Raw genomic sequence first — 57278 nt, 5'->3', positions numbered from 1 at the left:
TTTGCAGAAATCGACATTTCACACCCCCGGCGTGTCACGCGGGCCTGTGCCCCGCTCTTCCCCCAAGTCATTCGTTTTTTAACCCAACTTTTTAGCAGCTTGAAAAAGGGCGTACCGGGTTTGCCTGCGGTTGTCAAAAACAAGAAAAGCAGCGGCGCAATGCCGCTGCTGTCTCGTTGCAGGGGGGTCACGTCCCTCTGCCTTAAAAATATGGCTGTGGCCGCCGGTTTCTGCGCCTGCTCAGAAGCTCGAGGCGATCCAGGATCCAGTCAGAATCGCCGCCGAAATGGCGCCCAGAAACAGCACTCGATCCACGTTGAGACGAACCAGCAGACTCAACCCCCGATAGGATTGCTCCAGCACTTGCATGATATGCTCCCGATTTTACGAAGACCGGTCAGGACGACCGGCCTTACTCACCCGGGATCTGGTCTACAGGCCGTTTGTGGCGAGAAAGCGGCGCCAATATGGCTCTCCGGCGCCGCCCACCTCTGATTGCATCAGCAAAACAGAATGTCGTTGCTGACGGAGAACAGCATCAGCCCCAGCACCAGCGCCAGGCCCATCATCATCAGCACCTGCATCGCACGGTCGTTGGGCGCCTTGCCGGTCACCGCCTCATAAGCGAAGAACACCAGATGCCCGCCATCCAGCACCGGCACCGGGAACAGGTTCAAGAGGCCAATGCCGGTGGACAGCGCCGCGATCAGCAGAATGAACTCCATCGCGCCCTGGCTTGCCATCGTGCCCGAGACCTCGGCGATCGCCACCGGGCCGGACAGGTTGCAGGTGCTGATCTGGCCGGTGATGATGTGTTTCAGCCCCGAGAGCGATTGCTCGATCATCACCCAGATCTGGGTGGTCGCACGCCCAACCGCGACCAGCGGAGAGATCGACTCGGAGGCCGGTTCAAACGCCAGCCCGCCGGCGATGCCGATCCGCCAATGGGTTGCAAAGCCGCCCTCCGCCGTCGGTTCATCGGTGCGACGGGGCGTCAGCGTCACCTCACGCTCTCCGTCGCGGTTCCAGACGCCGAGCGTCAGGGGCGCGCCGTTGCCGGCCTCGACCTTTTCCTTCAACTGGCCGAAGGTGAAGATCTCATCGCCGTCGACGCTCTGGATCACGTCCCCCTCGCGCAGACCGGCGTCAGAGGCCGCACTGCGCGGCGCAACCCCCGTCACCAGACTGGGGCTCAGATAGGGGCCGCGTACAATGCGTTCCGCCCCGTCACGCAGGACGCGGTACTCCAGCACCGGCTCCACCGGCACCGCCTGCTCAAACGCGCTCCAGGCGGCCTGATCGGTAAAGGCTGGCGTTTCCAGACCGCTGATCGCCTTGATCTCATCCCCGGGGCGCAGGGTCAGGCTTTGATCCGGCAACGGACGAAGCTCTCCCACGGTCAGAGGATCTTTCATCTGGCCTTGCACCAGGATCACCCCGGTGAAGATCACGATCGACAGGATGAAGTTGAAGATCGGCCCCGCTGCAACGGTGGCCGAGCGCGCCCAGAGCGGTGCGCCGTGCATGGTCATGCGCAGCAGTGCCGGGTCCTGTTCGGCTGCCGACAGGCTGCCGGTGTCCTTGCCCGAGGCCGCATCCGCATCCCCGAGAAATTTCACAAACCCGCCAAAGGGAAAAGCAGCGACCTGCCAGCGGGTGCCGCGCTTGTCGACACGGCTGGCCAGCACCGGACCGAATCCAAGCGAGAACACCTCCGGGTGGATGCCGCACCAGCGCCCGACGATGTAGTGACCGTATTCATGCACGGCCACGATGATCGAAAGCAGAACAACAAAACTGCCAACCGTGTAGAGGAACCCGCTCAGCTGCGAGACCAGAGATACTGCGTCCAAAACTCTATCCTGTTCGTTGCGTCACGACCTGATCCGTCGCCTGCCGCGCCAGATCGTCAACTCGGGTGACGTTTTCAAGTGTCATTGCGGCGTCAATAAGGCCCGGATGCGCCTCAAGCGATGCCAACACCTGTTCAGTTATGGTCGCCATGTCGAGAAAGCCAATGCGCCCCGCGATAAAGTGATCGAGCGCCTGCTCCTTGGCCCCGTTGAAGGCCGCACCGCTGAGGCCACCACGCGCCATGACCTCCTGCGCCAGCCGCAGCGCCGGGTAGCGGTCGGGATCGGGCGCGCGAAACTCCAGCTGCCCTGCCGCCGCAAGATCCAGTCGCGGCACCGGCAGCGTCTTGCGCTCCGGCCAGTGCAGCGCATAACCGATCGCATGGCGCATGTCCGGCGCGCCAAGGTGGCTCATCAACGCGCCATCGCGAAACCCCACCAGGGCGTGGACCAGGGATTGCGGATGCACCAGCACCTCGATCTGGCTGGGGTCGACACCAAAGAACTCTCTGGTTTCAATGACTTCCAACGCCTTGTTGAACATGGAGGCACTGTCGATGGTGATCCGCTGCCCCATGTCCCAATTCGGATGCGAGGAGGCCTGCGCCAGGGTCGCGGTCCGCAGGGCCTCCAGCGGCCAATCCCGAAACGCACCACCGGAGGCGGTGATGATGATCCGCTCGACCTCGTCGAGGCGCTCGCCCACAAGCGCTTGAAACACGGCGGAATGTTCACTGTCGACCGGAAGGATGCGGGCACCGTGGCGCTCTGCGGTCTGCATCAGAAGCGCCCCGGCACAGACCAGCGATTCCTTGTTGGCGAGCGCCAGGGTGGTCCCCTGCTCCAGCGCCTTGAGGCCCGGGGCAAGCCCGGCCGCCCCGACGATGGCCGACATGATCCAGTCCGCCGGTCGGCTGGCAGCCTCCAGCAGCGCCTCGGCGCCGGCGGCGGCTTCGACCGTGCTTCCCGCAAGGGCCGCGCGCAACTCCGGCAGGCGCGCATCATGGGCGGTGACGGCGATCTCCGCGCGCAGCTCAATGGCGTCCTGCGCCAGTTGCGCGATATTGTGCCCCCCGGTCAGCGCCACCACGTCATAGGCATCCGGCTGGCGGCGGATCAGGTCGATGGTGTTCTGCCCGATGGAGCCGGTGGCCCCGAATATGGAAATCTTTCTCATCGCCGATCATTCCTCATCCGCGTCGCAGGCGATCCTGTCAGGACAGGACCATCGCAACCACGAAACACAGCGCCCCGGCTCCCAGCATCCCGTCAAAGCGGTCGAACACGCCGCCATGGCCCGGGATCAACTGGCTGGAGTCCTTGGCGCCCAGGTACCGCTTCAATGCGCTTTCGGCGATGTCACCCGCCTGGCTGGCCATGGAGACCACCACCGACAGAGGGATGACGCTGGCGGGCAGCCCGCCGAGCCAGACAAACAGCACTCCGGTCGCCGCCGCGGCCACCCAGCCACCAGCGGTGCCGGACCAGGTTTTCTTGGGGCTGACAGCCGGCCAGAACTTCGGCCCGCCAAAATGCTTGCCCGCAAAATAGCCCGCCACATCGGTCGCAACCACCACCAGGATCAGCCAGAGCATCCAGCCAAAGCCATAGGCGTCACGCAGCCAGATCAGCCCGAAGCCCCCCAGCAGCGCCCAGCCCGCAATCATAAGAAAATAGCGGCGCCGCGACTGCAGTACCCAAGCCCCGGCCGCCAGCGGCACCGCCAGCACCAGCGGCATCAGCAGCAGGGGCAACATCGCGGCCAACAGTATTGCAAGCGCCGCCAACAGGCCGCAACCTAGGGCTGGCAGGCTCAGGTCGGCGCGGTACATGCGCAGCAGCTCCCAGAACACTGCCCCAAGGCATGCCGCTACAAACACGAGGAGGGCGACCCCGCCGATCGCCAGAGACCCGCCCCCGAGACCCAGCAGCACCGCAGCTGACAGGCTCCGGGTCCGTAAGTCGGCCCAACGGCCCGGCGTCTGCGCAAAAGGGGATCGGGCGCTCATGTCTTCACCGCGCCAAACCGCCGGTCCCGGCGCCCATAGCTGCGACACAGGCGCGCCAGTTCCTCGGCGGTGAAATCCGGCCAGAGCGTATCGATGAACTCGTATTCGGCATAGGCCGACTGCCAGAGCAGGAAATTCGAAATCCGCGCCTCGCCCGAGGTCCGGATCACCAGATCCGGATCAGGCAACACATGGGTGTCGAGGTAGCGCGGCAGCGTTTCCTCGTCGACGTTTTCCGGGTCAAGCTTGCCATCGGCAACATCCTGGGCCAGCCGCTTGGTGGCGCGGGCGACCTCGTCGCGACCGCCGTAATTGAGCGCGATGGTCAGATGCGTGCCGTCATTGGTCTCGGTTTCACGCTCCAGCGCATCCATCAGCTGGATCAGTTTCCGATCCAGCCGCACCCGGTCGCCGATAAAGCGCACACGCACGTTCTTGGCCGCAAGCGCCTTCATTTCCTTGGAGATATAGCGCCGGAACAAGCTCATCAGACCGGCGACCTCGACCTGGGTGCGTTTCCAGTTCTCGGTCGAAAAGGCAAATATCGTCAGGTATTTGACCCCGAGGTCCGGACAGCATTCCACCACCTCGCGCACCCGGCGGGCACCGGCGTGATGGCCAAACAGCCGCGGTCGCCCACGTGCCTGCGCCCAACGGCCATTGCCATCCATGATAATGGCAATGTGACGGGGCCCGTCACCAGAGCCATCCGGGTCCGCTGCGTCTACGGCCGGTGTGCCGCTGTCCGTCCCAAAGGCCATAAGCGCGGATCAGACCTGCATGATTTCGGCTTGCTTAGTCTCAAGCGCATCATCGACGGATTTGATCATCTTGTCGGTCAGTTCCTGGACCTCGGTCTCCCAGAACTTCTGGTCGTCCTCGGACATGCCGTCGGCCTTGGCCTTCTTGATCTGGTCCATGCCGTCGCGGCGCACGTTGCGGATCGAGACCCGGGCGTGTTCGGCGTATTGGCCCGCGACCTTGCCCAACTCGCGGCGGCGCTCTTCGTTCAGCTCAGGGATCGGCAGCATGATGATGGTGCCGTTGAGCTGCGGGTTGATGCCAAGACCCGACTCGCGGATCGCTTTCTCCACCTTACCCACGAGGGATTTGTCCCAGACATTGATGGTGACCATGCGCGGTTCCGGCACGTTCACGGTGCCGACCTGGTTGATCGGTGTCATCGAGCCGTAGGCGTCGACCATCACCGGCTCCAGCATCGAGGCGGAGGCGCGACCGGTCCGCAACGACGCAAATTCGGTCTTCAGGTTCGCCATCGCACCATCCATGCGGCGTTTCAGGTCATCGGTGTCCAGTTCGAAATCATCAGACATGCTGCTCTCCCCTTGCTTGAGGCGGTCTTGAGGACGGCTCTTACGCCATCAGGTATCTCTTGTATAGCGATCTCGGCGGACAAACACCCGCGAAACCTTCGGAACGTGGTGAAATTCCACGCAAAACAGGCGCCGGACTGGCGACGGCGCGAGGCGCCGTTCACCCTGGCCCAGTCAGCCGTGACCCTGTCAGCCGTGCACCTTGGTATAGGTGCCCTCGCCCGCCAGGACGCCCCGGAACCCGCCGGGTTCATCAAGGCCAAAGACAATCAGGGGCAGATTGTTGTCGCGCGCCAGCGCGATGGCAGAGGCATCCATGACCTTGAGACGTTTCGCCAGAACATCGTCGTAGCTGACGCTGTCATACCGCTTGGCATCATCGTTGGTCTTGGGGTCTTTGTCATAGACACCATCGACGCCGTTCTTGCCCATGAAGATCGCTTCGCAGTTCATTTCATTGGCCCGCAGCGTAGCGGCGGTGTCGGTGGTGAAATAGGGATTGCCGGTGCCGGCAGCAAAAATGCAGACCCGCTTTTTCTCCAGGTGACGCACCGCGCGGCGGCGGATATAGGGCTCTGCCACCTCATCCATGCGGATGGCGGAAATCACCCGTGTGAACACGCCCAGATCCTCGAGCGCGGATTGCATCCCCAGCGCGTTCATGACGGTGGCCAGCATCCCCATGTAGTCCGCCGTTGTGCGCTCCATCCCCTGGGCGGAACCGGACAGCCCGCGAAAGATGTTGCCGCCGCCGATCACCATGCAGATCTCGACGCCAAGGTCGTGCACCGATTTCACCTCTTCGGCGATTCTGCGCACGGTTGGCGGGTGCAGGCCGAACCCCTGCGTTCCCATCAGGGCCTCGCCGGAAATCTTCAGCATCACACGGTTATAGCTGGCGGCCGTCGAGACGTCCGGCTGGTCAGGGGTTTCGGGCATGTTGCGCTCCGCAATATGTCGGGGTTAAATCTCGCGGCAAAATGGAGCAAAAGCCGCCGAGGATCAATCCGGGCTGCCGGATAATTGCCGATCTTCTTCGGGCTCTCCCTCTGACATGGATGCGTTCCCCGAGGCGCACAGCGGAAAACATTGATAGATTTGACAAATATCCCCGCCGACCGTCCTGTGCTGATCGCCGGCCCGACAGCCTCCGGCAAATCGGAGCTGGCGCTGCGCATCGCCGAACGGGATGGCGGCGTCATCGTGAACGCCGATGCAAGCCAGGTCTACGCGTGCTGGCGGGTGGTCACGGCCCGTCCCACCGCAGAGGACGAATCCCGTGCGCCGCATCGGCTTTATGGTCATCTGAGCCATGATGCACCCTATTCCGCCGGACACTGGCTGCGCGAGGTCGCACCGCTGCTGACCGGGCCCGAGCGGCCCATTATCGTCGGCGGCACCGGGCTCTATTTCCTGGCGCTGACCGAAGGCATGGCAGAAATCCCCGCCACACCGGCCCCGGTCCGTGCCGAAGCCGACCTGATGTCGCTGGAGGCCCTGTCCGCAGAGCTGGATGCAGAGACATGTGCCCGTATAGACATGCAAAATCGCGCGCGCGTGCAACGGGCCTGGGAGGTGTTGCGGGCCACCGGACGACCGCTGGCGCAATGGCAGGATGACACCCCGCCCCCGTTGCTGCCTCCCGAGGCCTGTACCGCGTTGGTGGTCGAGGCGGAGCGCGACTGGCTGGAGGCGCGTATCCGGCACCGGTTTTCGCGAATGATGGCGGCGGGGGCCCTGGAGGAAGCCCGCGCCATGCAGAGCCGGTACGATCCCGCGCTGCCCTCCTGCAAGGCGATCGGGGTGCCGGAACTGATGGCCCATCTGCGCGGCGAACTCACGGTCGAGGAAACCGCGGAACGGGCCTCCATCGCCACCCGTCAATATGCCAAACGACAGCGCACCTGGTTCCGCGCCCGCATGTCGCAATGGTTAAAACTGGTACCGGAACCGTAAAAACGCGGCAAAATCCGCCTCTCTGACAGCGGTTTTTGGCCTTCTGGCGAAAAAGCGGCAAAAAAATTGATCGAATCACGCGCGCGGGTCAAGGTCCGATGCACTTAGGATTGGAACGACCTGAACGCCGCCATGTCATATGCCCCGCCTCTCTCCGGCCCGCTGGACGTCAGCCCGCTGCTGCGGCTCGTGTCCGGCGATTCCTGGCAGGTGGAGCTGGCGCATGAACGAGACTGCCACCTGTTGATCTGGGTCACCCGGGGCCAGGGACGGGCGCTGCTGGATGGGCAGCGTCGCGGTTTTGGCCCTCATACGGTGCTATCGATTCCCGCGCGATCGCTGTTTTCGCTGGAAGTCGGGCGCCAGAGCATCGGGCAGGTGCTGCGCATTGGCGAAACCATGCCCTGCGCCCTGCCCGACCAGCCGATGCAGATGCGGATCGGCGACATGCAGGAACAGGCCCGTCTCAACACATTGTTCGAGGCGACCCAGCGCGAGCAGCAGTTGGGGGACACCCACAGCCCCCGCGCAATCCTCAGCTACGGTGAACTCATCGGCATCCACCTGCAACGCCTCTGGGCAGCAGCGCCCGAGAATGGCAAGGTCAGCGCGGCCCGACGCCTGTCGCGGGCCTTCTGCCAGCGGCTTGCTGCGGATTCCGAGGGCGTCTTCAACATGGCGGGCCACGCGGCGGAACTGGGGGTGACGCCAACGCATCTGACCCGGGTCTGCAAGCAGGAAACCGGCAAGACCGCCGCCGCGCTGCTGACCGAACGCCAGTTGCACGCGGCACGCAGCCTGTTGGTCCGCACCAGCCTGCCGATGCGCGATATTGCCCATTCGCTGGGCTTTGGCAGCGCGGCTTATTTCACCCGTTTCATCACCCAGCACACCGGCGAAACCCCCAGCGCCCTGCGCAAGATGGCACGCGAGTCGGCCCGCCCCGCGGCGCTGGCGTCCTGACATCGGTGCACGCATCCTGATTGCTCCACCAAACTGGACACAAGTGTCGTTTTATCAAAACCGACAGGGGGAATGTCGCATTTTTACCGTCTGGTGCCGATACTGTGCATTGACGTCGGCCCGGATCTGTTGCCGTATGGTGAGGCTGAGAAACATTGTGACAATTCAACTACCTCAGCGCGATATAAAATAGCCCGCGACTGAGAACCTCGTGACCGAGGGCGCCCTTCAAATGACGGTCTAGAACAGGGAGACATCGATGACCACCACCACACTCAAGAGCTCGACCCCCCATTGGGCGGCAGAGATGCACGCGAAGGAACTGAAAGCCGGCAAGATCTCCCGGCGCGAATTCCTGACCCGTGCCACCGCTCTGGGCGTATCCGCCACTGCCGCCTACGGCATGATCGGCCTGTCCGCCCCGGCCCGCGCTGCCGGCGACATGCAGGAAGGCGGCACCATGCGTGTCCAGATGAACGTCCGCGGCCTGAAGGATCCGCGCACCTATGACTGGTCCGAAATCGGCAACGAGACCCGCGGCACGCTGGAATATCTGGTCGAATACAACAACGACGGCACCTTCACCCCCATGCTGCTGGAAAGCTGGGAAGTGAACGACAGCGCCGACGAATATACATTGAATGTCCGCAAGGGCGTGAAATGGAACAACGGCGACGATTTCACCGCCGAGGACGTGGCGCGCAACATCGCCGGCTGGTGCGACAAGGACATGGAAGGCAACTCCATGGCCGGCCGTTTCGGCAGCCTGATCGACCCCGACACCAACAAGGCCATCGAGGGCGCGATCGAGGTGGTCGACAGCCACACCGTGAAGCTGAAGCTGCCGAACTCCGACATCTCGATCATTCCGGGCATGGCGGATTATCCGGCGGCGATCACCCACGCCAGCTTTAGCGCGGATGATGCACAGAACGCGGTTGGCACCGGCCCCTATTTGATCTCCGAACTCGAGGTCGGCGTGAAATGCACCCTGACCCGCAACGAGGACCACACCTGGTGGGGCGAAGAGGTCTTTGGCCGTCCGGCGCTGGACAGCATCGAATACATCGACTTCGGCACCGACCCGTCCTCGTGGCTGTCGGCGCTGGAAGCGGAAGAAGTGGACATGCTCTACGAATCCGTGGGCGAATTCATCGACGTGATGGACGCGCTGGGCTTTGTGAAGTCCGAAGTTGTGACCATGTCCACCATCGTGATCCGTCCCAATCAGCTGGCCGAGGTCGATGGCAAGAAGCCCTATGCCGATCAGCGCGTGCGCAAGGCGTTGCAGATGGCGATCGACAATGATGTCTGCCTGGAACTGGGCTACGGCAACCGCGGCGTCGTCGCCGAGCATCACCACGTCGGCCCGGCGCACCCGGAATATGCCGAACTGCCCAAGCAGGAAGTGGACGTCGAAGGCGCCCGCGCCCTGATGGAAGAAGCCGGCATGATGGATTTCGAACACGAGATCATCTCCATCGACGACGACTGGCGCAAGAACACCACCGATGCGGTGGCCGCTCAGCTGCGCGACGCGGGCTTCAAGGTGAAGCGCACCGTCCTGCCCGGCTCCACCTTCTGGAACGACTGGACCAAATACCCGTTCAGCTCCACCAACTGGAACCACCGTCCGCTTGGCGTTCAGATCTGGGCGCTGGCCTATCGTTCGGGCGAGGCCTGGAACGAATTCGGCTGGTCCAATGAGGAGTTCGATCAGATCCTGTCCGACGCGCTGGCGATCGCCGATGCCGACAAGCGTCGCGAAATCGTTGCCAAGGGCGAGAAGCTGATCCAGGACGAGGGTGTCACCATCCAGCCCTACTGGAAATCGCTGTTCCGCCACATGCGCGAGGGCGTGATGGGGGCTGACATGCACATCTCCTACGAGCACCACCACTACAAGTGGGGCTGGGCGGCCTGATCGCCTGAGATCACGCCCACGCCTGATGCTCCGTCCCCGGCCCCTGTGGTCCGGGGGCGGACAACCCAAAGAAAAACAAGAACAGCTACACGATAAAAACGGCCCCCACCGGATCGGAAGACCCAGTTCCGGACCACATCAGGGCCAGCCGACCGCCAGTCTGCAGGGGATCACATGGGACTATTCATATTGCGTCGTTCGGGCGTGATGATCATCACGGCATTGTGCCTGACGTTCATCGTGTTCTTTCTGACCAACCTCTATCCGAACCTTGAAAAACTCGCCAAGACCGAGGGCAACTTCCGCATGTCGGACGAGGCCGTCGCCAGTTGGCTTGAGAAGAACGGCTACGCCCAGCCCATCGCGGTGAAATACGGCCAGTGGCTCGGGGTTGTGCCCGGCTGGACCCGCACCGAAGACGGCACGGTGACCGGCCGCTGTCTGGATGGCGGCGTCTCGCCCGAAGTGGCGGCGGATGCGCCGCGCTATTGTGGCATCATCCAGGGCGACTGGGGCTATTCCACCCGGTTCAAGACCGAGGTCGGCGAAATCATCGAAACCCGTCTGGGCAACACCGGCTACCTGATGATGTGGGTGCTGATCCTGATGGTGCCCTCCGCACTCATCATCGGCGTCCTGGCCGGCATGCGCGAGGGATCGGCCACCGACCGGTCGCTGTCGACCCTGTCGATCATGACCACGGCCACCCCCGAATATGTCTCCGGCGTGATCTTCATCGCGGTCTTTGCCTCCTCCACCGTGGGGCTCAAATGGTTCAAGGGCACCGCAACGGCGGCAATGGAGAACCCGACGTTCGAGAACTTCTTCCTGCCGGTGCTGACCATCGCGCTCTATGGCATGGGCTATATCGCGCGGATGACGCGCGCCTCGATGACAGAGGTGATGACCGCGCAATATATCCGCACCGCGCGCCTCAAAGGGGTCAGCTTTCCGAACATCGTTCTGAAACACGCCCTGCGCAACGCGCTGATCGCCCCCTTCACGGTCATCATGCTCCAGTTCCCCTGGCTCCTGAACGGCGTGGTCATCGTGGAAAGCCTGTTCAACTACAAAGGCTTTGGCTGGGCGCTTGTGGAGGCCGCCAGCAACAACGACATCGAGCTGCTTCTTGCGGTCTCCGTTGTCTCCGTCGTCGTGGTTCTGTTGACGCAGCTGATTTCCGATATCGGCTATATCTTCCTGAACCCACGTATCCGTATCTCTTAAGGCAGGAGGCTTTTCATGGATCCCTTGACCTGGACAGGCGCTCTTGCCTTTCTCAACCCGATCTACCAGATCGCGCTTCTGCTGCTGGCTGCGGCGATCGTGATCTGGATGGTGATGTCCATCCTCAGCGCCGGCACCCGTCAGGTGGCCAATGCGGACGGCACCGTCACGCTGGCGGGCAATCCGCAAGCGATGGCGAGCCTGGGCGTGCGCTTTGCGTTCCTTGCGGTCGCCGCCCTGTCGCTGGCCTACCTCCTGCTGGGGCTGGTGATGAACACCGGCGCCGGCATCGTCGGCGCGATGTCGCGCCAGTTGCTGCCGACCTGGGTCGCGCTGGTTGTGCTCTTTGGCCTGTCGATCAGCTTCAAGCGTCGCCTCGGCCTCTATGGCAAACTGTTTGACAGCCCCATCGGCATGATCGGCTTTGGCCTTGTCATGTTCTGGGTGTTCACCGGCATCTTTGCCGCCGCCGACCTGATCGCCACGCATGACCCGCTGGCACAGGTCTCCGGCATGAAGAACAAGGTTCCCGGCACACCGCTGCGTGGGGCCGAAGACGGCGAATACGCCTGGTATCTTCTGGGCGGTGACAACCTCGCGCGTGACGTGTTCTCGCGCATGGTCAAAGGCGCCTGGGAGGTGCTGAAATACGCGCCGCTGGCCACGCTCTTTGCCTTTATGGTGGGGATCACCCTGGGGCTTCCGGCGGGCTACTACGGTGGCCGTCTGGATACGGTGCTGTCGTTCCTTGCCAACCTCATCCTCGCCTTCCCGGTTATCCTGCTGTTCTATCTGCTGGTGACGCCGGAGATCGTGGCCACCGGCCTGCCACAGTTCATGGCTGTCGTGCTCTTTGCCTTTCCGATGGTGTTCTGCGGCGTGTTGATCCACTCGCGGTTCCGCACCCAGCCCAACAAGGACTACATGTGGCTGGCGCTGGTGCTGGTGCCCATGTTCCTGCTCTACATGTCGCTGATCAATGCGCGCGGCTCCAAGATCGACTTCTGGCCGCTTGATTTCTTTGACATTCCCGGCGGCGTGCTGGTGGTGTTCGTGTCGGTGGTCTTTGTGAACTCGCCCACCGTATTCCGCATCGTTCGCGGCCTGGCGCTGGACATCAAGACCCGCGATTACGTGGCCGCGGCGCAGACCCGCGGCGAGCGGCCCTGGTACATCATGCTGTGGGAGATCCTGCCCAACGTGCGCGGTCCGCTGATCGTCGATTTCTGCCTGCGCATCGGCTACACCACCATCCTGCTTGGGACGCTCGGCTTCTTTGGCCTCGGCCTGCCGCCGGAAAGCCCGGATTGGGGCTCCACGATCAACGACGGGCGCAAGCTGTTGTCGATCTACCTGCACCCGGCCCTGCCGCCCGCGGTGGCGCTGATGAGCCTGGTGCTGGGCCTCAACCTGCTGGCCGACGGCCTGCGCGAAGAGAGCCTCAAGGACTGATGTGAGCTTTGCCGGGGGCACTGCCCCCGGCCCCCAAGATATTCAGGGCCAAAAGAAGCGATCCCATATCGCCCGGCCCACCAGGGAGACAAAGATGAGCAAACTTGCAGACTACGACGGTCCGATTCTCGAAATCGACAAGCTGTCGATCTCCTTCTTCACCCGCCTGCGCGAAATTCCGGCGGTGATGGATTTCTCCGTCGCGGTGCAACCCGGCGAGGCCGTGGGCCTTGTCGGGGAATCCGGCTGCGGCAAATCCACCGTGGCGCTGGGCGTCATGCAGGACCTGGGCAAGAACGGTCGCATTGTCGGCGGCTCGATCAAGTTCAAGGGCCGCGATCTGGCCGAAATGAGCACGGAAGAGCTGCGCGATGTGCGCGGCAACGAGATCGCGATGATCTATCAGGAACCGATGGCCTCGCTGAACCCGGCGATGAAGATCGGCAAGCAGCTGATGGAAGTGCCGATGATCCACGAGGGGCTTAGCGAAAAAGACGCCTACGCGCGCGCCCTCGAGGTGGTGACGGACGTGAAACTGCCGGACCCCAAGCGGATGCTGAACTCCTATCCGCACCAGCTCTCGGGCGGCCAGCAGCAACGGATCGTCATCGCCATGGCGCTGATGTCGAAACCCTCGCTGCTGATCCTGGATGAGCCCACCACCGCGCTCGACGTGACGGTGGAGGCCGCGGTGGTCGAGCTGGTCAAGGATCTGGGCAAGAAATACGGCACCTCGATGCTGTTCATCTCCCACAACCTCGGGCTGGTGCTGGAAACCTGTGACCGGCTCTGCGTGATGTACTCCGGCGAGGCGGTGGAGCGTGGCTCGATCGAGGATGTGTTCGACGACATGCGTCACCCCTACACGCAGGCGCTGTTCCGCTCGATCCCGCTGCCCGGCGCCGACAAGAACGCGCGCCCGCTGGTGGCGATCCCCGGCAACTTCCCCCTGCCCCATGAACGCCCGCCGGGCTGCAACTTCGGCCCGCGCTGCGATTATTTCGAAGCCGGGCGGTGTGACTCCGGTGACATCCTGATGGAACCGGTGCCGGGTAATGACCGTCACCATACCCGCTGCCTCAAATTCCAGGAGATCGACTGGAACGCTCCCATCAATGCGGGCGAGCAGAAGGAAAAAAATGAACCCGGCCGCGTTGTCCTGAAGATGGACAATCTCAAGAAATACTACGAGGTCGCGGCCAATGCGCTGTTCGGTGGCGGTACCAAAAAGGTGGTGAAGGCCAACGAGACGCTGAGTTTCGAAGCCCGCGAATCCGAAACCCTTGCCATCGTCGGCGAGTCGGGCTGTGGCAAGTCGACCTTTGCCAAGGTGCTGATGGGGCTGGAGACCGCCACCGAGGGCGAGATCCTGCTGGACAACCGCAATATCGAACAGGTGCCGATCCAGCAGCGCGACGCCGGCACCATCGCCGATGTGCAGATGGTGTTCCAGAACCCCTTCGACACGCTCAACCCGTCGATGACCGTGGGGCGTCAGATCATCCGCGCGCTGGATATCTTTGGCATCGGCAAGAACGACGCCGAACGCAAGCAGCGCATGCTGGAACTGCTGGATCTGGTAAAACTGCCGCGCGCCTTTGCCGACCGCATGCCACGACAGCTGTCCGGTGGCCAGAAGCAGCGGGTGGGCATTGCCCGTGCCTTTGCTGGCGGGGCCCGGATCGTGGTCGCGGACGAGCCGGTTTCGGCGCTTGACGTCTCCGTGCAGGCGGCGGTGACCGATCTCTTGATGGAGATCCAGCGCAACGAGAAGACCACGCTTCTGTTCATCTCCCACGATCTGTCGATCGTGCGTTACCTGTCGGACCGGGTGATGGTGATGTATCTCGGGCATGTGGTGGAACTCGGGGACACCGAACAGGTGTTCTCGCCGCCCTATCACCCCTATACCGAAGCGCTCTTGTCGGCGGTTCCGATCGCCGACACCTCGGTGGAAAAGACCCACATCGTGCTGGAGGGCGACATTCCCTCGGCGATGAACCCGCCGTCCGGCTGCCCCTTCCAGACCCGCTGCCGCTGGAAATCCGAGGTCCCTGGGGGCTTGTGCGAAAAGGAAGTGCCACCGATCCGGACCCTCGACGGGGGCCACCAGATCAAGTGCCACCTGAGCGAAGAGATCCTCGAACGCATGGAGCCGGTGATCAAGATCGCCGCCGAATAGGGCTGTTCTAGGCCGGTCCATCCGGCCTTTGGCACAGGCCGGAGCTGGCTCCGCCCCGGGTCCGCACGGCCCGGCAGACCTGAGAAAACGGCCCGGTTTGAATGACTTAGGCGCTTCGGCCCATTGAACGGCCCGATCTGACAGGCCCCGCGCGTCGGACAGCACAGAAAACGGCTCCACCCTGCGTTGGGTGGAGCCGTTTTGTTTGTGTAACGGGCACAACCGCCAACCGTCTCTGCCCCCCTAGGGACGAGGGGCAGAACGTTGGATCAGCATCGCACCCTTATAGCCGGGCGGGATCTGTGCCGATGTACGTGCCCGCTCTTGCAAGCGGTCACGGTACGCATATTCAGCGCAGGGCTGCGTCGAACGCCTCCCAGGCCTCGACCCAGCGGGCGCCGCCCAGGGCGTCATAGACCGGCTTCAGCTGTTCTTCATAGGCCTGCCACTGGCCTTGGGTGTCCGGCGTCAACTCTTCCTGTCCCAGCATCCCGGAAATCGCATCCAGGTTACACAGCGCGTTGGGCGTCAGACAATCCACGTGGAAATCCAGCCCTGCATGATCCAGCAGCAGCGCGATTTCGGTTTCGGGACGCTGCACCAGCGCCTCGTAGGATTGCAGGCGCATCGCATCGCCCAGCGTCGCGGCATAGTTGGTCGCCGAGGAGTAGACCGTGCGCGTGACCTTGGCGATCCATTCCGGGCGCGACGCCAGCGCGTTGCCGTTCAGCACATTGGAGGCGACATTTGCCAGCGCCGTATCCAGCGGATGGCGCGACAGGAAGACAAACTTCGCCTCGGGGAACAGGAATTGCGCAAGCGCGAACTCCAGGCAGCCGAGCGGATGGGCATCCACGATCGTCTTGCCGCCCGCAACCTGCCCGCCCAGGGCACGCTCCAGATAGTACTGGCGGAAAATATCGACCTCTTCCGCCGTCAGCTGGTCCATCCAGTCCCAGTAGTTGCAGGGACGGTCGGTTTTGGCCAGATGCATGCGGATCGCACCGTGGGTGCGCGACAGCGCCGTGTTTTCGCCAACGCTGAACACGCCGGGGTGTTTGGCCAGGATCCGTTCCACCAGACCGGTGCCGGCCATGGGCATGCCGCCGACAAAGACGATCTTGGGCAGGAGGGTGGCATCCTCGGAGGCCGGACGCGGTTCGAACAGGGCTTCCTGCTCTGCAACCATCTCGTCAAAGATCGCCGGGGCAAAGGCGCCTGCGACCTCCTGGCGGGAGGATTGGAACAGGGTGTAGGCGACGTCGGTCTCACCCGCCGCATGGGCGATCTGCGCCAGCGCGTGATGAACCAGCGCCCGGTGGCGCGTATCCAGGTTGGTGCGCTCGGACAGCGACAGCAGACGCTGGGCGTAGATGCTGTCGACGCCGAATGTCTCGATCCCGTTGAGCGCGGTCAACGCCGGGATCGAATTGGGGTCCAGTCGCAGCACTTCTTCAAAGGCATGCGCGGCGCTGGCCAGATCTCCATTGGTCTGCAGCATCAGCCCCAGCTTGCCCCAGCCCGCGGCATCCTCTGGCGCGGCTTCGGTGATGTGGCGCATCACCTTGATGGCATTGGGATAATCGCGCATTTCGAAAAAGCAGTCGGCGGTCCGCTCAAGCAGGCCGATGTCCAGCTCGCCCGCTTGGACATAGGGCAGCATCACGCTGAGGGAGCGCGCAAATTTACCCGTGGCCATGAGACCGTCGACGGTTGCAAATGCCTCAGCCAAGGCATCGGGAGTTTGGCTGTTTTCTACCAGCATGTGATGTTCGCCCTTCTGTAACGATGAGGCCGAACCTGCTGGAGAGAAGTGAATCAGCGGTAAAGCGCTTGGTTCGAATTTGTGTCTTTTTCTTGGAATTTAACGCAGCATCGCCGCAAAGGTTACCCGTTACTCGCTCAGAAGCGGTTCGTAGCGCGCATCGGTCAGCGTTTTCAGAAAGGCCACCAGCGCATCAATCCGGCGTTCGTCCAGCGCCGGCCCATGGGTCAGCTCTGTCGTCGACAGGGTGTCCGGCACCGGGATCGTCCCCCAGGATGCGCCGGTCTCCGGGTTGATCTGCGCCACATCCGCCTTGCTGTTGTAGCGGTTGTAGAAGGTCACCACGGTGCGCAGATCCTGGAAGACGCCATTGTGCATATAGGGGCCAGTCACCGCCACATTGCGCAGGGTCGGTGTCTTGAACTTGCCGCGCTGGTGCGGATCGTCGACCAGGGGGTTGTCCAGCAGGCCGTTGTCGACCCACTCCGCCGCAACCCCGTTTTCCTGCCGGCCCGGCAAATTCGCCGGCACGCCGATATTGTGGTACTTGAAATCGGTAAAGGGCTCGGCCGGGTCCATCGCACTGCGGCGCAACTGATGACACTGGTTGCAGTTGGTGAACTGTTGCGAAAAGAACAGGAGCCGCCCCAGTTCCTCCATCTTTGTCAGTTCGGCCTCGCCGCGCAGATAGCGGTCATATTTGCTGTCGAAGGGCCGAAAGACCTCGGTCTGTTCAAACCGCGCCAGCGCCAGGGTGAGCGCATCATAACCTGCCTCGGTCTGTGAAGGGTCTGTAATATCAACGTCATAGAGGTCGCGAAATGCGGTCACATAGGCCGGGGTTTCGGCCAGGCGCGCGACCGCCTCCGCCTCTGTTTTCAGCCCCAGCTCGATCGGATTGAGGATCGGACCGCCGGCCTGTGCCGCAAGATCCCCCGCACGGCCATCCCAGAATTGACCGCCGACCCAATCGCCGGCTTCATTCTGGTGAAAGGCAGGCGACAGCATCGCATAGCTTGCCGTCGGCGCGTGCCGTGCGCCCAGAGACTGCCCGTCGTCCCCGCGTGAGAACGCCCCCGCCGCGTCGCGCCGGGGATCGGCGAATCCCGCCTCCGGATCATGACAGCTGGCGCAGGACTGGCTGCGGTTGGCAGAGAGGTCGGTTTCAAAAAACAGGGCCTGCCCCAGCGCCTCCGGCGTCGCAAACTCCTCGGCGCAGACAGGCGTTGCGGCCAGGGCAGCGCAGGCGACCAAACGCAAAAGCACGGACATGAAACCCTCCTTGGACTTGCGGTTCGACCTAGCGCAGCGGTTCCCGAGAATCCAGATGCAGAAAGGACGCATCCCTTGCGGAACGCGCCCTTTCTCCCTCCCACAGTCCCACCCGCGGGTATTCTTTGGTGTGGCCAGGATCAGGCCACGGCGACGATCCCCAGCGTCAGCAGGTTGATCGAGGCAAATTGCAACAACACCGGACGCTTGCCCGCGCGCAGCACGGCCCAGGCCGCAAGCCCGACGGCGCTGGCAAGGCCGAGCACGCCAGCGGCCGTGAGCGTGACAGCCACCCAGCCGCCCTGCGCCCCGCCAAGGGCAGTTTCCAGCACCAGCGCTTTCAACAGCAGGCCCACCACAGCGCCAAAGGCCACCCCCATTACTGTCGGGCCGATCTCGCGCCGTTGTCCGCGTCCATGTTGATCCAGGATCAGATCCACCAGCTCTGGCCGGGGTTTCGCACCGGCTTCCCAACCGAGGCGTGTCACCTGTCCTTGAAATGTTTTCCCACTCACCAGTCTTCCCTCCGTGTTGAGGGCGAAATTTACCTCCGATTAAGGCGGATTAATGACCGGTTAACGATAGCGCAGAGGCAAATGGTTAACGCCGGCGGAAACACGCCGCGCCGTCGGGCAAACTGGCAAGATCCGGCTCAGGGTCAGCCCTCAGCTGCCGAGGATCTTGCGCACGTAGGTCTGGGTTTCCTTGTAGGGCGGCACGCCGCCGTAACGGCTGACCGCATCCGGGCCGGCGTTATAGGCGGCCAAGGCCAGCCGCCAGGAGCCGAATTTGCGGTATTGCTGGGCCAGGTATTTGGCCCCCCCGCGCAGGTTTTCTGCCGGCACCATCGGGTCAACGCCAAGGATACGGGCCGTCTGTGGCATCAGCTGCGCCAGCCCCAGCGCGCCCTTGTGCGACTGCGCCGCCGGGTTCCAGTTGCTCTCCTGCTGAACCAGTCGCAGGAACAGGTCTTCGGGCACCCCATGGGCCCGGGCAGCGCTGCGCGCCACCTCGAGGTATTCCCCGCGATAGTTGCCGTTGTAGATCGGCAGGATATCATCCTTGAGGCTGTCGGGCTTCAACCGCGCCGACCCGCGATATTGCGTGGCCCCCCGCGTGTCGAGGAACTTTGTCTGGGCGGCAAAGACCTTGCGTTTGGACTTGTTCTGAAACAGGTCCGCCGCCGCCGCAGGGCTGGTGCAGACGGACAGGATAAGAGTAGCAATAGCAAAGCGTCGCATCGAATGGGCAGCACATCTGATTTTTCGGCTGAGCGCACTATAAACGAGTTTACCGCAAATGGAAGATATCCACATCTATCTGGCGTGGAGGTCGTTTTTACGCCGTCTCCACACGCCGGAGGTGGCCCGCCGCTCTTTCATCACCCGGTCAGGGTCGCTACTGTAACGGTCAGGCAACGGACGGGATTCGACCTCCTGTCCCGGCGGCCCGCCGCGACCGCTGTAGATCTGACACGATACAGAACAAGACAAAGACACAAAGGACAGGACCCACATGGCCGGATCCCTGAACAAAGTAATGCTCATCGGCAACCTGGGCCGCGACCCGGAAGTGCGCAGCTTCCAGAATGGCGGCAAGGTGTGCAACCTGCGCATCGCAACCTCTGAGACCTGGAAAGACCGCAACACCGGCGAGCGTCGTGAAAAGACCGAATGGCACTCTGTCGCGATCTTCAGCGAAGGTCTGGTCCGCGTGTGCGAACAATATCTGCGCAAGGGCTCCAAGGTCTTTGTCGAAGGCCAGCTGCAGACCCGCAAATGGCAGGACCAGAATGGTCAGGACCGGTATTCGACCGAGGTGGTCTTGCAGGGCATCGGCGGCACGCTGACCATGCTCGACGGACGCGGTGAAGGCGGCGGTGGTGGCGGCGGCTACGGCGGAGGCCAAGGTGGCGGCGGTGACTACGGCGGCGGCGGTGGCGGCTATGGTGGTGGCGGCAGCTACGGCGGCGGCGGTGGCAACCAGGGCGGTGGCTTTGGCGGCGGTGGCCCCTCGCAGAACATCGACGACGACGAAATCCCGTTCTGAGGCCCCGGCCCGGACCAATTCGCACAAGAAAACACCCGGTGCTGTCCGCGCCGGGTGTTTTTCTATCTCATTCTTGATCGGTACAGGGGCACGTTCCGCGCCGCCTCAGGCGCGCTGGCGCAACGCCTCTTCCAGCACCGCCAGAACCTTGTCCTGCGGCACATCTGCCGTAACGAAGGCCGCGCCGATGCCACGGGCCAGAATGAACCGGAGCTGGCCGTCCACCACCTTTTTGTCCTGCCCCATCAGCGCCACGAGATCCGCAGCCGGGGGCAGATCGCCGGGAATATCCGCCAGATCGGTCTTCATCCCCATCGTCTTGAGATGGGCGCGCACGCGGCTTGGGTCTTCCTGGCTGCACAGGCCGAGCTGCGCCGACAGCTCAAAGGCCAGCGCGCAACCGATCGCCACGCCTTCACCATGCATCAGCCGGTCGCTGTAGCCGGTCGCCGCCTCCAGCGCGTGGCAGAAGGTATGGCCGAGGTTCAGCAGCGCGCGATCCCCCTGCTCGGTCTCGTCGCGCACCACGATGTCGGCCTTCATCTGGACCGACCGGGCCACCGCCTCGACCCGCAGCGCCATGTCGCCCGCCGCCATCGCAGGCGCGTTGGCTTCGAGCCAGTCAAAGAATGCCGCATCCCCCAACAGGCCGTATTTCACCACCTCGCCATAACCGGCGAGGAAATCCCGCGCGCTCAGGGTGTCCAGAACCGAGGTATCGGCCAGCACCATCGCCGGTTGGTGAAAGGCGCCGATCAGGTTCTTGCCCTGGGGCGCGTTGATGCCGGTCTTGCCGCCCACCGAACTGTCCACCTGCGCCAGCAGCGAGGTCGGGATCTGCACGAATCGCACACCCCGGCGCAGGACCGCCGCGGCAAATCCGGCCAGATCCCCGATCACCCCGCCGCCAAAGGCGATCACGATATCACCGCGCTCCACCTTCTGTTCCAGCAGCCATTCCACCGCGCGGGTGAACTGCGGCCAGCCCTTGGTGGCCTCGCCCGGCGGCAGTGCCAGGGCGTCCATTTCGATCCCCTCGGCGGCCAGCCCGGCCCGCAAACTGTCCAGGTGCAGCGCGGCAACGGTCTCATCCGTGAGCACCGCCACCCTGGAGCGGGTCAGCAAGGGGGAAATGCGCTTGCCGGCCTCGGCAATCAGCCCCGGGCCGATCACCACATCATAGGCCCGGTCCCCCAGCGGCACATGAACGGTCTGTTCCATCACTCAAACTCCAGTACATCCGGCCGGCTCCGCAGTGCCTGCAGCACCCGGTCCACCATATTATCGATCGAGACCTGACCATCGGAATGCACGGTCAGATCGGCCTGTGCGTAGACCGGAACCCGCGCGTGATAGAGGTCGGACAGGGTCTTGTAGGGATCGGCGGACCGCAACAGCGGCCGTGTATCGCGCCCCCTGACCCGTTTCCACAGCACCTCGAGATCGGCCTGCAAGCAGACAGACACGCCCGCCGCGCTCATCACGGCGCGGTTGCGCTCTGCCAGAAAGGCGCCGCCACCGGTGGACAGCACGCCACATTCCTCCTGAAGCAGTCGGCAGATCACCTGGTGTTCCTTCTCGCGAAAGAAGGGCTCGCCATCGCGGGCAAAGATCTCGGGGATCGACATGTTCGCCGCCGTCTCGATCTCGTGGTCGCTATCCAGAAACGGCACGTCCAGCCGGGCGGCCAGCGCGCGCCCGACAGCTGTCTTGCCCGCCCCCATCATGCCCACCAGCACGATGGTCTTCTTCAGCTTTCCCGGCACGCGACTTTCTGCCGTCGCATCGGTGATTTGGTCTTTTTCGCTCATTCTTCCGTGAATGACGTGATATTGCCGAAAAGGCCATATATAAAACTCGCAAAACAGGCAAAGAAGCAGGCACCGGGACCCCCATGGCACGTTTGGCAAAATACTTGGCTTTCCTCATTCTACTGGCGGCGATCGCATTGGTCGGCTATGCCTATGTCGGCCCCTGGTTCGGCGCGGATTTCTCGGCCCCGTCCGAGGAAGTGCGCAAGCCCGTGGTGCTTAATGCCGACTAGGATTGCTGCCCTGGCCCTCGGCGGTCTTTTGCTGACAGCCACGTCCGGTCTGGCCCGCGACCCGCTGGCCGCGATCGACTGGCTGAAGACCGCACCGCCAGTGGCCAATATTCCCGACACATTGCTGCTTGAACCCCCGGTCGCACAAAGCGCCAACGGGCCGGAAATCACCGTGACTCCGCTGGAGCGGCTGCTGCCGCCGGTGGGATTGGTGTCGCATGTGCGCACGGGCCTGCCGATCACCCTGTGGCAGGGCAGCCCGCCGGACCGGGTGTCGGATTTGATCCGCGAGGTCCCGGTCTCCGGCCTGCCAGCGATGCAGTCGCTGCTGATGACCCTCCTCCTGAGCGAGGCGCGCCCGCCGTTTCGCGACGCGGATCAGGTGCTGCTGGCCCGTCTCGACCGGCTGACCGAAATCGGCGCCACTGACCCGGCCCAGGCGCTGGTCCAGGAGGCCGGCCCCACTGCGACGGCGGCGCGGTTTGAGCGCTGGTTCGACGCGACGCTGCTGAATGGCGACGAGGACCGCAGCTGCGCAGCCCTCACAGCCGATCCCTACCTGAAGCAGGACTACACCGCCCGCATCTTTTGTGCCGCCCGGCGCGGCGACTGGCCCACGGCGGCCCTGATGATGGAAACGGCGCATGCGCTGGACCTGCTGGATGGCGATCAGATGGCGCTTCTGGACCGGTTCCTCAATCCGGATCTCTATGAGGGCATGCCGCCCCTGCCGACGCCCTCTGCCCCCTCGCCGCTGGAATTTCGCATGTTCGAGGCCATCGGCGAGCCGATGCCAACCCGCGCCCTGCCGCGTGCCTTTGCCAGCGCCGATCTGCGCGACATCACCGGCTGGAAAGCGCAGCTTGAGGCCGCGGAACGCCTGACCCGAAGCCGGGCCATGAACCCGAACCAGCTGCTGGGTCTGTTCACCGAACGGCAACCGGCGGCCTCTGGCGGGATCTGGGACCGGGTGGCGGCGGTGCAGCGGTTTGACACCGCGCTCGCCACCGGCAGTGCAGAGGCGATCCAGAAGACCCTGCCCGCCCTGTGGACCGCAGCGCGTGAGGCGGGGCTCGAAATTGCCCTGGCGGATCTGTTTGCACCACGACTGGCGCCGGTGGCGCTGGACGGCAAGGCGGCGCGCATCGCCTGGCGGTTGCGACTGCTGTCCTCGGAATATGAGAGCGCTGCCGCCACACCGCCGGACAGCAGCCGCCAGAGCCGCTTTCTCGCCTCGCTCGCGCAGGGCCAACCGGATGCGGATCTGGCCAGCAGCGCGCTGGAAAAGGCCATTGCCCGTGGCTTTGCCCCGGGGGCCCCGCTGCCAGCCGCGCAGAAGCTGCTGCTGGATCAGGGGCGCCTCGGCGAGTCGATCCTGGTGACCATGAAAAGCTTTGCCCATGCCGCGGATGGCAACCTGGAGGCGACGGTGCTGTCGCTCACCGCGTTTCGCCAGATGGGGCTTGAGGACACGGCCCGCCGGGCGGCGCTGCAACTGTTGCTGCTGCCGCGCGGCTAGAGGAGGCATCGACCGCTCATGCGCGCACCGGATCAGGACCTTCAGTGGATCTCGACCTTTCTCGATGCCCAGGCCGCAGAGCTGGGCGCGGCGCGCAATACCTTGCTCGCTTATGGGCGCGATCTGCGCGATCTGGTGCAATGGATGGCGGTCAGGCAACTGAGCTTTGCCAAGGTTCAGCAGAGCGACGTCGAGGCCTACCTGATCTCCTGCGATGCCGAGGGGCTGAGCCGCGCGACCCGCGCCCGACGCCTGTCGGCAATCAAGCAGATATACCGGTTTGCCTTTGAGGAAGGCTGGCGCGACGACAATCCCGCGCTTCAGATCAAGGGACCGGGACGGGCCAAATCGCTGCCCAAGACATTGGACATCGCCGAAGTCGACCGCCTGCTGGAGGCCGCCCGCAACAGCGGCCGGCGCGAGATTGATCGACAGCGCAACACCTGCCTGATGGAGCTTCTCTATGCGACCGGGATGCGGGTGAGCGAACTGGTGTCGCTGCCGGTCTCCGCCGCGCGCGGAGATCCCAATCTGCTGCTGATCCTGGGCAAGGGCGGCAAGGAACGGATGGTGCCGTTGTCCCCACCTGCCCGCGCCGCCCTGTCAGAGTGGCTCACAAGCCGTGATGCGCATGAGGAGCACCGCGCGACACAGGGGCACAAACCCTCTCGCTTCCTGTTTCCCTCCCGCAGCAAGGAGGGGCATCTGACCCGTCACCGGTTCTACCTGCTGATCAAGGAACTGGCGGTCGCCGGCGGGGTCTCCCCCGACAAGGTCACACCGCACACGCTGCGCCATGCCTTTGCCACTCATCTGCTGGAAAACGGCGCCGATCTGCGCGCGATCCAGGCGCTGCTGGGACATGCGGATATCGCCACCACCGAGATCTACACCCATGTCCTCGATGCCCGCCTGGCCGAGCTGGTGCACCAGCATCACCCGCTGGCGCAGCAGCCCCCGGAGGAGGACTGACCTCCCCACCTGAGCCGCCGGACAGTGCGACTGTGTCAGAGCGTCGGAACCCGCACGCCACCCGCCGGAGATTGCGCCCCGACAAGCCTTGATCCGGCGTCCTCCAGCCCCCATAACCATGAGAAATCGAAGGATCTTCAGGACCCCCAATGGACAGCACAACCTCCATGCTCGACAGCTCTTTCTGGATCACCGCCGGCGGCATCGTGATGCTGCTGGTTCTTTCCGGGTTCTTTTCCGGCTCTGAAACCGCGCTGACCGCCGCCTCGCGCGGAAAACTGCGCAGCCAGGCCGACAAGGGCTCGCGCGGGGCGGAGCGGGCGCTGCAAATCACCGAGGACAACGAACGGCTGATCGGATCGGTCCTGCTGGGCAACAACCTCGTCAACATCCTCGCTGCATCGCTGGCGACCGCACTCTTTACCCGCCTCTTTGGCGAAAGCGGTGTTGCGCTTGCCACATTGGTGATGACGCTGCTGGTGCTGATCTTTGCCGAAGTCCTGCCCAAGACCTATGCGATTACCAACTCGGAGAAAGCCGCCGCCGCCGTCGCCCCGGTGATCGGAACGCTGGTGACCTTCCTTGCGCCCGTCGTCGGCGCGGTGCGGCTGCTGGTGCGCGGTGTGTTGCGGTTGTTCGGCGTAAAGATCGACCCGGACAGCCACATCATGGCGGTCCGCGAAGAGATCGTCGGCGCGCTTCAGATCGGCCATTCCGAAGGGGTGGTCGAAAAAGAGGACCGGGACCGCATCCTCGGCGCACTCGATCTCTCGGACCGGTTTGTCGAAGAGATCATGCTGCACCGGTCCAAGATCGAGATGATCGATGCCAGCGCCGACCCCGAAGCCATCCTGGAGCAATGTCTGACGTCTTCGCACACGCGCCTGCCGCTCTACCAGGACGACCAGGAGAATATTATCGGCGTGGTGCATGCCAAGGACCTGCTGCGCAAGATGTATGCCAAGATCGGCGGTCCCGATGGCGATGCCTCTGCGCTGCGCGACTTCCGGATCACCGAGGTCAGCAAGCCGCCCTATTTCATTCCCGAAACCACGACGCTGGACGATCAGATGCGCCAGTTCCTGCGCATGCGGACGCATTTTGCGCTGGTGGTGGATGAATACGGCTCCCTTCAGGGGCTGATCACACTCGAGGATATCCTCGAAGAGATCGTTGGCGAAATCACCGATGAGTTTGATCCGGCGGAAGAGAGCTTTGCCCACAAGACCGGCGACGGCAACTACATGGTGGAAGGCGCGACGACCATCCGCGATCTCAATCGCGCGATGGAATGGTCGCTGCCGGATGACGAGGCCAATACGGTCGCCGGGCTGGTCATCCACGAGGCACAGATGATTCCGACCGTTGGCCAGGTCTTCTCTTTCCACGGGTTCCGCTTTGAAGTGACCGCCCGCGAAGGCAACCGGGTGACAGGGCTGAAGATCCGTCCCCTGGACATTTAGGCCCGCGTCCGCTGATCCCTTGAAAAATGAGGTGTTTCGCTTCGGGCTTTGCCCGAAGCGACCAGCGCCGCGCGCGCCCCTGCGGGGCGCGCGCGGCGCTGGGCCCAACCGAAGACCTGGCGCAACAGCGGCAGGGCCTTTGGGCGGGAGCCTCCCCGATCCGCTTGCCTCCGACATCTGCTGTCGCATTTTGACTGGACTACTGGGCAGAAGTGTCCAGAATGATGGGAAACGCGATCCTGACAGGGAGACAGACCCCATGAAAACCACCACTCGTGTGGCCGTGATCGGCGGCGGCGTCGTAGGCTGCTCCGTCCTCTATCACCTGACCAAGCTCGGCTGGTCCGACGTGATGCTGATTGAACGGTCCGAACTCACCTCCGGGTCCACCTGGCACGCCGCCGGGGGATTCCACACCCTGAACGGCGACACCAATATGGCGGCGCTGCAGGGCTATACCATCAAGCTCTACAAGGAGCTGGAAGAGATCACCGGCATGTCCTGTGGCTTGCACCACGTCGGCGGCGTCACCCTTGCGGACAACAAGGAACGCTTCGATATGCTCAAGGCGGAGCGCGCCAAGCATCGCTTTATGGGGCTTGAGACAGAGATCGTAAGCCCCGAGGAAATCGCAAAAATCGCGCCTGTCACCAATACGGCAGGCATTATCGGCGGCCTCTATGATCCGCTGGACGGGCACCTCGATCCCTCTGGCACCACCCATGCCTATGCCAAGGCCGCGCGTATGGGCGGCGCCACCATCGAAACCCATTGCAAGGTGATCGAAACCAACCAGCGCCCGGACGGCAGCTGGGACGTGGTCACCGAAAAGGGCACGATCCACGCCGAGCATATCGTCAATGCGGGCGGCCTCTGGGCCCGCGAGGTTGGCGCCATGGCCGGCATCTACTTCCCGCTGCACCCGATGGAGCACCAGTATATCGTCACTGACGAAGTGCCGATGATCGCAGAGATCATCGACGGCGGCGGCGAGCACCCGCATGTGATGGACCCGGCGGGTGAAAGCTATCTGCGGCAGGAGGGCCGCGGCCTCTGCATCGGCTTTTACGAACAGCCCTGCCGCCCCTGGGCCGTCGACGGCACACCGTGGAATTTCGGCCACGAACTGTTGCCCGACGACTTTGACAAGATCGAAGACAGCATTGATTTCGCCTACAAACGCTTCCCGGCGCTGGCCGAGGCGGGGGTGAAATCGGTGATCCACGGCCCCTTCACCTTTGCCCCCGATGGCAACCCGCTGGTCGGCCCCGTGCCGGGCGTGCGCAACTACTGGTCCGCCTGCGCGGTCATGGCGGGCTTCAGCCAGGGCGGCGGAGTCGGGCTGATGCTGGCGCAATGGATGGTCGAGGGCGAATGCGAGCGCGACACCGCCGCGATGGACGTGGCCCGCTATGGCGACTGGATCACCCCGGGCTACACCCGCCCCAAGGTGATCGAGAACTATCAGAAACGCTTCTCCATCGCTTATCCGAACGAGGAGCTGCCCGCCGCGCGCCCCTTCCGCACCACGCCGATGTATGACATCTTTGACGGGCTGGGCGCGGTCTGGGGCCACTACTACGGCATGGAAATCCCGAACTACTTTGCCGCCGAAGGAGAAGCGCGATACGAGACCCCGTCCTTCCGCCGCTCCAATGCCTTTGACGCCACCGCGCGCGAGGTGAAGACCGTGCGCGAAGCCGTTGGCATCAATGAAATCCACAACTTCGGCAAATACCGTGTCCGAGGCGCGGGTGCCCGCGCCTGGCTGGATCGCATCATGGCCGGACGCGTGCCACAGCAGGGACGTCTCAGCCTGACCCCAATGCTGTCGCCCAAGGGACGGTTGATCGGAGATTTCACCATCTCCTGCCTGGCAGAGGATGACTTCCAGCTGACCGCCTCCTACGGCGCGCAGGCCTATCACATGCGCTGGTTCCTGCAGAATCTGGACGAGGGCGTCACCATCGACAACGTCTCCGATCAGGTCAACGGCTTCCAGATTGCGGGACCGCGCGCACGGGAGGTGCTGGCGGCTGTCACCCGCGATGCCACCGACCTGAAGTTCCTCGATGTGCGTCGGATGACGATCGGCATGGTGGACTGTGTGGTGCAGCGCGTCAGCTACACCGGCGATCTCGGCTATGAGATCTATTGCGACCTCGCCAGCCAACGCGCCCTGTGGTCAACGCTCTGGGCGGAGGGGCAAAGCCACGGCATGAAGCCCTTTGGCATGCGCGCGATGATGAGCCTGCGTCTGGACAAGTTCTTTGGCTCCTGGCTGTCGGAGTTCTCGCCCGATTACACGGCGGCGGAAACCGGGCTGGACCGCTTTATCTCCTTCAAGAAACCCGTTGATTTCATTGGCCGTTCCGCTGCTGAAGCCGAACGCGACACGGGACCGAAACGCACCCTTTGCGCCTTTGAAGTGGATGCCGATGATGCCGATGTGGTCGCCTATGAGCCGATCTGGCTGGATGGCGCGGTGGTCGGGTTCTGCACCTCCGGGGGCTACAGCCACCACGCGCAGAAATCCATCGCGCTGGGCTTTGTTCCCACGGATCGGGCGCAGGACGGATTGGAGGTCGAGATCGAAATCCTCGGCAAGACACATGCGGCCCGGCTGATTACCACGCCGCTGTTTGATGCCGATGGCGCCCGTATGCGGGGCCTGTAGCACGATGAACGGCCTGCGCTGTTGTCATTCGCGCGTCCCTTACGGGGCGCGCGTCGTTTCTTCGGCCACCGCGCTGCGCGCGCAAACAGGCGATGCCAGCCCAGACCAGCCATGACCTCTTGGCAGCGCGTGCTATCCTGACCAGAATGACGCCAGGAAATCACCGTTGTGAAACAGGATATCGGGGCACGCCCATGCATGACCACATCGCGGTATTGCTGCTGGCCGCCGGGGCCGCCACCCGCATGCGAGGACGGGACAAGCTGCTGGAGGAGGTCGCCGGACAGCCGCTGCTTGCCCGGTTGATCGCAAGAGCACAGGCAACCGGATACGAGGTTCTGGTCACCCTGCCCGACCTCGCCCATCCACGGGCGTTGCTGGCAAAGGACACCCATCGCGTGCCGGTTCCGGACGCCGCCGAGGGCATGGCTGCCTCCATCCGTGCCGGGGTGCGGGCGCTGCCGGAGCACATCACCGGCGTGATGATCCTGCCAGCCGATATGCCGGAACTGACCACCGCCGACCTGCGCAACATGGGCGAGGCGTTTGAGGCCTCGGGATCTGACCCGGAGGGCGCCATCTGCCGTGCCACCGGTCAAGATCAGGCCGGACACACAGTGCCCGGACATCCGGTCCTGTTCCCGCGCCGCTGTTTCGACGCGCTGAAGCAGCTCAGCGGAGACGCCGGCGCCCGGCACGTTCTGAACGGGGAACAGCTGCGCTCTGTCGCGCTTCCGGCAGCGCATGCGCTCACCGATCTGGATACCCCCGAAGCCTGGGACGCGTGGCGGCAACAGCACGACCGGCGCTGACGACGGGGGGGGGCTGCGCCTCAGTGCAGGATCATCTTTGCTTCGCGTTTTCTCAGCACCCGTCTGGCCGAGGGAAAGACCTCCTCCGGTTCCGCGTTCCGCAACTCCGGGAACAGCTCCAGGATCTCCGTGCGCGGCCCATTGTCGAGCCCCCGCAACGACTGGTCCCCAGGCTGAAAGCTCTCGGTCCAGGCACCGTCGGAGAGCACCACCTCATGCTCGGCAAACATGAAGTGGATATAGGTCACCGCCGTGGTCTCGATCGCATCAATCCCGATCAGACCGGTGAGGTGTTTGGCGGCCACCAGAACCTCGCGATCTTCGAAATAGAGCGCGGTCTTGTCATTGGCGACCAGCACCCGGTGGTTCGGGCTGACCATCATGTCGCGTTCCGGCAGTCCGTTGCCAAGCGCCCCCTGCCGGATCAGGATCGGCTGTAGATAGGACGCATGTGCAAGATCCTCCTTGCCCATGGCGTTGCGCCCGACCCAGCGGATCGCCTGGATGCCATTGTCGCGGGTAATGACACGGTCTCCGGCCCGAAGGTTTTCAACCGGGCGCTCTCCATTCGGGGTCGCAATCAAGGTTCCGGGCGTGAAACACGGGGTGACCCGTTTGCAGGATCGTGCCGGCGCGGCCTCGGTCGGTGATGTGGCGGATGTCTCGTCTTTGCGGCCCATTTTGTGCTCTCCTTCGCTCTTGCCCCCCACAGGAGCTTTGGTCGTTCCGCAACAGGCCGCGACCTGTCCTGACAGCAACCTCTTGGTGGACCTCAGGAATACCGGAGCCCCGCACAGGACCATAGGCTAAAACACAGTTAAAACTTTCGACATTGGGGCTGAACGCCGGCGCCCGGCCGGAGCGCCTGACCGCAGGCGACAGGATTGTTTCCCGATTGCCGCAGAGGCAGGCTGAACATTCGGCGCAGTAATGGCACGCATTTGGCTAAAATTTGCCACAATCTGTTCCGGCTTCAGATGAGGCCCGGGCCATTGTTTCCGGTTTCGAAACCGCACGGCTTCACGATGTTTTGGCGATAGCCTGCGCCATGAGCCGTCCCGACACGTCCGGTCAACGCGGGTTGCCCGAACAAACGCGACCTACACGCCGGATTGTTTCCCGACCTGGCCGCGCCACGCCAGACTGAGCCCACAATGACGCAGAGGCGATTCGATTCGCCGCTCGGGCACAGGGGCGCATCCGGGCGCGCTCCCCCTCTGCCATATTCCACCTGTCGCGGCGTGCGCCCTATTCTCCGATCCAGTCCGGCATGTCGGATTTCGACAGAAAGGCCCCGATACCGGCCTCCGCATCTCGTGCCATCATGTTCTCGGCCATGACGCGACCGGCGTAGGCATAGGCCTCGTCCAGCGACATTGCGGCCTGGACGTAAAAGGCCCGCTTGCCGATCTTTACCGCAGCTGGCGATTTCTCCGCGATCCGGTGCGCCATGCCGGCGGCGGCCTGCGACAGCTGGTCGAGGGGCACCACACGGTTTATCAGGCCCATCTCGGCGGCCCGCGCCGCGGGAACAAAATCGCCGAGGAGCAGCATTTCCATCGCATGTTTGGCCGCCACATTGCGCGAGAGCGCCACCATGGGCGTCGAACAGAACAGGCCAATATTGACACCGGACGTGGCAAAGCGCGCCTCCTCCGACGCAACCGCCAGATCGCAGCTTGCCACCAGTTGACAGCCCGCAGCCGTGGCGATCCCCGACACCTCGGCGATGACCGGCTGGGGCAACTCCACCAGGGTCTGCATCATGCGCGAACAGGTGGCAAAGAGATCCTGAAAATACTGAAATCCCCCGTCCGTGGCCTCGCGCGCCGCGGTCATTTCCTTGAGGTTGTGACCAGCACAAAAGTGATCTCCGGCGCCGCGCAGGATCACCACCCGGACCGAGCGGTCCTGCGCAATCCCGTCCAGCTCCGCTTGCAGGGCACAGAGCATGGCCTCGGACAGCGCATTGATACTGCGCGGCCGGTTCAGCGTCAGCGTGGTGACGCCGGCCTGATCCTGCCGTGTGACCAACGGGTCGATTGATTGATCCTCTGCCATGCGCGGCCTCCCGGTTTTCAGAGAGAGCCTAGTGCAGCCCCCGGCATGCGCCAAGGGGGAGGATGGATCATCCCAGATCAAACGCTGCGCAAACCTCATCCCGCATGCACGGCCCGGTCGCAACGGTCAACCGCCCCTCCGAGATCACCGGCGCATAGTCGCGCCCGTCCACAAGCTGCGCGTATCCGCCAGCCTCCTGCACCGCCAGCACACCTGCGGCGTGATCCCAGCAATGAAGCCCCTCGGTCTGGATGAAGTCCGCGTTGCCCTGCGCCATCATCCGGTATTCATGACACGAACAGCACAGCGCATTGACCCGGCGCGCGGCGATCATGCCCTGAACAAGGCGGGGTTGCTCGGCTGTCGGGAACAGGTAATGCGGCAAGAACCCGGTCGCCTCCGCAAAGGGACGCTCCGCTGCGACCTGCAACCGCTCCGGCGCCCGATCCGGTGCTGCAAACCAGCAGCCGCCCCCGAGGCTTGCCTGCACCCAATCGTCCATGACCGGATCATAGAGCAGACCAAACACCGTCCGGCCCCGGACGACAACCGCGAGGATCACGCCAAAGGTCGCAAGCCCATTGGCAAAGTTCCAGGTGCCGTCGATCGGGTCCAGGATCACCGCAACCTCCGCCTGCGGCAGCCGGGCCAGCGTGGCCGGATCGGCGCTGACCGCTTCCTCACCGATCACCACGGCGCCCGGCAGGATGTCCGCCACGCGCCGCGTCATGTGCCGTTCAGCTGCCACATCGGCCTCGGTGACCAGGTCGATGGTGGAGGATTTCTCTGTAATTGCTGCGGCGGAGAGATTGCGGAAACGGGGCATGATCTCTGCCTGCGCGGCCGCACGAACCATGGCAATCAACGCGCCCTCGGTGTTCTGATCCAGCCGCATCACCCGTTTCTCCTCTGCCAGCAGTCACGTGCCCTCCTATCCCGTTGCCGGAGAAAACTCACGCGCAAGCAGCGCGTCGCTCCATGAAATTTTCACGACAGCAGATCGGAGGATGGCGCGTTTGACCTTTCGTCGTGCTCTCTGCGGTCCTAACACTGTGGCGAAACCGCATTGGTGCAACGGCACGAGGAGAGACCCGATGAAAGTCAACGGCACGCACTACCGCTCGCTCTGGTGGGATGCGCAGAAAGGGGCGCTGCAGATCATCGATCAACGCTGGCTGCCCCATGACTTCCGTATTCAGCAGCTCGACACGCTGGCAGATTATGCCACTGCGATCACCGACATGCATGTTCGTGGGGCGCCGCTCATCGGGGCGACAGCGGCCTATGGCATGGCGCTGGCAATGGCGCAGGACAGTTCCGACGCCGCCCTCGCCCGCGCCTGGGAGCTGTTGCATGCCACCCGCCCCACCGCCATCAATCTCCGCTGGGCGCTCGATCGCTGCCGCGCGGCGCTCGCACCGCTGGAGCCGGGCGCGCGGGCCGACGCCGCGCTCCGCCTCGCCCATGAGATCGCGGACGAGGATGTGGAGATCAACCGGCGCATCGGCGAACATGGCCTTGCCCTGATCCGGGAGATCGCCGCGCAAAAGGCCGATGGCGCGCCGGTGCAGATCCTGACCCATTGCAACGCCGGCTGGATCGCCACCGTGGACTGGGGCACTGCAACCAGCCCGATGTATCAGGCCCATGACGCGGGCCTGCCGCTGCATGTCTGGGTGGACGAGACCCGGCCGCGCAACCAGGGCGCGCTGACCGCCTGGGAGCTGGGCAGCCACGGCATCTCGCACAGCTACATCACCGACAATGCCGGCGGGCATCTGATGCAGCATGGTCAGGTCGATCTGGTCATCACCGGCACCGACCGCACCACCCGTCAGGGCGATGTCTGCAACAAGATCGGCACTTATCTGAAGGCGCTGGCGGCCAAGGACAATGGCGTGCCCTTCTACGTGGCCCTGCCCTCGCCCACCATCGACTGGACCGTCACCGATGGCATCGGTGAAATTCCGATCGAGGAACGTCCCGGCCAGGAGGTGACCCATGTCCAGGGCAGCGACACCAGCGGGCGGATCAGTCCGGTTCGGGTGACGCCAGAAGGCACCCCCGCAGGCAACCCCGCCTTTGATGTCACGCCGCACCGGCTTGTGACCGGCCTCATCACCGAACGCGGCATCTGCGAGGCCAGCGCCGAGGGTCTGGCGGGCTTGTTCCCGGATCTGGCGGGCTGAGCCAACGGTCAAGACCAAACAGGAGACAGGGCGCTGCGTGCGCCCGTTTTCATGTCGATCAACGATGTGACAAGAAAGGGACGATCCGCTCAACCGAGCCGGATCTTGTGCCAAAAACCAATCGTGGGGTTTATGGCGGAGAGACAGGGATTCGAACCCTGGAGACGGTTTCCCGCCTACACACTTTCCAGGCGTGCGCCTTCGACCACTCGGCCACCTCTCCGTGGGGCGCATATCTGATGTATTTCGGGAGGGATTGCAATAGGCTTTGCGAGAAAAAGATCAGTTTTTTTCGCGACCTCCCATTTCGGTCTAACCACCTGTGAATATGGTATGAATCGCCCCTTCAAAACGGGGCATGTGGAACCGGTGTGGCGGTCTTCTGCCCGCCCGCATGGCCGTCGGGAGCCCCGGACGACAAACGCCGCCACGAAGGTCGCGGCGGCGTCATAGGTGCAAGGGCCCGGGGGGCTGTGATCGCCTTAGCGGTCCGCCTCCCCCTCTGCGCCGTCATCCGGTGAGAGATCCGTCAGATCGGGCTTTGGCGGGGCGCTCTGCGCTGCCCGCGCGTCCTCCTGAGGCGTAACGGCGTCCTCCGGCGCGGTGTCCGCGCTTGCCGCCTCGTCCTTCAGGGCTTCGGGGTTGCGAATCCAGATGTCACGCTGTGCAAACGGGATCTCGATGCCCGCCTCGTCAAAGCGTTTGGCAATCTCGTAGTTCATGTCGGATTTCACCGACAGCACCCAGTTCACATCGCGCAGGATGGCGCGGATCTCGAAATCGAGACTGTCGGCACCGAACCCCTGGAAGACCACCGCAGGCGCCGGGTTCATCAACACCATCGGATGCGATTTGGCGACATCCATCAGGATTTCCTCGATCTTGCGCGGATCGGTGCCATAGGCCACGCCCACCGGCACGATCACCCGGCCCACGGTATTGCCGCGGGTGTAGTTGGTGACGGTTCCAGAAATCAGGTCGGAGTTCGGAACGATCACATCGGTGCGGTCGAAGGTCTCGATCCGGGTCGAGCGCACCGAGATGTCGCGCACATAGCCCATCAGGCCGCCGACCTCGATCCAGTCGCCCTTGGAGACCGGACGTTCGATCAGCAGGATGATGCCGGAGACGAAGTTGGACACGATGGTCTGCAGGCCAAAGCCGATCCCGACCGACAGCGCACCGGCCACGATCGCCAGCGACGACAGGTCCAGCCCGGCCGTCGACACCGCGATCAGCGCCGCGAGGAAAATGCCGATATAGCCGACGCCCGAGACGATCGCATTCTGCCCGCCCGGGTCGATCTTGGTCTTTGGCAGCAGCGAGGAGCGCAGGCTGCCCTGCAACAGGCGGGTCAGCACATAGCCGGCGGCAAACACCACCACAAAGGTCAGAAAGATCGTGGGCGAGATCTTGGTATCGCCGATATTGAACCCTTCGAGGAAGCGAGACCAGAGCTCGGTCAGGTCCGACGTGCGGGCGCCCCAGATCAGGGCCAGGAATGGCAGGGAGACAAGCGCCAGCACAAACCCCGTCATCACCGCAAAGAGCGAATCCTCGGCGCCCTGCCCGTCGCGGGTCAGCCAGCCATAGATGTCGGACAGGAAGCGCTGCACCACCATGAGGGTGGTAACCAGCGCCAGCGTCAGGATGACCGGATAGATGATGGCGATCGCCGCGTTGATATAGCCAAAGGCGCCGACCACCGGTGCCACCACCGCCAGCACAAACACCAGGCGCCGCAATACGGACATGGCCCGGCTGGCCCCGGCAGCAATCGCGCCTTCGTCGTCGTCCCCTGCCGGATCGGGATCCTGTCGGCGCTGCTTGGCGCGAATGCGGTTCAGCCGCAGCAGCAGCAAGGAGGCCAGCAGGATCAGCGGCCAGCTGAGCACCGCAAAGGTGCCATCGTCGAAATTCTCGATCACATCGAGACGATCCAGCATCAGTTGCAGCACCAGCACAAAGGCCAGCGAGGCCAGCAAAACCCGCACCTGCCCCTGGGATCTGGGTTCAAAGGGGATCAGCTCATTGGTGATCTGATAGACATACAAACGCTCCCCCAGCCAGTGGGACGCGAAGAGCAGAAACGACCACAGCGGCACATCATCCAGCAGCAGCGTGCCCCGCACGCCGAGAATGCCCGACAGGTCGATCGCCCGCACCAGGAGCACGGTGCCGATGTAGGGCAGCAACACCTGCAACAGCGACACAATGAAACGCCAGACTCCGGTGCCCTTGCCGCCGAGCTCGCGCAGATAGGCGCCCGCGCGTTTGGCCCAGTGCCGCCCGCGTCCCAGCAGCAGCAGCGCGGCCGCACTCAGCAGCAGCAGCAGCGGCAACCGCGACCGAATGCTCTCCCGGGTGGTGGCATTGGCAAGGAGACCTGCGGTTTCGTTCCAGAAGGCCGCCAGCACATTGGCGGTGTCAGTTGCCGCGGATGGCCAGTTCTCCGGGTTGAGCGGCATCGGCGCCCGTTCCAGCAACTTGCGCGTTGCGCGGTCACGGATCAGCTTGTCGATTTCGGAGATCAACCCCTGGGCGCGGCTGTAGCCGAGATCGGCCAACACCTGCGGTGCGGTCAGATTCGCCAGCTGGCTCTGCAGCTCGTCGCGCAGGGTGGCGATATTGTCCGGTTCGCTGCTGCCCTCTTCGGGCGCGGGGCCAAGCGCCTCGATCTGGGCGCGCAGCGTCTTGATGCGATCGGCATTCTGGCTGCCGGCATCGAGGAACTGTTGCCGGTACTCGGTCAATTCAAGGCGCAGCGATTCCAGCGCCCCGTTGGAGGCGCGCTTGGCGTCCAGCACACGTTCGGCCCGGTTCGCCGTGCGCTGCCAGGTTTCGTAATATTCGCCAAGCGGACCGGACAGGTTCGATTGTGCCAGGTTGCGCGCCTGGGACAGCCCCGCCTCCGTCTGAGGCGCGGCGGAATCGGACGGCGCGTCAGCGGCTGCGGGCGCGGCGGTGGATTCGGTCGTCTGCGCCGAAACCGCCATCGGAAATAGCAAACAGGTCAGCCCGAGAAGGCCGACCTGGAAGAGTGTTTTCATACGGGTCATTGGGATCAGGCGTCCTCGAACACACCCGGGATCGAGGCGGGCGCGTGTGTCATCCATTCGGGCACCGGCAACCCCTTGTCCCTGAGGAAGTCGGGATTGAACAGTTTTGACTGATAGCGCGTGCCATAGTCACACAGGATGGTGACGATCGTATGACCCGGCCCCAATTCGCGGGCAAGCCGCACCGCACCGGCGATATTGATGGCCGAGGATCCACCCAGCACCAGACCTTCTTCATGCAGCAGGTCAAACACAAAGGGCAGCGCCTCGGCATCTGGCACCTGGTAGTTGAAGTCCGGGGTGAACCCTTCGAGGTTCTTGGTGATCCGCCCCTGCCCGATCCCCTCGGTGATGGAGGAGCCTTCGGATTTCAGCTCGCCAGTGGCGTAATAGGAATAGAGCGCAGCGCCATTGGGGTCGGCCAGGCCGATCTTGACGCCCTTGGGTTGCAGCACCTCGGCCACCCCCGCCAATGTCCCGCCAGAGCCGACGGCACAGATGAACCCGTCAACCTTGCCGCCGGTCTGATCCCAGATCTCGGGGCCGGTGGTTTCGACATGGGCCTGACGATTGGCCACATTGTCGAACTGATTGGCCCAGATCGCGCCATTGGGTTCGGTCTTGGCCAGCTCCGCCGCCAGACGTTCCGAATAGCGCACATAGTTGTTGGGGTTCTTGTAGGGCGCTGCGGGCACCTGAACCAGTTGCGCGCCAGCGAGGCGCAGCATGTCTTTCTTTTCTTCGGACTGGGTCTCGGGGATGACGATCACCGTCTTGAAGCCCATGGAGGCCCCCACCAGCGCCAGACCGATACCGGTGTTGCCAGCGGTGCCCTCGACAATGGTGCCGCCGGGTTTCAGGTCGCCCCGGGCAATCGCATCCTTGATGATATAGAGCGCGGCCCGGTCCTTGACCGATTGGCCCGGGTTCATGAACTCGGCCTTCCCGAGGATTTCGCAGCCGGTTTCTTCGCTGACTTTGTTCAGCCGGATCAGCGGGGTATGGCCGACCGCATCGGCCAGATCACGTGCAATGCGCATGGAGGTCCCTTTCACTCGTTCCCCATTGATGTAGCCGGGGGTCCACGCGATCACAAGGGTGCGTGCACCCGCTCGGCGGTCTCGATGCGATGTCAGCAGAATTCAGCGCGGAGACGGTCCCTGTGACGCGCCAGCCAGAGCGCCGCTGTCACCAAAGGCATGTCCTGAAAGGTACAATCGTCCACGCCTGCCATCAATTCTTGGAACGAGATGACTTTACTGCGAATATCCTCCCCTTCGCTCGGCACGCCGCCACCGCCTTCGATCACGGAGAGGTCGGCGAGGCCGCAGAAGATGTGGATATATTCGCCCGACGAACCGCTGGAGGGGTAGAGACTGCCGACTCGCTCCAGATGCGGCACGTCCAGCCCGGCTTCCTCCTTGGCTTCGCGCCGGGCGGCCTGCTCGGGTGTCTCGCCGGGATCGATCAGCCCCGCCGGCGGCTCCCAGGTCCAGGGCGCGGCCTCTCCGGCGATATAGATCGCCGCCCGGAACTGTTCGATCAACAGGACGCAATCACGCGCGGGATCATAGGGCAGCAGCACCGCCGCCTCGCCGACCAGCGCCACGCCGCGGTTCATCACCGGCCCCATGCTGCCATCGAACTTGCGGTGTTGCAGGTCCATCTCTTCCATGGCGAAGAAATTCACGTATTCCCGCTTGTGGGCATGCACGACCACGTCGCGCGCCAGATCATGCGCCGGGTCGGCGGGACGCGCCCGCGCGGCACACCAGGCCGTGGCGCGGCGGCGCATCGGCGCCAGCGATTTGGTCATCTCCTCTGCGGGTTTGCGGGAGTGATAGGCCATGATCTCTGCCGCCATCCGCGCCGCAACCGCGCCCCACTCCTGCGCCCATTCGGCCAGTGACACCGGCGTCCCGTTCTCCGGCGCATCATCGCGAAACGCGACTACCTCGCACGTGCCGGTGTCTGTCTCTGCCGCCAGACTGGTGGGTCCCTGGCCGAAACAGCGGTGATAATAGGTCAAGGCCGCACGCTGCGGTTCGGTGAGGCCGCGCAGACAGAGGCCATCGCAACGGTCGCCCTCCTGCCGCAGCAGCGCGGGGTGCGCGGCGGGCCCGCACAGCATCAGCCGATGGTCCGGAAGGGTCGCCGGGACCGCATCAATATCCCCAGCCCCCGCGCCCAGCACGGCCGCTCTCACCTCCGGCAGGCACAGCGCCCCGGCAACAAACACATCCATCCGGATCAAACCTCTCAAAAAATATCTATTTCCAACGTTTTGCAGACACGTCGACGATCACTCCGACCACTGCGCCGCCAATCACCAGGGTGATCAGAACCGTCGGAACGGCCATGATGAAGAAATACTCCAGACCGATGGTGAAAATCGCAGCCAGCGCTTCGAAGGGATCATCATACACGTGCCGGTGCGCAAGGCGGAACATTTCGACAGCCCCTTGCAGGAACAGCGCCAACAGGACAAGGACCGCCATGCCGGTCAACCCGTTGTTCACTCCGGGCACAAATCCGCGACCGGCGCGCGGGCCGATGATCTTCCAGCCAACAACCGCAGCCAACGCCATGTTCACATGGGTAAAATAGCCAAAGTCGGTGTTCTCCGGCATCAGCGGCATGATCTGTCCGGAAACCACAAAGGCCAAGGCCGCAAGGGCAAGGGCTGCCACAAGGCGCGCTGCGGTGGGCATGTTTTCTCTCGTCCTGCACGTCTGCTCGAATGCGGCCACGGTAGGCGCAGCACGGCGACAAATCCAGAGCCGATGGCGCCTTTTCCGCAATATAGCCGCAGGTTGGGCGCATCGGCAGCACGGATCGCGCCCTAACCTGTCTCTCTGCTGTCATGGTAGGCGTTCAAGGCCCGCTCTCGTCCAGCCTTCAGGTCGACCAGCGCAGTGGCCCGCGGCATCCCGGGCTGCAACTTCCAACTCATTGGCGTGGCCGCAAAGAAATCCGTCGCGGTCTGGGGCGGGTTCGATTGCCCTTCCGCCAGCCAGCTGCGCACATAGTGCCCTTTGGGGTCAAATTTCTCCAACTGGCCATCGGGATTGAAAATCCGAAAGAAAGGCGCGGCATCCGGCCCCGATCCGGCCACCCATTGCCAGCCCATGGCATTGGACGCAGGATCCCAGTCCACCAAACAATCCTCAAACCACTGCATCCCGAATTTCCAATGGATCATCAGATGCTTGGTGAGGAAACTTGCCACAATCATCCGGGCGCGATTGTGCATTTTACCGGTGACATAGAGCTCTCGCATCGCCGCATCGACAAAATCATAGCCCGTTTGCCCTTGTTGCCAGCGCAAGAGCGCCTCGCCCGGGTCGTCTTGCCATGGAAAACCGTCCCATTCCTCGCGCCAGTTGCGGGTCAGGATTTGCGGCGAGTGATACATCAGGTGATAGGCAAACTCACGCCAGACCACCTCTTTCAGGAAATGTTCCGCGCCCTGTTTGCCGTCCCGCATCGCCTGCGCGCCCAGATGCCACATCCGGTGCGGACTGATTTCGCCCCAGGCGAGGTTCTCCGACAGCTCTGACGTGGCCGCGCGCCCCGGAAAGTCCCGGTCCGCCTTATAGGTGGCGACACGCTCCTCAAGGAATCGGTCCAGCTGCTCCAGCGCCGCGTCCTCACCCACCTGGCAGTATCCTGCGACGATCTCAGCACCGCGGCGCATGGCGGCACTCATGTTGTAATCTGCAAGCTTGTCCGTTTCGGGCCACGCATCCGGCTTTGGCAGGTGTGCAGGCGCATCAATCAGACCCTCGACCTCCCGGTCGCGCACGGCCTTCCAGAACGGCGTGTAGACCTTGTACATACCGCCGTCTTTGGTCTCGACCGTCCAGGGTTCGAACATCAGCCGCCCCCCGGTGGATTTCACAGCAATATCAGCGGCTTTGAGCTGTTCCTTGATCTCGGTGTCGCGTTTGATCGCCTCTGGATCATAGAGCCGGGACCAGATCACATGACCGGCTCCGCTCTCCTTGATGACCTCGCGCAACACCGCAAGCGCGTCCCCCTTTCGCAGGGTCAATCGACTGCCGTGCCCCTCGAGCGTTTTGGCAAAACGCTCAAGCCCAAGCCCCAGCCGAAACTTTGGAGCCGCGCCGAGGGCCTCGTCTTGAGGGTCGTGGATATAAAGCGGAATGATCGGTCCGCCCGTCTCCAGCGCCGCCGTCAGGGCCGGATTGTCACGCAGGCGCAGGTCGCGCCTGATCCACCAGATCACCGGTCGGGTGTCAGCCATGGTCAGTCATAGTCCTTGCTCAATCAGATGTTACAGGACGCGATCTAGGGCCTCGATCAGCGCTGTCACCTCCGATTGATCGGTATAATGGGTAAAACTCAGCCGCAGCACGCCCTCGGACGGGTCCACCCCCATGGCGTTGAGCGCACGCACCGCATAGAAATCACCGCCGCCGGCCATGATACCCAACTCTGCCAGTTGTTTCGCCACCGGTTCTGCCGCACGCCCCAGCGAAAGCGCCACGGTTGGTGCACGATCCTCAGCCGCCGAAGGGCCAAGCAGCCGGATGTCGTTGCGATCCTTCACGGCGTCCAAAAGCGGTTGCAACAGCGCAATTTCGCGCTGCCGCATCAGGTCGTGCACAAAGGTCCCCATGGCTGCGCCCTTGGTTTCCGTCGCACCGTGATGGGCGGCGAGTGCTTCAAAATAGTCGACCATCCCGGCACAGGCGGCGACCTGCGCATGATCCGGTCCTGCCGGGGTAAAGCGCTTGTAGGGCACATCCGCGTTGAAATAGTGCGCCTGATTGGGCAGCAGCTCTGCGAGCGCCGGGTTGATGACCATGATCCCCTGATGCGGCCCGTAGGTTTTATAGGCCGAAAACAGATAGATATCCGGCCCCAGCTCCCCCACATTGGGCAGGCCATGGGGCGCGTAAGAGACCCCGTCGACACAGACAAAGGCCCCGGCGGCATGCGCCAGAGCGGTGATTTCGGTCACCGGATTGATCTCGCCCACCACGTTGGAACAATGCGGGAAACAGACCAGACGGACGCTTTCATCCAGCAACGGCTCCAGCGTGGTTGGGTCAAGATGCCCCGTCGCCGGATCAATCTGCCATTCCAGCACCTCGATCCCCTCGTCCGCCAGACGCCGCCAGGGGCCGGTGTTGGCCTCGTGATCCTGATTGGTGACGATGATCTTTTCGCTCGGTTTCAGAAACTTGCGAAAGGCCTGTGCCAGAACATAGGTGTTTTGCGTCGTCGAGGGACCAAAGCTCACATCTTGGGCACCCACTCCGAGAAGTGCCGCCAAACGGCTGCGCGCTTCGTCCATTTCGGCCCCCGCAACTTGCGAGGCCTCATAAGGTGCGTAGGGTTGGACCTTGTGTTCTGTGTAAAACCGGAAGAGGCGATCAATCACCTGACGGCAGGTATAGGACCCGCCTGCGTTTTCAAAAAAGGCCTGCCCTTGCAGTGCGGCCTGATCAAATGCTGGAAACTGTTTGCGGACAAAATCGATATCCATGGCGCGGCGCGTGCTCCCTTTGCGGATCAATGGCAGGAACAGTGCAATTTCGCGCCACAAGATCAAGCCCGGAAACGCCCCGTCGCGACGCCAGGACGCGCCGGGGCTGCGTGTCACGCAGGCGTCAGCCGCCTTAGCCGTTCACATCGACCACAACGCGCCCCTTGACCTGCCCGGCAAGAATATCCGCGCCCAATTGCGGCAGATCGGACAGTGTTGCGGGGTGCACCATGGCGTCGAGCTTGTCCATCGGCAGATCCGAGGCAATCCGCTGCCATGCACGCTGACGGTTCTCAAACGGCTGCATCACGGAATCGATACCCAAGAGGTTCACGCCGCGCAGCAGGAACGGAATCACGGTTGCCGGAAGTGCCGCGCCGCCCGCCAGACCCACCGCCGCAACCGAAGCGCCGTATTTCATCTGGCCCAGCACCCGCGCCAGCATGTCACCGCCAACCGCGTCAACACAGCCGGCCCAGGTCTCGCTTTCCAGCGGGCGTTTGACGGTCTCGTTCAGATCCGCGCGCGGCACGATCTGGGTCGCGCCAAGGCTCTTGAGGTAGTCTGCCGTCTCTGGCCGACCGGTGACCGCTGCCACCTCATAGCCCAGATGCGCAAGGATCGCTGTCGCCACCGATCCGACACCGCCCGCGGCCCCCGTGACCAGCACCGGACCGTTCCCCGGTTTCAGACCGTGATCTTCCAGCGCCATCACCGCCAGCATTGCAGTGAAACCAGCCGTCCCCACCGCCATGGCCTGACGCGCCGTGATCCCATCCGGCAGTGGCACCAGCCAATCCGCCTTGACCCGCGCCTTTTGGGAATAGCCGCCCCAATGGGCCTCGCCCACGCGCCAACCGGTCAGCACCACCTTGTCGCCGGGTTTGTAGCGATCATCCGATGATGCCTCCACGGTGCCTGCAAAATCGATCCCCGGCACATGCGGATAATTGCGCACCAAGCCGCCGCCCTTGGCGCTGAGGCAGAGGCCGTCCTTGTAGTTCACGGTGGAATAGTCGACCGCAACAGTGACCTCACCGTCGGGCAACTGATCCTCGTCCAGCTCCTCAATGGCTGCAGAGGCCTTGCCGCTGTCTGCGTCTTTCGTCATCACCAGTGCTTTGAACATGTTGATCTCTCCCGTTAATTCCAGAAATTCTCGTGGACGGTCGCATCGCGCATGCCGTCCGGTGTCTCAACCTCGACCTGCGTGCCCGCGTCCCAATGGGTCATCTTCACCATGCCGATGGCGACATTGGTGGTATGATCCGGCGACCATGTGGCCGAGGACACCCGTCCCACCCGGCGGCCATTGGCATAAAGCGGCCAAAAGCGATCACAGGGCGGCACCGCGTCGCCCGCAATGGCGATGGGGCGGATCTGCTGCACCGGGCCTTCCTTAGCGACCCGCAACAGGGCGTCGCGCCCGATACAGCCGATCGCAGTATGGGTGTTGCAGAAGCGGCCAAGCCCGCATTCATGCGGCGTGTTGTCGTCGGTCATGTCGTTGCCGTAACTCAGCAGGCCACTTTCGATCCGCTCGATCAGGTTCGGACAGCCTGCCCGCACCTCCAGATCCGTGCCCGCCTCAAACAGCCGATGCCAGAGCGGCATGCCGATGTCGCTGCCTTCTACGTAGATCTCGAACCCGCCCTGTTTGGAGTAGCCCGAGCGCGCCACCACCAGATCGCGCCCCTCGAACTGATAAACGCCAAAGCGAAAGAACCGGATCGCGCGCACGGTCTCGCCAAAGACACGCGCCATCAGATCCTCGGCCTTTGGTCCCTGAATTGCGAGCGGTGAGACATCCGGCTCATCCACCAGCACATCCAACCGCCAGCCATTGGCGATGCCTTTGACCCAATAGAGAAGATCACTGTCGGCGATGGAGATCCACCAGCGATCCTCGGCCAGTTTCACCGCCACCGGGTCATTCAGCATGCCGCCGGTTTCATCCACGATGGGCACATAGTAGCACTGACCGGGCATCATGCCGCGCAGATCCCGTGGGGTGAGCATCTGCATCAGGCGCCCCGCATCAGGGCCGCGCAACTCCACCTGCCGCTCGCAGGCGACGTCCCAGACCTGCACATGGCGTTTGAGGTGGTGATAATCCGCCTCGACGCTGTCGAACACCGTCGGCAGAAGCATGTGATTATAGACCGTGTAGCCTTTCACACCTGCCGCCTCGACCCCGTCGGAAAACGGGGTGCGGCGCAGGCGGCGGGACAGGGAGATATTAGGTTGAATAACGGCCATGGCGATCCCTTTCATGGCACGAGTGTTGGGATGAGCGGCGCGCCAGTCTGGCCGCCGCCCGGTGTCACCTTAGCGTGGACCTTTCCAGTCGATCTGGCAGATCTCGGCAGAGCGCCCGTCGAAATCCCATACCCGGCCAAAGGCGCGCACGCGGCCCTTGGTGGCCGTGGCGACGGTGATGTCCGGGCCCATCCAGTACTCGGTGTTGGTGACCACAATGTCCTGTTCGCTGTCGGCCCCGCCCACCGGAACAACCTCACCATGGATCTGCTTGCCCACGATCAGGCGGCGGGTCTTGCCTTCGGTTTCAAACAGCACCGGGGCGCGCTCCGCGCCGAGGAATTCGCTCACCAACACTTTGAAGAGCCCCGTGGTTCCCCTTGCTTTTCCAGAGAAAATATCGATCAGACCATCGTAGGCCTCTTCGCTTGCGCGCTCGTCGATATAGGCCGCCGCCTTCCAGTTGCCGCGCGCCATCAATCCCGGAATTTCCAGGATCAGCCCGACATTCAGACCTGACAGATCGGCGTCGCCATAGTGCCCTTCATCGATGCGCACGCCCGCCCAGGCCTGACAGTAACCTTCGGTGGGCGGATGCTTGCCCAGCGACACCACGCAGGGGCAAAAGACCGTACAGTTGCAGTTCAGGATCAGCTCGCCTTTGATCGCCCAGGGCATGAGCTCGGGCGCCGATGCGACTTGCGGGTTTGCCATGTGATTTTTCCTCCCAATTCAAACAGATGTCACAAGAAGCCAAAGTCCCGACGCGCAGAGGACAACGCCCATTGGACGGGTCAGCCAGCGCCCGATCTCGGGCAGTTTTTCCAGAACCATAAAAACCGTCGCCAGCCCCATAAAGACGAGGTTCATGACCCCACCGACAAAGGCCAAAAGCATCAGCGCCCAACAGCATCCCAAACAGACCGCACCAAGGCGCAGACCGTTGCGCAATGGGCCCTCCTCCCAATGCTGCATAAAGAACACCAACGGGCGGCGGCATTTGGACAGGCAAGCGTCTTTGAGCGGCGTGAACTGATAGCCCCCCGCAATCAACAGAAGCACCGCCGACAGCAGGGATGAACGGCTGTCGCCAAAGACGCTGACCATATCCGCATGAACCAGCGCCAGTTGCAGCGCGGCTGCCAGCAGTGAAAATCCAATCCAAACCATAAGATAGCCAAGAACCAGATCCCCAAACCGGGTTCCTTCCGCCGATTGGCTCAGATCATCATAGGTGGCAAAGGCCGGCAGCGCCGTGGGCGCCATCATCGCCGCCGACATCAACACCCACATCAGCGCCATCTTGCCCGCGCCTGCAGCATCCGGCGTCATGGTACACAGCGACACCCAGAAATCCGTACCATAAAGCACCCCCGCATCGCGCATCTCCGCGGGCACCGACATGGCAAACAACGCAGCCCAAGCCAGCAGAATACCACCAAAGAGCAAGAGCCAATGCAGGCCGCTCATCTGGCGAATACTCTCTGTCAGGCGCGTTTTCAGCATGGCTTTTGCGATGACCTCCCCGTATCGCTGCGACTCGATAGCTCTTGTGAATCAAATGTCAGACTTTTAAATGTCTGACAAATGAAATTTCCCGAAACCCCATCTGACGTGAGGGCAAACCGTTTTGAAGATCGACCCAAACAGCACCGCAGATCTCTCTGCCCAGATTGCCACGGCCCTTCGTGATGCCATTGTCGCGGGCGATCTGATCGTCGACGAACGCCTGCCCTCGGAATCGGAATTGGCCGAGCAATTTCAGGTGTCTCGCGCAACCGTGCGGGAAGGTTTGAAACGCCTCGCCGCGCAATCCCTGATCCGCACCCAACGCGGCGCAACCGGTGGGGCCTTCGTCAACCGTCTCAGTTTCGAGGACGCCTACAGCCAGCAGATCACCACTTCGACGCTGCTTCTGAGCATGAACGCGGTAAGCTTCGACACCGCCTGCGAGGCCCGATATGCGCTGGAACGAGCCTGCGCGCCGCTTTCGGCCAGCCGCCGCACCGCCGATCAGCTTGCGACCATGCGGGCAGAGATCTTTCGCCAGGGCCAACCCGGTCTCACGGATGAGGCCTTTTGTGCGTCAGACGTGGCCTTTCATCGCGCGTTGGTGGATGGGGCGCATAATCCAGTGCTATCCTATCAGCTAGCCGGTGCGGTGGAGGCGATGCAGCCGCTGATGAACATGATCACCTTCACGGCGCGGGATCGCGCCACCATTCTTGCGCTGCACACCACCATCACCGATGCCATCGAAGCCGGCAATGGAGACGCGGCGGTCGCGGGCCTCAGCGCGCTGGAGGAGGAAACGCGCAACCTCGCCGCTGATGTCTTCGCCCGCCGCGCGGCAAAGCGCTGACCCTCTTCATCTTCTTTCAAATATCCCCGCCGGAGGCCACGCGCGACAGCGCGTCAATTCCCCCCTTTAACTCCCCGCCAAACCACCCTATATTCGGTATGTTCCTTCGGGAACTATGGACATAAACGCGCTCGTAATAAGCGGATCGGACCCGGGGGCGGTACCCGGCGGCTCCACCAAATATCCTTCGTTTGGGGATTATGGGGCCGAAATAGGATCGACGGACGTCTAAAGGGGTTAGCTTTGTCTCGGCTGTCTGCCACCGTTACCGGCGAAAACAGTACAATTGCAAACGACAATCGTGCTCCGGTTGCTCTGGCTGCGTAAGCAGTCCGAGTCGAACCGACTTTAAGCCCTAGCGCCTAGCCGCGTTAGGCGGGGTTCGCAGGTACCTGGCAACAGAAACCTGCACTTTCACACCCGCGCCGCACCCCATACACCGATTAGCCGCATCATGTGGCGTTGCAGCCGCTGCCCGCGCCCTGCCCAAGTGGCCGCGTGACCGCACCCCAATATTTCACGGTGTCTTTACGGCTTATATCACACTCTGCTCTCGACTTTCCCTGCGCTTGCGCTGTAGGGGAGCGCCTTCACGCTCATAGAGACATCTGAAGCACATCTATCCATGACGAACAGCGCCCTCCTGCAACTTTGGTTCGAAGAAGTCTGGAACAAGGACAACCTCGAAATTATCGACGACTTGCTGGACCCTGACGTGGTCTTCAATGGCGCGCTGGATTCCGTCGTTTCTCCGGGCGTGGACTACAAGGAAGTCGTCACCGCAATGAAGGCGTTGCTGGATCAGCCGCAGGTGACCATTACCCACAGTCTTGACGATGGCGACCTGTGCATGGTGCGGGTCAAGGTCGAGGCCCTGGATCACAGCCATACCCGCAAGCTGGATTTCACCGGCCAGATGATGGTGCGGGTGCGCAATGGCAAGTTCTGCGAATTCTATTCCAATTTCGACTACCTGCGCATGTTCGAACAACTCGGGCAACTGCCAGCCGATTCCCTGCCCGTCTGCCTGACCGGCGCCCGCCTGACCTGGTCAGATTAATCCGGGCAGATTGATCCAGACAGACTGATCCGGGCAGACTGTCGCCCCTGCCCCGAACCAGCCCCATCGATAGGCCCCTGCGCCGACGCACCCTGGACAAAGATCGCCAAAGCGCTGGTCTTGATACGGTGCTCTGTTACAACGGCGCCGGAGCGGGAATCAGGGACGCGGGATGCCGGACGACGCCAGATCAACAGAGCCCTGTCCCAGCTGGACGCGGCTGTTTCACTGTTTCGGCCTGATCGGGCTGCTCAGCTTTGGCGGACCGGCGGCGCAGATCGCCCTGATGCACCGCGAACTTGTCGACCGGCATGGCTGGCTCAACGAAGATCAGTTTCTGCGCGGTCTGTCCTTCTGCATGCTGCTGCCCGGCCCCGAAGCGATGCAACTGGCGACCTACGCCGGCTGGCGGTTGCGCGGCATCGCCGGAGGGTTGCTGGCGGGCAGCCTGTTCATCCTGCCCGGCGCTCTGGTGATCGCCGCGCTTGTCTGGCTCTATGTCTCCTTCGGCACCCTGCCCGCAGTCCAGGCGGCCTTTCTTGGTATCAAAGCCGCAGTGGTCGTCATTGTCCTTCAGGCCCTCTGGCGGATCTCGCGCAAGGCGCTGAAAACCGCCGCGGCCTGGGCGCTGGCCCTGGGCGGCTTTGTGGCGATCTTCGCGCTGGACCTGCCGTTTCCGCTGGTCGTGCTCGGCGCCGGGGTGATCGGCCTGATCGGCCGGACCGCACCGCAGGACGACCTGGCACCGCATCTGTCGGTGCCTGCCAACCACTGGCGCACCATCGTGATCTGGGCGGGTCTCTGGCTGCTGCCGCTGCTGGCGCTGAGCCTGTCGGGCGCCACGTTTCTTGCCACGATCGGATGGTTTTTTGCAAAGCTGGCCGTGGTCACCTTTGGCGGCGCTTATGCCGTGCTGGCCTATATGACCCAAACCGTCGTCACCACCCATGGCTGGATCACCACCGGCCAGATGATCGACGCGCTGGGGCTGGCGGAAACCACGCCCGGCCCGCTTGTGCTGGTCACCCAGTTCATCGCCATGCTGGCCGGGGCACAGACCGGCGGCGCGGCAACCGCGCTGGCCGCCGGGGCTGTGGCGCTCTGGGCCACCTTCGCGCCGTGCTTCCTGTGGATCTTTGCCGCGGCCCCCTATGTCGAACGTCTGACGCATCACCCCCGCTTGCGCAGCGCCCTGAACGCCATCACCGCCGCCGTCGCCGGCATGATGCTCAATCTCTCGGTGTGGTTCCTGCTCCACCTGCTGTTTCGCACTCTGGACGAGATCCAGCTCGGTCCCATCGGCCTGCCGGCCCCCGCATTGCAGAGCCTTGACCCACGTGCGGTAGCACTGGCATTGATGGCTCCGGTTCTGGCCATTGCCCTGCGCGGCCGCATCCTCTGGTTGCTGGCAGCCATGGCATGTCTCGGGCTGATTGCCGATAGCTTCACGCTGGGCTAAAGACTACCGCCTTGGCTTGCAATGCCTTCAAAATAGGTCCAAAACTGAAGAGGAACGGGTGTGGGACCCGCTGTTGGAGCCAAGCCCGCACCTGCCAATAACAAAGGGTGAGACGATGTCCCGTCAGATCGATTATGGAAACCTGATGCATCGTGCCATGCGGGGCCTGATCCGCAATGTCCTCGATGACGTTGCCGCCAACGGGTTGCCGGGGGCTCATCACTTCTTCATCACCTTCGACACCTCGCATCCGGATGCCGAGCTGGCAGATTGGCTGTCGGACCGCTACCCGGGCGAGATGACGGTGGTCATGCAGCACTGGTTCGACAATCTCGACGTGGGCGAAGAGGGGTTTGCGGTGACGCTGAATTTCGGCGATGCGCCGGAGCCGCTTTATATCCCCTATGACGCGATCAAGACCTTTGTCGATCCGTCGGTGGAATTCGGGCTGCGGTTTGAAAGTGCCGGCGAGGACGATGACGAGGACTTGCCGCCGCTGGAAGTGGCCAGCGACCTGCCCGATGATGAGGAGGAAGACGTGTCCGACACCAAGAAGGATGCCGATGTGGTCTCCCTCGACAGTTTTCGCAAATAGTCAGGGTCGAGGCGCCGCCCCCGCGCGCGCCGCCCAACGAATGCAGAACGGCGCCCGGCCAGAGGCCGCGGCGCCGTTTTTCATGACGGTCGGATCACTGCGCGCCGGGTTATTCGCGGGTCAGGAAGGTCGAGACCGTGCGCGATGGCAGGCCGTTGCGGTGCAGCGAGAAATCCAGCCTCAAGCCCCCATCTGCAAGGGTGCGGTCATATTGCTGCATCAGGTAGTCGCCGTTTTCAGCCACATAAAGCGAGAACACGGTAAGCGTATCATCAATCACCCGCGCCCAGACAAAGGGTTCACCCTTCATCGGGTTCATCTGTACGGTGTGTCCAAACACATTGGTCTTCATCGCCGCCGCAAACACGCCCCGCCGCTCGGTCGGCTGAAACTCGATTTCGTAGGACTTCGTCTTTTTGCGCCCGTCCGCCCGGCGGATCGCGGTGCTCCATTGCACTTCGAACCCATTGTAGGTTTCACCGATGGTGACGCTCATATCGCGTTGCTCGATCGACCCATCCAGTTGCTCGACCTCGGCATTGCCGGAATATTTGCCGACAAACCGCCGCAGGTCAGCGTTGGCATAGGCGGCCTGCGTTGCCAGCACCACCGCCGCAAGAATGGCAAGGCCCCACAGCAAGAGACGTGTCATGTCAGGCAGGGCCCTGGTGCGGCGGATGGTGATACTGTGCATATCGCGGGTTCGAGCTCCTGTTGAATGGCGGTCTGGCGACTCTCTTTTGATGTAATCTATGCATCTTGCCCAAACTGGCAATGGCACTTGCGGAATTGCGGCAGTATACCGACCGCTGAGGACCCGATGCTCCGGGCATCACCACGCAGAACAATTGCGTCAGGCGGCCAGCCCGGGTAAACGGCATACATCAGTATACCACTTGCATGCGCCAAGTGGCCGAACCAGCGACGGAGACAGACACGATGTCGAACACCCGCACCGAAACCGACAGCTTTGGCCCGCTTGAGGTCCCTTCCGACAAATACTGGGGGGCACAGACTCAGCGCTCGATCATGAACTTCCCGATCGGCTGGGAAAAACAGCCCGTTGCCATCGTGCGCGCGCTGGGCGTGATCAAGAAAGCCTGCGCCATGGCCAACAAGGCCTCGGGCAAGCTGGATGCCAAAATCGGCGATGCGGTCATTCAGGCTGCGGGTGAGGTGATCGAAGGCAAGTTCGATGACAACTTCCCGCTGGTGGTCTGGCAGACTGGGTCCGGCACCCAGTCCAACATGAACTCCAACGAGGTGATCGCCAACCGCGCGATCGAGATCCTCGGCGGCGAGATCGGCTCCAAGGATCCGGTGCACCCGAACGACCACTGCAACATGGGGCAGTCCTCCAACGACACCTTCCCGACCGCAATGCACATCGCCACCGCGATGTCGGTGCGTGACGTGCTGGTGCCGGGCCTGACCAAACTGGCCGAAGGGCTCGAGGCCAAGGCGGCGGAATTCAAAGACATCATCAAGATCGGCCGCACCCATACGCAGGACGCCACGCCGCTGACACTGGGGCAGGAATTTGGCGGCTACGCGCATCAGATCCGTCAGGGTCTGGCCCGTGTCGAGGCAGCAATGCCCGGCATCTATGAGCTGGCACAGGGCGGCACCGCGGTTGGCACCGGCCTCAACACCGTGGAAGGCTGGGGCGAGGAAGTCGCTGCAAACATGGCCGAAATCACCGGCCTGCCCTTTGTGACCGCGCCCAACAAATTCGAATCCCTCGCCGCGCATGATGCGATGGTGTTCCTCTCCGGCGCCCTCGCGACCATCGCCGGCAGCTGCTACAAGATCGCCAACGACATCCGGTTCCTGGGCTCCGGCCCGCGCTCCGGTCTGGGCGAGTTGATCCTGCCGGAGAACGAACCCGGCTCTTCGATCATGCCGGGCAAGGTGAACCCGACCCAGGCCGAGGCGCTCACACAGGTGGCAGCTCATGTCATGGGCAACGACGCCGCGATCAAGTTCGCAGGCTCTCAGGGTCACTTTGAACTCAACGTCTACAACCCGATGATGTCCTACAACCTGCTGCAATCCATTCAGCTTCTGGGCGACGCGGCGGACAGCTTCACCGAGCGGATGCTGAACGGCATCCAGGCCAACGAGCCGCGCATCGAAAAGCTGATGAAGGAAAGCCTGATGCTGGTGACCGCCTTGGCCCCCACCATCGGCTATGACAACGCCACCACCGTTGCCAAGACCGCGCATAAGAACGGCACCACCCTGAAGGAAGAGGCGATCAAACTTGGCTTTGTGGACGAGGAGACCTTTGACAAGGTTGTCCGCCCCGAGCAAATGATCGGTCCAAAGGCCAAGTGATGGCAAAGCCGGTCAACCTGAACCGGTTTCGGAAAGAAAAAGCGCGGGCCGAGAAAAAGGCCCGCGCGGATCAGAACGCCGTGAAATTTGGGCGCAGCAAAGCCGAAAAGGCCCGCGACAAGGCCGTACAGAGCCGCGACCAGGCCCGACAGGACGGGCATAAGCTGGACGACTAAGCGCGCATCGCCACAAGGACCCGGAGCCTGAGCGCTTTGCGTCTCTGCAACACCGCCTGCCGATTCCCGCCGGAGACGGTGCGGATTGTTCATCCTTTCTTTACCTTTGGCCCGATCAAACGCATAATCTCTTCGCAAGAGGCCCCAAGGCCCACTCACTGTCGAGCAGCATCGGTTCCACGGAGGCATCACAGGCATGCCCACATTTACCTACTTCGTCTACACGGCGGATGCGCTGGATTTTTCCGGCGGTACCGTGCGTCTGGACCCGAACTACGACACCGAAGAAGACCGCCGCGTTGTCACTCTGCAGGACAATGACGCCAACCTCGACGGGGATTTCACCAATGACGAAACCGGCGCTGACGGCAACCAGCGCGGCACCGTGTATGAGAGCGATGGCACCACCCTCGCCAATGTCGACGGCAGCTTTGTCTTCAACGACCGCATCTATGCCGAAAGCCAGCTGACGCTGACCGGCGACGACGGCAGTGAGATCCAGGTCTATGTGCTTGAAAGCGGCGGTGATTTCGTTGGCTACCTGCCGAGCGCCCCGCTGCTGCGCGATGTGGATTACAGCTATACCAGCCACAATGTCATCAATGACGACGAGCTGACCGGCTACTATCGCTATCTCTATCCGCAATATGTCGGCGAGGATGCCACCGATCCGGGCGAATATTCCGAAATCGAAGGCGCCGTCGTGGTGTGTTTCACACCCAATTCGCAGGTCACCACCCCCAAGGGCCCCCAGCGTATCCGGACGCTTGCGGTGGGGGATTACGTGCTGACCCGTGATCGCGGCTACCAGCCGATCCGCTGGATCCACCGCCGCACCCTGTCGCGCCCCATGATCGCGGATCAGCCTCATCTGGCCCCCATCGTGTTTGAACGAAATGCGCTCGGGCCCGGCTGCCCCCAGCGACGGATGAAGGTCTCGCCACAGCACCGCATGCTGATCGAGAGCCACATGAGCGCATTGCTCTTTGCCGATAGCGCCATCCTTGCCCCCGCAAAGGGGCTGGTGAACGGGCGTTCCGTCTATCAGGATCAGAGCGGGGCACCGGTGACCTATGTGCATCTGCTGTTCGATCAGCACGAGGTGATCGAGGTCGACGGGCTGTTTTCCGAAAGCTACCATCCCGGCGAATGGGTCCTGAGTGCGGCGGAAGACGCGGTGCGCCAGGAACTGTTCCAGATCTTTCCCGAGCTGGCGACCGATCTGCGCGCCTACGGGCCAACCTGCTACCCTGCGGTGAGCGTGCGCGAAGCCCGTTTGCTGCGGGCCTGACCCATGATTGGCGAGCGCCCGAAGAAACGCTCTTTGACCCTGCGCGGGCATCGCACCTCGGTCTCGCTGGAGGATGCGTTCTGGGCGGAGTTCCGACGCCTTGCCGCAACAGAGGGGCGCGCCATCAATGAACTGGCCGCCGACATTGACGAACAGCGCGGCACCGATTGCGGTCTGGCCTCTGCTATTCGCCTCTATGTGCTCATGGCGCTAAAGGCCGAGGCTGAGGGCTAACGCTCTTTAAGGCGCAGCCAGATCCCATTGCGCGAGCGTACTGTCAGATGCGCCACGGGCTGCGGATCGCGTCCTTCCACGCGCTCAACGCGAAATCGGTGCAGCAGCTGGGCGAGGATCAAGACGCCCTCAACCATCGCAAATCCCGCGCCTGTGCAGACCCGCGGCCCCGCTGAGAATGGCATATAGGCGTTCCGCGCGCAGGTCTTGCCATTCTCGGTCTGCCAGCGACCGGGATCAAAGTCATCCGGTCGCTCCCACAGCCGTTCGTGCCGGTGCAGGTGCCACGGGCTCAGCACCATTTGCGATCCTTTTGGCACCTCACGGTCGCGAAACCGCTCCGGACATTGCGCCTCACGCACCATCATCGGCACCGGCGGATAGAGGCGCAGGGTCTCGCGAAACACATCCCGCGTCAGGCGCAATCGAGACACCGCCGCAAAATCCCCAGTGCCGTGTTCCGTGACCTCTGCCGCCAGCTTTTCCTGCCACTCTGGATAAAGAGCCATCAAATAGAGCGCCCACCCCAGCGCCGACGCACTGGTTTCATGCCCCGCCAAAAAGAAAATCGCCACCTGATCGACCATCTCTTCGGCGTCGAAGCCAACGCCCGTGTCCGGGTCACGCGTCGTCATGATCTTGGTGGCGAGGTCATCGGGGGCGGTTCCGGCCTCGATCTCGGCCAGACGCGCGTGTGTCAGATCAGAGATCAGGCGGCGGATGTGGGTGGCATTTGTGCGCGTGCCTTTGGGATAGAAACGCGGCATCCAGCGCGGCACGGGTACAAAGGCCGCAAGATTCAGGATTGGCTGCGCCTGTTGATAGGCGCGAAAGCGGGCAAAGACCTCAGAAGCCACCTCATGTTCGATCGGGATTGAAAACAGGGTGCGAAAGATCACATCTGCTGCGATATGTGAGGTCTCGGCCTCAATCTCCAGCGGGGTGCCATCCGCGCGCGGCACCAGGCGCGCGACACCTGCCTCGGCTGCCGCATGCATCGCGGGAAACGTCTCGCGCAGGCGCCCGCCCTCGAATGCCGGATCAATGATGCGCCGTTGCCGTTTCCATGTTTCGCCATTGGTCAGAAAGACGGAGTTGCCCAAAAGCGGCCTCAGCCCCTCGCCCACGCGATCGGATTTTGGGAAATCATCCGGGCGCTGCTTTAACAGCACCTCCAGAAGCTCCGGCTGGTTCACCAGAAAGGAGCGAAAGAACGGTGTGCGAAACTCAGCCATCCACGCGCGATAAAGCCGCTGCGGCTGGGCCGACAGGATATCGGCGCGAAACAGCTTCAGATACCGCCAGAGCGAGACTTTGTCCGGACGCGCCGGGGGTTTGGGGGGCAGCCTGCTCATCTTTCACTCACGGAGCGATACCCGCTCACAGGGTTTGCCAGTCGTGACCGAGAATGCCCCCGGTCGCGCAACCTCTCACCAAGGGTCAAAGGTCCGGCGGTGATGCGAAAATAGTCGTAATCCTTGGGCTGGTCGAACGCGCAGAGGTACTGGAAATGAAGCCGAAAATAGCGCCGTTTCAGCGCCTTCCAACGCGCGGGGCTGAGCGTCTGGGTGAAGGCTGCAGAAAACACGATAGGCCAGCGCTGCGCCTGTGTGGCGACGCCCGTCACGGCAACAGGATCACAAAGCGCAAAGGCACAGCCGTCGCCAGGGGCGGTGACATCATACCAGGGGATCAATTCTTGCTCTGACATCTCTTGCAGGTCCCGGCGCAGGCGCGCGGCACGCGGCAGGAAGGAGACCATCGGCACCACCTGCCCCAGCGTGAGGAAACCCACGTCGGGGCGTTCCTCCGGCAGGCCCGCGTGCAGAAGATCCGCCAACACAGAGACGCCGATATGCGCCCCCGACGAATGCCCCACAACCAGAACCTCATCCACCGCGTTCTCTTCCAGTGCGGCGCGAATGGCAGCGGTGAACGCCTGCATGCGCGCCTCGAGCTCCGCCGGAACAGCACCGCGCTGGCCCGCAGAATAGGCGTAATCATGCATCAGATAATAAACGAAGAGCTTATTGTCGCGGGATTTGAACGCCATCAAAAGCGCCACAGCGGCCCCTGCACCAGCGAAGATCTGCATCGTGCGCAGTACCCACTCCGGCAGCGCCACAAACCCCGCCAGCGCCTCTAGCCCAGATGCCACCCCGGCCCCGAGCAGCGCCGCAAGTCCAGCCTGAAGCAGCAGGATCACCACCGGATAAAGCGCGGCGATCACCGGTCCTTTGCGCAAATGCATCAGGCGCCACAAGGCACCGGAGCAGATGTAGATCCAGGCCGTACGCAGAAGCTGCCAATAGGTGGCAACAATCGAGCTGTTCATGCTGTGTTTGACGAGATCCGACCAGACCAGAACCTCCATATCCGTCTCGACCCGCGCGCCTTCAATCTCGGCCGAGACATGCCAGCCAAATGGCCCCCCGGTCGTCTTGGGACTGAGCGATAGCGCATAGCCGGAAATCTGCGCCTGTTCTGCGCCTTCGCTGCGATAAAGCTCGCGATACCGGCGCGGGTGGAACGGATCATAGCCCGGAATGTAGAACACCCGACGCCGGCGCACCGGTCTTGTGCTGGAGTTGCTGCTCATGCCCGATCTTCTTGCCCCGATCTTTTGACCATGAGCCTAGCGCAGCTTTGTGCGCAGCGTAAGACGGTGCGTGCAGCGGATCAGCCGAGCGTGGCAAGCGCGGGGAAGGTTTCCAGCAGCCAGAAGGAGAAGCTGGTGAACAATCCCGTCACCAGCATAAATCCAACAAGCAACAGCAACCCGCCCATCAGTTTTTCGATCAGCCCCATGTGGCGTTTGATCCGGTTCATCAGCACCATGGAGCGGTTGAGGAATACCGCAGCCAGCAGAAACGGCACCCCAAGCCCCAGCGCATAGACGCCAAGCAGGATCGTCCCCCGGCTGACGGAGGCCTCTGACGCGGCAAGCGACAGGATCGCGCCAAGTTGCGGGCCGATACAGGGCGTCCAGCCAAAGGCAAAAGCCAGCCCCAGAACATAGGCCCCAAGCGCCGAACCGCCGGATTCCCCGGTCTCCATCCGGGCCTCACGATCCAGAAGCGGGATACGGAACACCGATAGGAAATGCAGCCCGAACACGATCACTACAACGCCCGAGGCTTTGGCGAAAAGCTCCTGATTTTGCAGCACAAATGCGCCAAACGCCGAGGCCGTGAAGCCCAGGAGCAGG

52 protein-coding genes, 1 tRNA gene, 1 other RNA gene and 1 pseudogene (2 of these 55 cut by a window edge) are annotated in these 57278 nt (G+C 63.0%); 23 read left to right on the top strand and 32 right to left on the bottom strand.

Annotation, left to right across the window (positions count from 1 at the left end; genetic code table 11):
• The 8 genes from bamA to pyrH form a co-directional block, all read right to left on the bottom strand.
• Positions 1-17, bottom strand: the beginning of a protein-coding gene (bamA, locus tag MHM88_RS01070; protein ID WP_239359149.1) for an outer membrane protein assembly factor BamA. Its footprint begins 2329 nt before the window's first position; only the first 17 of its 2346 coding nucleotides appear in the window; its start codon is at positions 15-17; its stop codon lies off the left edge, out of view.
• Positions 18-240: 223 nt separating this feature from the next.
• A complete protein-coding gene (locus tag MHM88_RS23075) occupies positions 241-369 on the bottom strand; it encodes a hypothetical protein (RefSeq protein WP_255734070.1) in 129 nt (42 codons plus the stop codon).
• Positions 370-500: 131 nt separating this feature from the next.
• Positions 501-1853 carry an RIP metalloprotease RseP gene (gene rseP / locus MHM88_RS01065; protein ID WP_239359146.1) on the bottom strand — a complete coding sequence of 451 codons (1353 nt, stop codon included), beginning with the start codon at positions 1851-1853 and terminating at the stop codon, positions 501-503.
• A gap of 4 nt (positions 1854-1857) precedes the next feature.
• Entirely contained in the window at positions 1858-3030 is a 1173-nt protein-coding gene (gene dxr, locus MHM88_RS01060; RefSeq protein ID WP_239359139.1) for a 1-deoxy-D-xylulose-5-phosphate reductoisomerase, read from the bottom strand.
• Positions 3031-3067: 37 nt separating this feature from the next.
• Entirely contained in the window at positions 3068-3862 is a 795-nt protein-coding gene (locus MHM88_RS01055) for a phosphatidate cytidylyltransferase (protein ID WP_239359138.1), read from the bottom strand.
• Positions 3859-4623: an isoprenyl transferase gene (locus MHM88_RS01050; RefSeq protein ID WP_255734068.1), complete on the bottom strand. Its 765-nt coding sequence runs from the start codon at positions 4621-4623 to the stop codon at positions 3859-3861. Before MHM88_RS01050 ends, MHM88_RS01055 begins: the two co-directional genes overlap by 4 nt.
• Positions 4624-4632: 9 nt before the next feature.
• Positions 4633-5196 (bottom strand): ribosome recycling factor, encoded by a 564-nt coding sequence (gene frr / locus MHM88_RS01045; protein ID WP_239321613.1) that lies wholly within the window; start codon positions 5194-5196, stop codon positions 4633-4635.
• Between the two features lie 189 nt (positions 5197-5385).
• Positions 5386-6135: a UMP kinase gene (pyrH, locus tag MHM88_RS01040; RefSeq protein ID WP_239321615.1), complete on the bottom strand. Its 750-nt coding sequence runs from the start codon at positions 6133-6135 to the stop codon at positions 5386-5388.
• Between the two features lie 153 nt (positions 6136-6288).
• On the opposite strand from pyrH, the gene miaA reads away from it, so the two are divergent.
• From miaA to MHM88_RS01010, 6 genes are all read left to right on the top strand, one after another.
• Positions 6289-7152, top strand: coding sequence for a tRNA (adenosine(37)-N6)-dimethylallyltransferase MiaA (gene miaA, locus MHM88_RS01035; protein ID WP_239359780.1), 864 nt, complete (start codon positions 6289-6291; stop codon positions 7150-7152).
• 132 nt (positions 7153-7284) lie between these two features.
• Positions 7285-8115, top strand: a complete 831-nt coding sequence (locus MHM88_RS01030) for a helix-turn-helix domain-containing protein (protein WP_239321617.1) — start codon at positions 7285-7287, stop codon at positions 8113-8115.
• A gap of 259 nt (positions 8116-8374) precedes the next feature.
• Positions 8375-10039, top strand: coding sequence for an ABC transporter substrate-binding protein (locus tag MHM88_RS01025; protein ID WP_239359137.1), 1665 nt, complete (start codon positions 8375-8377; stop codon positions 10037-10039).
• A 174-nt stretch (positions 10040-10213) separates the two neighbouring features.
• Positions 10214-11266 (top strand): ABC transporter permease, encoded by a 1053-nt coding sequence (locus MHM88_RS01020; protein WP_239321621.1) that lies wholly within the window; start codon positions 10214-10216, stop codon positions 11264-11266.
• A gap of 15 nt (positions 11267-11281) precedes the next feature.
• Positions 11282-12718 (top strand): ABC transporter permease, encoded by a 1437-nt coding sequence (locus MHM88_RS01015; RefSeq protein ID WP_239321623.1) that lies wholly within the window; start codon positions 11282-11284, stop codon positions 12716-12718.
• 94 nt (positions 12719-12812) lie between these two features.
• Complete coding sequence (locus MHM88_RS01010; RefSeq protein ID WP_239359136.1) at positions 12813-14900, top strand: ABC transporter ATP-binding protein; 2088 nt, start codon at positions 12813-12815, stop codon at positions 14898-14900.
• Positions 14901-15249: 349 nt separating this feature from the next.
• Here MHM88_RS01010 and MHM88_RS01005 read toward each other — a convergent pair whose 3' ends face one another.
• From MHM88_RS01005 to MHM88_RS00990, 4 genes are all read right to left on the bottom strand, one after another.
• Complete coding sequence (locus tag MHM88_RS01005; RefSeq protein WP_239321627.1) at positions 15250-16665, bottom strand: sulfotransferase; 1416 nt, start codon at positions 16663-16665, stop codon at positions 15250-15252.
• A gap of 129 nt (positions 16666-16794) precedes the next feature.
• Positions 16795-17937 carry a cytochrome-c peroxidase gene (locus MHM88_RS01000; RefSeq protein WP_239359135.1) on the bottom strand — a complete coding sequence of 381 codons (1143 nt, stop codon included), beginning with the start codon at positions 17935-17937 and terminating at the stop codon, positions 16795-16797.
• 140 nt (positions 17938-18077) lie between these two features.
• Positions 18078-18452 carry a hypothetical protein gene (locus tag MHM88_RS00995; RefSeq protein ID WP_239359133.1) on the bottom strand — a complete coding sequence of 125 codons (375 nt, stop codon included), beginning with the start codon at positions 18450-18452 and terminating at the stop codon, positions 18078-18080.
• A 150-nt stretch (positions 18453-18602) separates the two neighbouring features.
• Positions 18603-19178 (bottom strand): lytic transglycosylase domain-containing protein, encoded by a 576-nt coding sequence (locus MHM88_RS00990; protein ID WP_239321633.1) that lies wholly within the window; start codon positions 19176-19178, stop codon positions 18603-18605.
• Positions 19179-19452: 274 nt separating this feature from the next.
• Here MHM88_RS00990 and ssb point away from each other — a divergent pair, with 274 nt between their 5' ends.
• Positions 19453-19986, top strand: a complete 534-nt coding sequence (gene ssb, locus MHM88_RS00985; protein ID WP_239359132.1) for a single-stranded DNA-binding protein — start codon at positions 19453-19455, stop codon at positions 19984-19986.
• 105 nt (positions 19987-20091) lie between these two features.
• Here the strand turns inward: ssb and aroB are convergent, their stop codons facing one another.
• Positions 20092-21207 (bottom strand): 3-dehydroquinate synthase, encoded by a 1116-nt coding sequence (gene aroB / locus MHM88_RS00980; protein ID WP_239359131.1) that lies wholly within the window; start codon positions 21205-21207, stop codon positions 20092-20094.
• Positions 21207-21797, bottom strand: coding sequence for a shikimate kinase (locus MHM88_RS00975; protein ID WP_239359130.1), 591 nt, complete (start codon positions 21795-21797; stop codon positions 21207-21209). Before MHM88_RS00975 ends, aroB begins: the two co-directional genes overlap by 1 nt.
• 83 nt (positions 21798-21880) lie before the next feature.
• On the opposite strand from MHM88_RS00975, the gene MHM88_RS00970 reads away from it, so the two are divergent.
• The 6 genes from MHM88_RS00970 (at position 21881) to MHM88_RS00945 (ending at position 29473) form a co-directional block, all read left to right on the top strand.
• Entirely contained in the window at positions 21881-22030 is a 150-nt protein-coding gene (locus MHM88_RS00970) for a hypothetical protein (protein ID WP_239321641.1), read from the top strand.
• The gene (locus MHM88_RS00965; RefSeq protein ID WP_239359129.1) at positions 22020-23549 is read left to right on the top strand and encodes a hypothetical protein; all 1530 of its coding nucleotides are present in this window, start codon (positions 22020-22022) and stop codon (positions 23547-23549) included. The genes MHM88_RS00970 and MHM88_RS00965 overlap by 11 nt, the downstream gene beginning before the upstream one ends.
• Before the next feature lie 18 nt (positions 23550-23567).
• Positions 23568-24521 carry a site-specific tyrosine recombinase XerD gene (locus MHM88_RS00960; protein ID WP_239359128.1) on the top strand — a complete coding sequence of 318 codons (954 nt, stop codon included), beginning with the start codon at positions 23568-23570 and terminating at the stop codon, positions 24519-24521.
• A gap of 149 nt (positions 24522-24670) precedes the next feature.
• A complete protein-coding gene (locus MHM88_RS00955; RefSeq protein WP_239321647.1) occupies positions 24671-25984 on the top strand; it encodes an HlyC/CorC family transporter in 1314 nt (437 codons plus the stop codon).
• Between the two features lie 259 nt (positions 25985-26243).
• Complete coding sequence (locus MHM88_RS00950; RefSeq protein WP_239359126.1) at positions 26244-28661, top strand: FAD-dependent oxidoreductase; 2418 nt, start codon at positions 26244-26246, stop codon at positions 28659-28661.
• Between the two features lie 194 nt (positions 28662-28855).
• Positions 28856-29473, top strand: a complete 618-nt coding sequence (locus tag MHM88_RS00945; protein WP_239359124.1) for an NTP transferase domain-containing protein — start codon at positions 28856-28858, stop codon at positions 29471-29473.
• A gap of 20 nt (positions 29474-29493) precedes the next feature.
• Here MHM88_RS00945 and MHM88_RS00940 read toward each other — a convergent pair.
• The 3 genes and pseudogenes from MHM88_RS00940 to MHM88_RS00930 all read right to left on the bottom strand — a co-directional run.
• Positions 29494-30090, bottom strand: a pseudogene (locus MHM88_RS00940) (Hint domain-containing protein); the annotation flags it as partial.
• Positions 30091-30721: 631 nt separating this feature from the next.
• Positions 30722-31534 carry an enoyl-CoA hydratase gene (locus MHM88_RS00935; protein WP_239359122.1) on the bottom strand — a complete coding sequence of 271 codons (813 nt, stop codon included), beginning with the start codon at positions 31532-31534 and terminating at the stop codon, positions 30722-30724.
• Between the two features lie 67 nt (positions 31535-31601).
• Positions 31602-32429: an inositol monophosphatase gene (locus tag MHM88_RS00930; RefSeq protein ID WP_239359120.1), complete on the bottom strand. Its 828-nt coding sequence runs from the start codon at positions 32427-32429 to the stop codon at positions 31602-31604.
• A 199-nt stretch (positions 32430-32628) separates the two neighbouring features.
• Between MHM88_RS00930 and mtnA the strand changes: the two genes are divergently transcribed.
• Positions 32629-33723 carry an S-methyl-5-thioribose-1-phosphate isomerase gene (mtnA, locus tag MHM88_RS00925; protein WP_239359118.1) on the top strand — a complete coding sequence of 365 codons (1095 nt, stop codon included), beginning with the start codon at positions 32629-32631 and terminating at the stop codon, positions 33721-33723.
• 133 nt (positions 33724-33856) lie between these two features.
• On the opposite strand, the gene MHM88_RS00920 is transcribed toward mtnA, so the two are convergent.
• The 11 genes from MHM88_RS00920 to MHM88_RS00870 all read right to left on the bottom strand — a co-directional run bounded on the left by MHM88_RS00920 (position 33857) and on the right by MHM88_RS00870 (position 46062).
• Positions 33857-33946 (bottom strand) — tRNA-Ser (locus MHM88_RS00920).
• Between the two features lie 259 nt (positions 33947-34205).
• A complete protein-coding gene (locus MHM88_RS00915) occupies positions 34206-36782 on the bottom strand; it encodes a DUF3772 domain-containing protein (protein ID WP_239359116.1) in 2577 nt (858 codons plus the stop codon).
• A 5-nt stretch (positions 36783-36787) separates the two neighbouring features.
• The gene (locus MHM88_RS00910) at positions 36788-37822 is read right to left on the bottom strand and encodes a cysteine synthase A (RefSeq protein WP_239359114.1); all 1035 of its coding nucleotides are present in this window, start codon (positions 37820-37822) and stop codon (positions 36788-36790) included.
• A gap of 92 nt (positions 37823-37914) precedes the next feature.
• A complete protein-coding gene (locus tag MHM88_RS00905) occupies positions 37915-39027 on the bottom strand; it encodes an NUDIX domain-containing protein (RefSeq protein WP_239359112.1) in 1113 nt (370 codons plus the stop codon).
• Positions 39028-39052: 25 nt separating this feature from the next.
• Positions 39053-39493: a TrgA family protein gene (locus tag MHM88_RS00900; protein ID WP_239359110.1), complete on the bottom strand. Its 441-nt coding sequence runs from the start codon at positions 39491-39493 to the stop codon at positions 39053-39055.
• Between the two features lie 131 nt (positions 39494-39624).
• Positions 39625-41049, bottom strand: a complete 1425-nt coding sequence (locus MHM88_RS00895; RefSeq protein ID WP_239359101.1) for a deoxyribodipyrimidine photo-lyase — start codon at positions 41047-41049, stop codon at positions 39625-39627.
• 30 nt (positions 41050-41079) lie between these two features.
• On the bottom strand, positions 41080-42297 hold the full coding sequence (locus MHM88_RS00890) for an aminotransferase class V-fold PLP-dependent enzyme (protein WP_239359778.1): 1218 nt from the start codon (positions 42295-42297) through the stop codon (positions 41080-41082).
• 133 nt (positions 42298-42430) lie between these two features.
• Complete coding sequence (gene acuI, locus MHM88_RS00885) at positions 42431-43426, bottom strand: acryloyl-CoA reductase (protein WP_239359100.1); 996 nt, start codon at positions 43424-43426, stop codon at positions 42431-42433.
• Between the two features lie 14 nt (positions 43427-43440).
• On the bottom strand, positions 43441-44556 hold the full coding sequence (locus tag MHM88_RS00880) for a dimethylsulfoniopropionate demethylase (protein WP_239359095.1): 1116 nt from the start codon (positions 44554-44556) through the stop codon (positions 43441-43443).
• A 69-nt stretch (positions 44557-44625) separates the two neighbouring features.
• Positions 44626-45270, bottom strand: a complete 645-nt coding sequence (locus MHM88_RS00875) for a DUF1326 domain-containing protein (RefSeq protein ID WP_009176404.1) — start codon at positions 45268-45270, stop codon at positions 44626-44628.
• An 18-nt stretch (positions 45271-45288) separates the two neighbouring features.
• Entirely contained in the window at positions 45289-46062 is a 774-nt protein-coding gene (locus tag MHM88_RS00870) for a DUF2182 domain-containing protein (protein WP_239359094.1), read from the bottom strand.
• A 124-nt stretch (positions 46063-46186) separates the two neighbouring features.
• On the opposite strand from MHM88_RS00870, the gene MHM88_RS00865 reads away from it, so the two are divergent.
• The 5 genes from MHM88_RS00865 to MHM88_RS00845 all read left to right on the top strand — a co-directional run bounded on the left by MHM88_RS00865 (position 46187) and on the right by MHM88_RS00845 (position 50032).
• Positions 46187-46918 carry a FadR/GntR family transcriptional regulator gene (locus tag MHM88_RS00865; RefSeq protein ID WP_065333927.1) on the top strand — a complete coding sequence of 244 codons (732 nt, stop codon included), beginning with the start codon at positions 46187-46189 and terminating at the stop codon, positions 46916-46918.
• A 61-nt stretch (positions 46919-46979) separates the two neighbouring features.
• Positions 46980-47331, top strand: a transfer-messenger RNA (tmRNA) gene (gene ssrA / locus MHM88_RS00860).
• Positions 47332-47543: 212 nt separating this feature from the next.
• Complete coding sequence (locus MHM88_RS00855; RefSeq protein ID WP_239321678.1) at positions 47544-47978, top strand: ester cyclase; 435 nt, start codon at positions 47544-47546, stop codon at positions 47976-47978.
• Positions 47979-48150: 172 nt separating this feature from the next.
• Positions 48151-49437 carry a chromate efflux transporter gene (gene chrA / locus MHM88_RS00850; RefSeq protein WP_239359093.1) on the top strand — a complete coding sequence of 429 codons (1287 nt, stop codon included), beginning with the start codon at positions 48151-48153 and terminating at the stop codon, positions 49435-49437.
• Positions 49438-49552: 115 nt separating this feature from the next.
• Positions 49553-50032: an SspB family protein gene (locus tag MHM88_RS00845; protein ID WP_239359092.1), complete on the top strand. Its 480-nt coding sequence runs from the start codon at positions 49553-49555 to the stop codon at positions 50030-50032.
• A gap of 109 nt (positions 50033-50141) precedes the next feature.
• Here MHM88_RS00845 and MHM88_RS00840 read toward each other — a convergent pair whose 3' ends face one another.
• Positions 50142-50684, bottom strand: coding sequence for a hypothetical protein (locus MHM88_RS00840; RefSeq protein ID WP_239321683.1), 543 nt, complete (start codon positions 50682-50684; stop codon positions 50142-50144).
• 287 nt (positions 50685-50971) lie between these two features.
• Between MHM88_RS00840 and fumC the strand changes: the two genes are divergently transcribed.
• From fumC to MHM88_RS00820, 4 genes are all read left to right on the top strand, one after another.
• Positions 50972-52369 (top strand): class II fumarate hydratase, encoded by a 1398-nt coding sequence (gene fumC, locus MHM88_RS00835; protein ID WP_239359088.1) that lies wholly within the window; start codon positions 50972-50974, stop codon positions 52367-52369.
• The gene (locus MHM88_RS00830; RefSeq protein ID WP_239359087.1) at positions 52369-52545 is read left to right on the top strand and encodes a DUF4169 family protein; all 177 of its coding nucleotides are present in this window, start codon (positions 52369-52371) and stop codon (positions 52543-52545) included. The genes fumC and MHM88_RS00830 overlap by 1 nt, the downstream gene beginning before the upstream one ends.
• A 196-nt stretch (positions 52546-52741) precedes the next feature.
• Positions 52742-53836 (top strand): Hint domain-containing protein, encoded by a 1095-nt coding sequence (locus MHM88_RS00825; protein ID WP_239359086.1) that lies wholly within the window; start codon positions 52742-52744, stop codon positions 53834-53836.
• Positions 53837-53839: 3 nt separating this feature from the next.
• Entirely contained in the window at positions 53840-54070 is a 231-nt protein-coding gene (locus MHM88_RS00820) for a ribbon-helix-helix domain-containing protein (protein ID WP_239359085.1), read from the top strand.
• Here the strand turns inward: MHM88_RS00820 and MHM88_RS00815 are convergent.
• The 3 genes from MHM88_RS00815 to MHM88_RS00805 form a co-directional block, all read right to left on the bottom strand.
• The gene (locus tag MHM88_RS00815) at positions 54067-55425 is read right to left on the bottom strand and encodes a cytochrome P450 (protein ID WP_239359083.1); all 1359 of its coding nucleotides are present in this window, start codon (positions 55423-55425) and stop codon (positions 54067-54069) included. The two genes, MHM88_RS00820 and MHM88_RS00815, sit on opposite strands and share 4 nt — an antisense overlap.
• Entirely contained in the window at positions 55422-56669 is a 1248-nt protein-coding gene (locus tag MHM88_RS00810; protein ID WP_239359079.1) for a hypothetical protein, read from the bottom strand. The genes MHM88_RS00815 and MHM88_RS00810 overlap by 4 nt, the downstream gene beginning before the upstream one ends.
• 80 nt (positions 56670-56749) lie before the next feature.
• Positions 56750-57278 carry the 3' portion of a cytochrome c biogenesis CcdA family protein gene (locus MHM88_RS00805; RefSeq protein ID WP_239359776.1) on the bottom strand. The gene runs 224 nt beyond the window's last position, so the window shows 529 of its 753 coding nt (coding positions 225-753); its start codon lies beyond the right edge, outside the window — the gene reads right to left on this strand; it ends in the stop codon at positions 56750-56752.

This window comes from Epibacterium sp. MM17-32 (assembly GCF_022348205.1).
Taxonomy (GTDB): Bacteria; Pseudomonadota; Alphaproteobacteria; order Rhodobacterales; family Rhodobacteraceae; genus Epibacterium.
Note: the sequence above shows the minus strand (reverse complement) of the source record. Positions and strands in the feature narration are given on the sequence as shown.

Excerpts from the sequence above, each read along its gene's own strand:
- MHM88_RS23075 (WP_255734070.1), bottom strand. The coding sequence starts at position 369 with ATGCAAGTGCTGGAGCAATCCTATCGGGGGTTGAGTCTGCTGGTTCGT.
- dxr (WP_239359139.1), bottom strand. The coding sequence starts at position 3,030 with ATGAGAAAGATTTCCATATTCGGGGCCACCGGCTCCATCGGGCAGAAC.
- MHM88_RS01055 (WP_239359138.1), bottom strand. The coding sequence starts at position 3,862 with ATGAGCGCCCGATCCCCTTTTGCGCAGACGCCGGGCCGTTGGGCCGAC.
- MHM88_RS01050 (WP_255734068.1), bottom strand. The coding sequence starts at position 4,623 with ATGGCCTTTGGGACGGACAGCGGCACACCGGCCGTAGACGCAGCGGAC.
- frr (WP_239321613.1), bottom strand. The coding sequence starts at position 5,196 with ATGTCTGATGATTTCGAACTGGACACCGATGACCTGAAACGCCGCATG.
- pyrH (WP_239321615.1), bottom strand. The coding sequence starts at position 6,135 with ATGCCCGAAACCCCTGACCAGCCGGACGTCTCGACGGCCGCCAGCTAT.
- MHM88_RS01030 (WP_239321617.1), top strand. The coding sequence starts at position 7,285 with ATGTCATATGCCCCGCCTCTCTCCGGCCCGCTGGACGTCAGCCCGCTG.
- MHM88_RS01025 (WP_239359137.1), top strand. The coding sequence starts at position 8,375 with ATGACCACCACCACACTCAAGAGCTCGACCCCCCATTGGGCGGCAGAG.
- MHM88_RS01020 (WP_239321621.1), top strand. The coding sequence starts at position 10,214 with ATGGGACTATTCATATTGCGTCGTTCGGGCGTGATGATCATCACGGCA.
- MHM88_RS01015 (WP_239321623.1), top strand. The coding sequence starts at position 11,282 with ATGGATCCCTTGACCTGGACAGGCGCTCTTGCCTTTCTCAACCCGATC.
- MHM88_RS01010 (WP_239359136.1), top strand. The coding sequence starts at position 12,813 with ATGAGCAAACTTGCAGACTACGACGGTCCGATTCTCGAAATCGACAAG.
- MHM88_RS01005 (WP_239321627.1), bottom strand. The coding sequence starts at position 16,665 with ATGCTGGTAGAAAACAGCCAAACTCCCGATGCCTTGGCTGAGGCATTT.
- MHM88_RS01000 (WP_239359135.1), bottom strand. The coding sequence starts at position 17,937 with ATGTCCGTGCTTTTGCGTTTGGTCGCCTGCGCTGCCCTGGCCGCAACG.
- MHM88_RS00990 (WP_239321633.1), bottom strand. The coding sequence starts at position 19,178 with ATGCGACGCTTTGCTATTGCTACTCTTATCCTGTCCGTCTGCACCAGC.
- ssb (WP_239359132.1), top strand. The coding sequence starts at position 19,453 with ATGGCCGGATCCCTGAACAAAGTAATGCTCATCGGCAACCTGGGCCGC.
- aroB (WP_239359131.1), bottom strand. The coding sequence starts at position 21,207 with ATGGAACAGACCGTTCATGTGCCGCTGGGGGACCGGGCCTATGATGTG.
- MHM88_RS00975 (WP_239359130.1), bottom strand. The coding sequence starts at position 21,797 with ATGAGCGAAAAAGACCAAATCACCGATGCGACGGCAGAAAGTCGCGTG.
- MHM88_RS00970 (WP_239321641.1), top strand. The coding sequence starts at position 21,881 with ATGGCACGTTTGGCAAAATACTTGGCTTTCCTCATTCTACTGGCGGCG.
- MHM88_RS00965 (WP_239359129.1), top strand. The coding sequence starts at position 22,020 with ATGCCGACTAGGATTGCTGCCCTGGCCCTCGGCGGTCTTTTGCTGACA.
- MHM88_RS00960 (WP_239359128.1), top strand. The coding sequence starts at position 23,568 with ATGCGCGCACCGGATCAGGACCTTCAGTGGATCTCGACCTTTCTCGAT.
- MHM88_RS00955 (WP_239321647.1), top strand. The coding sequence starts at position 24,671 with ATGGACAGCACAACCTCCATGCTCGACAGCTCTTTCTGGATCACCGCC.
- MHM88_RS00950 (WP_239359126.1), top strand. The coding sequence starts at position 26,244 with ATGAAAACCACCACTCGTGTGGCCGTGATCGGCGGCGGCGTCGTAGGC.
- MHM88_RS00945 (WP_239359124.1), top strand. The coding sequence starts at position 28,856 with ATGCATGACCACATCGCGGTATTGCTGCTGGCCGCCGGGGCCGCCACC.
- MHM88_RS00935 (WP_239359122.1), bottom strand. The coding sequence starts at position 31,534 with ATGGCAGAGGATCAATCAATCGACCCGTTGGTCACACGGCAGGATCAG.
- MHM88_RS00930 (WP_239359120.1), bottom strand. The coding sequence starts at position 32,429 with ATGCGGCTGGATCAGAACACCGAGGGCGCGTTGATTGCCATGGTTCGT.
- mtnA (WP_239359118.1), top strand. The coding sequence starts at position 32,629 with ATGAAAGTCAACGGCACGCACTACCGCTCGCTCTGGTGGGATGCGCAG.
- MHM88_RS00915 (WP_239359116.1), bottom strand. The coding sequence starts at position 36,782 with ATGACCCGTATGAAAACACTCTTCCAGGTCGGCCTTCTCGGGCTGACC.
- MHM88_RS00910 (WP_239359114.1), bottom strand. The coding sequence starts at position 37,822 with ATGCGCATTGCACGTGATCTGGCCGATGCGGTCGGCCATACCCCGCTG.
- MHM88_RS00905 (WP_239359112.1), bottom strand. The coding sequence starts at position 39,027 with ATGGATGTGTTTGTTGCCGGGGCGCTGTGCCTGCCGGAGGTGAGAGCG.
- MHM88_RS00900 (WP_239359110.1), bottom strand. The coding sequence starts at position 39,493 with ATGCCCACCGCAGCGCGCCTTGTGGCAGCCCTTGCCCTTGCGGCCTTG.
- MHM88_RS00895 (WP_239359101.1), bottom strand. The coding sequence starts at position 41,049 with ATGGCTGACACCCGACCGGTGATCTGGTGGATCAGGCGCGACCTGCGC.
- MHM88_RS00890 (WP_239359778.1), bottom strand. The coding sequence starts at position 42,297 with ATGGATATCGATTTTGTCCGCAAACAGTTTCCAGCATTTGATCAGGCC.
- acuI (WP_239359100.1), bottom strand. The coding sequence starts at position 43,426 with ATGTTCAAAGCACTGGTGATGACGAAAGACGCAGACAGCGGCAAGGCC.
- MHM88_RS00880 (WP_239359095.1), bottom strand. The coding sequence starts at position 44,556 with ATGGCCGTTATTCAACCTAATATCTCCCTGTCCCGCCGCCTGCGCCGC.
- MHM88_RS00875 (WP_009176404.1), bottom strand. The coding sequence starts at position 45,270 with ATGGCAAACCCGCAAGTCGCATCGGCGCCCGAGCTCATGCCCTGGGCG.
- MHM88_RS00870 (WP_239359094.1), bottom strand. The coding sequence starts at position 46,062 with ATGCTGAAAACGCGCCTGACAGAGAGTATTCGCCAGATGAGCGGCCTG.
- MHM88_RS00855 (WP_239321678.1), top strand. The coding sequence starts at position 47,544 with ATGACGAACAGCGCCCTCCTGCAACTTTGGTTCGAAGAAGTCTGGAAC.
- chrA (WP_239359093.1), top strand. The coding sequence starts at position 48,151 with ATGCCGGACGACGCCAGATCAACAGAGCCCTGTCCCAGCTGGACGCGG.
- MHM88_RS00845 (WP_239359092.1), top strand. The coding sequence starts at position 49,553 with ATGTCCCGTCAGATCGATTATGGAAACCTGATGCATCGTGCCATGCGG.
- MHM88_RS00840 (WP_239321683.1), bottom strand. The coding sequence starts at position 50,684 with ATGACACGTCTCTTGCTGTGGGGCCTTGCCATTCTTGCGGCGGTGGTG.
- fumC (WP_239359088.1), top strand. The coding sequence starts at position 50,972 with ATGTCGAACACCCGCACCGAAACCGACAGCTTTGGCCCGCTTGAGGTC.
- MHM88_RS00830 (WP_239359087.1), top strand. The coding sequence starts at position 52,369 with ATGGCAAAGCCGGTCAACCTGAACCGGTTTCGGAAAGAAAAAGCGCGG.
- MHM88_RS00825 (WP_239359086.1), top strand. The coding sequence starts at position 52,742 with ATGCCCACATTTACCTACTTCGTCTACACGGCGGATGCGCTGGATTTT.
- MHM88_RS00820 (WP_239359085.1), top strand. The coding sequence starts at position 53,840 with ATGATTGGCGAGCGCCCGAAGAAACGCTCTTTGACCCTGCGCGGGCAT.
- MHM88_RS00815 (WP_239359083.1), bottom strand. The coding sequence starts at position 55,425 with ATGAGCAGGCTGCCCCCCAAACCCCCGGCGCGTCCGGACAAAGTCTCG.
- MHM88_RS00810 (WP_239359079.1), bottom strand. The coding sequence starts at position 56,669 with ATGAGCAGCAACTCCAGCACAAGACCGGTGCGCCGGCGTCGGGTGTTC.